54 protein-coding genes and 2 tRNA genes (2 of these 56 cut by a window edge) are annotated in these 55626 nt (G+C 66.7%); 20 read left to right on the plus strand and 36 right to left on the minus strand.

Annotated features, from left to right (window positions below):
* The 5 genes from prmC to ACEN9G_RS12370 all read left to right on the plus strand — a co-directional run.
* On the plus strand, positions 1-806 hold the 3' portion of the coding sequence (gene prmC / locus ACEN9G_RS12350) for a peptide chain release factor N(5)-glutamine methyltransferase (RefSeq protein WP_413340910.1). It extends 22 nt beyond the left edge of the window; 806 of the gene's 828 nt are visible here — the last part of the coding sequence; its start codon lies off the left edge, out of view; it ends in the stop codon at positions 804-806.
* A gap of 70 nt (positions 807-876) precedes the next feature.
* The gene (locus ACEN9G_RS12355; RefSeq protein ID WP_483126679.1) at positions 877-2634 is read left to right on the plus strand and encodes a DUF885 domain-containing protein; all 1758 of its coding nucleotides are present in this window, start codon (positions 877-879) and stop codon (positions 2632-2634) included.
* Positions 2635-2722: 88 nt separating this feature from the next.
* The gene (gshA, locus tag ACEN9G_RS12360; RefSeq protein ID WP_413340913.1) at positions 2723-4318 is read left to right on the plus strand and encodes a glutamate--cysteine ligase; all 1596 of its coding nucleotides are present in this window, start codon (positions 2723-2725) and stop codon (positions 4316-4318) included.
* Between the two features lie 30 nt (positions 4319-4348).
* The gene (locus ACEN9G_RS12365) at positions 4349-5359 is read left to right on the plus strand and encodes a histone deacetylase family protein (protein ID WP_413340915.1); all 1011 of its coding nucleotides are present in this window, start codon (positions 4349-4351) and stop codon (positions 5357-5359) included.
* 13 nt (positions 5360-5372) lie between these two features.
* Entirely contained in the window at positions 5373-5840 is a 468-nt protein-coding gene (locus ACEN9G_RS12370; RefSeq protein ID WP_413340916.1) for a GNAT family N-acetyltransferase, read from the plus strand.
* Here the strand turns inward: ACEN9G_RS12370 and ACEN9G_RS12375 are convergent.
* From ACEN9G_RS12375 to ACEN9G_RS12390, 4 genes are all read right to left on the minus strand, one after another.
* A complete protein-coding gene (locus ACEN9G_RS12375; RefSeq protein ID WP_413340918.1) occupies positions 5833-7137 on the minus strand; it encodes an MFS family transporter in 1305 nt (434 codons plus the stop codon). The two genes, ACEN9G_RS12370 and ACEN9G_RS12375, sit on opposite strands and share 8 nt — an antisense overlap.
* A 37-nt stretch (positions 7138-7174) precedes the next feature.
* Positions 7175-9322: a PEP-CTERM sorting domain-containing protein gene (locus ACEN9G_RS12380; protein ID WP_483126681.1), complete on the minus strand. Its 2148-nt coding sequence runs from the start codon at positions 9320-9322 to the stop codon at positions 7175-7177.
* Positions 9323-9412: 90 nt separating this feature from the next.
* On the minus strand, positions 9413-10624 hold the full coding sequence (locus ACEN9G_RS12385; protein WP_483126682.1) for a sensor histidine kinase: 1212 nt from the start codon (positions 10622-10624) through the stop codon (positions 9413-9415).
* On the minus strand, positions 10614-11936 hold the full coding sequence (locus ACEN9G_RS12390; protein ID WP_483126683.1) for a sigma-54-dependent transcriptional regulator: 1323 nt from the start codon (positions 11934-11936) through the stop codon (positions 10614-10616). Before ACEN9G_RS12390 ends, ACEN9G_RS12385 begins: the two co-directional genes overlap by 11 nt.
* Before the next feature lie 160 nt (positions 11937-12096).
* Here ACEN9G_RS12390 and ACEN9G_RS12395 point away from each other — a divergent pair, with 160 nt between their 5' ends.
* From ACEN9G_RS12395 to ACEN9G_RS12405, 3 genes are read left to right on the plus strand one after another with little or no spacing between them, the layout of a single operon-like run.
* Positions 12097-13380 carry an efflux RND transporter periplasmic adaptor subunit gene (locus ACEN9G_RS12395; RefSeq protein WP_413345705.1) on the plus strand — a complete coding sequence of 428 codons (1284 nt, stop codon included), beginning with the start codon at positions 12097-12099 and terminating at the stop codon, positions 13378-13380.
* Positions 13381-13420: 40 nt separating this feature from the next.
* Positions 13421-14101 carry an ABC transporter ATP-binding protein gene (locus ACEN9G_RS12400; protein ID WP_483126684.1) on the plus strand — a complete coding sequence of 227 codons (681 nt, stop codon included), beginning with the start codon at positions 13421-13423 and terminating at the stop codon, positions 14099-14101.
* A gap of 10 nt (positions 14102-14111) precedes the next feature.
* Positions 14112-16517, plus strand: coding sequence for an ABC transporter permease (locus ACEN9G_RS12405; protein WP_483126685.1), 2406 nt, complete (start codon positions 14112-14114; stop codon positions 16515-16517).
* Between the two features lies 1 nt (position 16518).
* Here the strand turns inward: ACEN9G_RS12405 and ACEN9G_RS12410 are convergent, their stop codons facing one another.
* Together ACEN9G_RS12410 and ACEN9G_RS12415 are read right to left on the minus strand one after the other, a co-directional pair.
* Positions 16519-16998 (minus strand): FKBP-type peptidyl-prolyl cis-trans isomerase, encoded by a 480-nt coding sequence (locus ACEN9G_RS12410; RefSeq protein ID WP_413340273.1) that lies wholly within the window; start codon positions 16996-16998, stop codon positions 16519-16521.
* A gap of 100 nt (positions 16999-17098) precedes the next feature.
* Positions 17099-18976: a potassium transporter Kup gene (locus tag ACEN9G_RS12415; protein WP_413340275.1), complete on the minus strand. Its 1878-nt coding sequence runs from the start codon at positions 18974-18976 to the stop codon at positions 17099-17101.
* 217 nt (positions 18977-19193) lie between these two features.
* Between ACEN9G_RS12415 and rarD the strand changes: the two genes are divergently transcribed.
* Positions 19194-20078, plus strand: a complete 885-nt coding sequence (gene rarD, locus ACEN9G_RS12420; protein ID WP_413340277.1) for an EamA family transporter RarD — start codon at positions 19194-19196, stop codon at positions 20076-20078.
* Between the two features lie 117 nt (positions 20079-20195).
* A complete protein-coding gene (gene ettA / locus ACEN9G_RS12425; protein ID WP_056133951.1) occupies positions 20196-21863 on the plus strand; it encodes an energy-dependent translational throttle protein EttA in 1668 nt (555 codons plus the stop codon).
* Between the two features lie 2 nt (positions 21864-21865).
* Here ettA and trxB read toward each other — a convergent pair whose 3' ends face one another.
* The 8 genes from trxB to mrtJ are packed head-to-tail and all read right to left on the minus strand — an operon-like array spanning position 21866 to position 29857.
* Positions 21866-22804 carry a thioredoxin-disulfide reductase gene (gene trxB / locus ACEN9G_RS12430; protein ID WP_413340279.1) on the minus strand — a complete coding sequence of 313 codons (939 nt, stop codon included), beginning with the start codon at positions 22802-22804 and terminating at the stop codon, positions 21866-21868.
* 4 nt (positions 22805-22808) lie between these two features.
* Positions 22809-24587, minus strand: coding sequence for a protein-disulfide reductase DsbD (gene dsbD / locus ACEN9G_RS12435; RefSeq protein WP_413340281.1), 1779 nt, complete (start codon positions 24585-24587; stop codon positions 22809-22811).
* A complete protein-coding gene (locus ACEN9G_RS12440) occupies positions 24584-25498 on the minus strand; it encodes an FAD:protein FMN transferase (RefSeq protein ID WP_483126686.1) in 915 nt (304 codons plus the stop codon). Before ACEN9G_RS12440 ends, dsbD begins: the two co-directional genes overlap by 4 nt.
* Positions 25492-26637, minus strand: coding sequence for a DUF3570 domain-containing protein (locus ACEN9G_RS12445; protein ID WP_413340284.1), 1146 nt, complete (start codon positions 26635-26637; stop codon positions 25492-25494). The genes ACEN9G_RS12440 and ACEN9G_RS12445 overlap by 7 nt, the downstream gene beginning before the upstream one ends.
* A 9-nt stretch (positions 26638-26646) precedes the next feature.
* A complete protein-coding gene (locus ACEN9G_RS12450) occupies positions 26647-26865 on the minus strand; it encodes a DUF4266 domain-containing protein (RefSeq protein ID WP_413340286.1) in 219 nt (72 codons plus the stop codon).
* Complete coding sequence (locus tag ACEN9G_RS12455; RefSeq protein ID WP_413340288.1) at positions 26862-27374, minus strand: TlpA family protein disulfide reductase; 513 nt, start codon at positions 27372-27374, stop codon at positions 26862-26864. The genes ACEN9G_RS12450 and ACEN9G_RS12455 overlap by 4 nt, the downstream gene beginning before the upstream one ends.
* A complete protein-coding gene (locus tag ACEN9G_RS12460) occupies positions 27371-29476 on the minus strand; it encodes a choice-of-anchor D domain-containing protein (RefSeq protein WP_483126687.1) in 2106 nt (701 codons plus the stop codon). Before ACEN9G_RS12460 ends, ACEN9G_RS12455 begins: the two co-directional genes overlap by 4 nt.
* An 18-nt stretch (positions 29477-29494) precedes the next feature.
* A complete protein-coding gene (gene mrtJ, locus ACEN9G_RS12465; RefSeq protein ID WP_413337011.1) occupies positions 29495-29857 on the minus strand; it encodes a JDVT-CTERM system glutamic-type intramembrane protease MrtJ in 363 nt (120 codons plus the stop codon).
* A gap of 325 nt (positions 29858-30182) precedes the next feature.
* Here mrtJ and ACEN9G_RS12470 point away from each other — a divergent pair, with 325 nt between their 5' ends.
* The gene (locus ACEN9G_RS12470; RefSeq protein ID WP_495605555.1) at positions 30183-30695 is read left to right on the plus strand and encodes an REP-associated tyrosine transposase; all 513 of its coding nucleotides are present in this window, start codon (positions 30183-30185) and stop codon (positions 30693-30695) included.
* 62 nt (positions 30696-30757) lie between these two features.
* Here ACEN9G_RS12470 and ACEN9G_RS12475 read toward each other — a convergent pair whose 3' ends face one another.
* Positions 30758-31333: a porin family protein gene (locus tag ACEN9G_RS12475; protein ID WP_413337009.1), complete on the minus strand. Its 576-nt coding sequence runs from the start codon at positions 31331-31333 to the stop codon at positions 30758-30760.
* Positions 31334-31516: 183 nt separating this feature from the next.
* Positions 31517-32092: an alpha-ketoglutarate-dependent dioxygenase AlkB family protein gene (locus ACEN9G_RS12480; RefSeq protein WP_413337008.1), complete on the minus strand. Its 576-nt coding sequence runs from the start codon at positions 32090-32092 to the stop codon at positions 31517-31519.
* A gap of 70 nt (positions 32093-32162) precedes the next feature.
* Here ACEN9G_RS12480 and ACEN9G_RS12485 point away from each other — a divergent pair, with 70 nt between their 5' ends.
* Positions 32163-32741, plus strand: a complete 579-nt coding sequence (locus ACEN9G_RS12485) for a putative pterin-binding protein (protein ID WP_413337007.1) — start codon at positions 32163-32165, stop codon at positions 32739-32741.
* Here the strand turns inward: ACEN9G_RS12485 and ACEN9G_RS12490 are convergent, their stop codons facing one another.
* From ACEN9G_RS12490 to ACEN9G_RS12525, 8 genes are all read right to left on the minus strand, one after another.
* A complete protein-coding gene (locus tag ACEN9G_RS12490) occupies positions 32742-33104 on the minus strand; it encodes a hypothetical protein (protein WP_413337006.1) in 363 nt (120 codons plus the stop codon).
* A 123-nt stretch (positions 33105-33227) separates the two neighbouring features.
* The gene (locus tag ACEN9G_RS12495; protein WP_413337005.1) at positions 33228-33605 is read right to left on the minus strand and encodes an MAPEG family protein; all 378 of its coding nucleotides are present in this window, start codon (positions 33603-33605) and stop codon (positions 33228-33230) included.
* A gap of 89 nt (positions 33606-33694) precedes the next feature.
* Entirely contained in the window at positions 33695-34312 is a 618-nt protein-coding gene (locus tag ACEN9G_RS12500) for a PEP-CTERM sorting domain-containing protein (protein ID WP_413337004.1), read from the minus strand.
* A 149-nt stretch (positions 34313-34461) separates the two neighbouring features.
* Entirely contained in the window at positions 34462-35292 is an 831-nt protein-coding gene (locus ACEN9G_RS12505) for a Rossmann-like and DUF2520 domain-containing protein (protein ID WP_413337003.1), read from the minus strand.
* Between the two features lie 22 nt (positions 35293-35314).
* On the minus strand, positions 35315-35893 hold the full coding sequence (locus tag ACEN9G_RS12510; RefSeq protein ID WP_413337002.1) for a DUF924 family protein: 579 nt from the start codon (positions 35891-35893) through the stop codon (positions 35315-35317).
* Between the two features lie 15 nt (positions 35894-35908).
* Entirely contained in the window at positions 35909-36682 is a 774-nt protein-coding gene (locus ACEN9G_RS12515) for an MgtC/SapB family protein (RefSeq protein ID WP_413337001.1), read from the minus strand.
* Positions 36679-36939: a hypothetical protein gene (locus ACEN9G_RS12520; protein WP_258817532.1), complete on the minus strand. Its 261-nt coding sequence runs from the start codon at positions 36937-36939 to the stop codon at positions 36679-36681. The genes ACEN9G_RS12515 and ACEN9G_RS12520 overlap by 4 nt, the downstream gene beginning before the upstream one ends.
* 1 nt (position 36940) lies before the next feature.
* The gene (locus ACEN9G_RS12525) at positions 36941-38767 is read right to left on the minus strand and encodes an aminopeptidase P family protein (RefSeq protein ID WP_413337000.1); all 1827 of its coding nucleotides are present in this window, start codon (positions 38765-38767) and stop codon (positions 36941-36943) included.
* Between the two features lie 160 nt (positions 38768-38927).
* Between ACEN9G_RS12525 and ACEN9G_RS12530 the strand changes: the two genes are divergently transcribed.
* Positions 38928-39509, plus strand: coding sequence for a hypoxanthine-guanine phosphoribosyltransferase (locus ACEN9G_RS12530; RefSeq protein WP_413336999.1), 582 nt, complete (start codon positions 38928-38930; stop codon positions 39507-39509).
* 115 nt (positions 39510-39624) lie between these two features.
* Here the strand turns inward: ACEN9G_RS12530 and ACEN9G_RS12535 are convergent, their stop codons facing one another.
* Both ACEN9G_RS12535 and ACEN9G_RS12540 read right to left on the minus strand, forming a co-directional pair.
* The gene (locus tag ACEN9G_RS12535; protein WP_413336998.1) at positions 39625-40584 is read right to left on the minus strand and encodes an NAD(P)H-dependent flavin oxidoreductase; all 960 of its coding nucleotides are present in this window, start codon (positions 40582-40584) and stop codon (positions 39625-39627) included.
* A 93-nt stretch (positions 40585-40677) separates the two neighbouring features.
* Positions 40678-40887: a DUF1289 domain-containing protein gene (locus ACEN9G_RS12540; protein WP_413336997.1), complete on the minus strand. Its 210-nt coding sequence runs from the start codon at positions 40885-40887 to the stop codon at positions 40678-40680.
* A 269-nt stretch (positions 40888-41156) separates the two neighbouring features.
* Here ACEN9G_RS12540 and ACEN9G_RS12545 point away from each other — a divergent pair, with 269 nt between their 5' ends.
* A complete protein-coding gene (locus ACEN9G_RS12545; RefSeq protein WP_413336996.1) occupies positions 41157-42275 on the plus strand; it encodes an extracellular catalytic domain type 1 short-chain-length polyhydroxyalkanoate depolymerase in 1119 nt (372 codons plus the stop codon).
* Positions 42276-42278: 3 nt separating this feature from the next.
* Here the strand turns inward: ACEN9G_RS12545 and ACEN9G_RS12550 are convergent, their stop codons facing one another.
* Positions 42279-42473 carry a cysteine-rich CWC family protein gene (locus ACEN9G_RS12550; protein WP_413336995.1) on the minus strand — a complete coding sequence of 65 codons (195 nt, stop codon included), beginning with the start codon at positions 42471-42473 and terminating at the stop codon, positions 42279-42281.
* 136 nt (positions 42474-42609) lie between these two features.
* Here ACEN9G_RS12550 and argB point away from each other — a divergent pair, with 136 nt between their 5' ends.
* The 3 genes from argB (at position 42610) to ACEN9G_RS12565 (ending at position 43883) form a co-directional block, all read left to right on the plus strand.
* A complete protein-coding gene (argB, locus tag ACEN9G_RS12555) occupies positions 42610-43539 on the plus strand; it encodes an acetylglutamate kinase (RefSeq protein WP_413336994.1) in 930 nt (309 codons plus the stop codon).
* Between the two features lie 37 nt (positions 43540-43576).
* Positions 43577-43651, plus strand: a tRNA-Thr gene (locus tag ACEN9G_RS12560).
* A 155-nt stretch (positions 43652-43806) separates the two neighbouring features.
* Positions 43807-43883 (plus strand) — tRNA-Asp (locus tag ACEN9G_RS12565).
* Positions 43884-43985: 102 nt separating this feature from the next.
* Here ACEN9G_RS12565 and ACEN9G_RS12570 read toward each other — a convergent pair.
* Complete coding sequence (locus ACEN9G_RS12570) at positions 43986-44870, minus strand: TraB/GumN family protein (RefSeq protein ID WP_413336993.1); 885 nt, start codon at positions 44868-44870, stop codon at positions 43986-43988.
* Positions 44871-44975: 105 nt separating this feature from the next.
* Here ACEN9G_RS12570 and ACEN9G_RS12575 point away from each other — a divergent pair, with 105 nt between their 5' ends.
* Genes ACEN9G_RS12575 through ACEN9G_RS12585 form a run of 3 tightly spaced genes read left to right on the plus strand, consistent with a single transcriptional unit; the run spans position 44976 to position 48200 of the window.
* Positions 44976-45752, plus strand: a complete 777-nt coding sequence (locus ACEN9G_RS12575) for an HAD-IA family hydrolase (protein ID WP_413337014.1) — start codon at positions 44976-44978, stop codon at positions 45750-45752.
* A gap of 4 nt (positions 45753-45756) precedes the next feature.
* Positions 45757-46335, plus strand: coding sequence for a nucleoid occlusion factor SlmA (slmA, locus tag ACEN9G_RS12580; protein WP_413336992.1), 579 nt, complete (start codon positions 45757-45759; stop codon positions 46333-46335).
* A 20-nt stretch (positions 46336-46355) separates the two neighbouring features.
* Positions 46356-48200 carry a chorismate-binding protein gene (locus ACEN9G_RS12585; protein WP_413337013.1) on the plus strand — a complete coding sequence of 615 codons (1845 nt, stop codon included), beginning with the start codon at positions 46356-46358 and terminating at the stop codon, positions 48198-48200.
* A 208-nt stretch (positions 48201-48408) separates the two neighbouring features.
* On the opposite strand, the gene ACEN9G_RS12590 is transcribed toward ACEN9G_RS12585, so the two are convergent.
* From ACEN9G_RS12590 to ACEN9G_RS12625, 8 genes are all read right to left on the minus strand, one after another.
* Positions 48409-49005: a glutathione peroxidase gene (locus ACEN9G_RS12590; protein ID WP_413336991.1), complete on the minus strand. Its 597-nt coding sequence runs from the start codon at positions 49003-49005 to the stop codon at positions 48409-48411.
* 74 nt (positions 49006-49079) lie between these two features.
* Positions 49080-49916, minus strand: a complete 837-nt coding sequence (locus ACEN9G_RS12595) for a PPK2 family polyphosphate kinase (protein ID WP_413336990.1) — start codon at positions 49914-49916, stop codon at positions 49080-49082.
* Entirely contained in the window at positions 49913-50344 is a 432-nt protein-coding gene (locus ACEN9G_RS12600) for a CoA-binding protein (protein WP_413336989.1), read from the minus strand. The genes ACEN9G_RS12595 and ACEN9G_RS12600 overlap by 4 nt, the downstream gene beginning before the upstream one ends.
* A 334-nt stretch (positions 50345-50678) precedes the next feature.
* Positions 50679-51104: a F0F1 ATP synthase subunit epsilon gene (locus tag ACEN9G_RS12605; protein WP_413336988.1), complete on the minus strand. Its 426-nt coding sequence runs from the start codon at positions 51102-51104 to the stop codon at positions 50679-50681.
* A 25-nt stretch (positions 51105-51129) separates the two neighbouring features.
* On the minus strand, positions 51130-52533 hold the full coding sequence (atpD, locus tag ACEN9G_RS12610) for a F0F1 ATP synthase subunit beta (protein ID WP_105378643.1): 1404 nt from the start codon (positions 52531-52533) through the stop codon (positions 51130-51132).
* Between the two features lie 53 nt (positions 52534-52586).
* Positions 52587-53468: a F0F1 ATP synthase subunit gamma gene (gene atpG / locus ACEN9G_RS12615; RefSeq protein WP_056133854.1), complete on the minus strand. Its 882-nt coding sequence runs from the start codon at positions 53466-53468 to the stop codon at positions 52587-52589.
* A 65-nt stretch (positions 53469-53533) separates the two neighbouring features.
* The gene (gene atpA / locus ACEN9G_RS12620; protein ID WP_413336987.1) at positions 53534-55069 is read right to left on the minus strand and encodes a F0F1 ATP synthase subunit alpha; all 1536 of its coding nucleotides are present in this window, start codon (positions 55067-55069) and stop codon (positions 53534-53536) included.
* Positions 55070-55144: 75 nt separating this feature from the next.
* Positions 55145-55626: the 3' portion of a F0F1 ATP synthase subunit delta gene (locus ACEN9G_RS12625; RefSeq protein WP_413336986.1), read on the minus strand. The gene runs 52 nt beyond the window's last position; 482 of the gene's 534 nt are visible here — the last part of the coding sequence; its start codon lies beyond the right edge, outside the window — the gene reads right to left on this strand; its stop codon occupies positions 55145-55147.

Here is a 55626-nt window from a genome sequence, read left to right on the forward strand (position 1 = left end):
CCATCGCGGCCGTGCAGGCAGGCCTGCCGCTCGACCCGCTGGAAAACCGCATCCTCCTGTGCGAGGCGACGGGTCTGTCGCGCGTCCAGTTGATCACGCAGGGCGACCGCGTCCTCACGCCGGACGAGGCGTCCCGCCTGGACGATCTCGTGGCGCGCCGGCTGCGCGGCGAACCGATCGCCTACATCGTCGGCCGGCGCGAATTCTTCGGCCTGGCGTTTCGGGTCGGCCCCGCCGTGCTGATTCCCCGCCCGGACACGGAACTGATCGTCGACCTGTCACTCGAGCGCCTGCCGGACAACGCAGCGCGCCTGCTCGACATGGGGACCGGAAGCGGCGCGATCGCCGTCGCCGTCGCGCACACACGGCCGGATGCCGACGTCACCGCGCTGGACGTCAGCCCGGACGCATTGGCCGTCGCCCAGGCGAATGCGGCCGCCAACGGCGCGCGCGTGCGGTTCCTCGAGAGCAGCTGGTTCGACGCGCTCGCCGCCGTGGAAACCTTCGACGTCATCGCCTCCAACCCGCCCTATATCGCGGCCGGCGACGAGCACCTGGTCCAGGGCGATTTGCGTTTCGAGCCGGTCGGCGCGCTGACGGACCATGCCGACGGCCTGTCGGCGCTGCGCATCATCATCCAGGGCAGCCCGCGCCACCTCGCGCCGGGCGGCTGGCTGCTGCTCGAGCACGGCTATGACCAGGCCGCCGCCGTGCGCGCGCTGCTGGCGGACGCCGGTTTCACGGACGTGCAGAGCTGGCGGGACCTGGCCGGGATCGAGCGCGTGAGCGGCGGCCGGTTCGGCTGAACGTCTCCCCGGCGCGCTCCGGACGCCCCGTTTGTTACAATTTCGGGTCCACCACCCGGAAGCCAACACGATGCGTCGACTGTTCGCGACCCTCATCCTGCTGGGCCCCCTCGTTGCGTTCGCGGCGGATGCCGCCGATCCGGCGCAAGCACTGTTCGAGCGCGACTGGCAATGGCGCCTCAAGCACCGGCCCGAATTCGCCACGAGCGTCGGCGACCACCGCTACGACGCGCTGCTGGCCGACACCTCGCTCGCGGAACAGACGGCCACCATCGAGCACGCGCGCCGCATGCTCGACCTCGCGCGCCAGATCGACCGCGCGCAGCTGGCCGGCCAGGACCGCCTCTCCTGGGACCTGTTCACGGGCGACCAGGAACGCATCCTCGCGCGCGCCGCATTCGTCGGGTTCGACCCGCAGCCGGTCAGCGCGCAGGACGGCCTGCAGATCCGCTTCCCGCAACTGATCGCGCAGATGCCGTTCGTGACGGAGGACGACTACCGCAACTACATCGCGCGCCTGAATGCCCTGCCGCGCCACGTCGACGGCATCATCGAGCAGATGCGCGAGGGGATGCGCACCGGCTGGACGGCACCGAAGGCCATCATGACCGGCCTGCCCGCGCAGTTGCGGGCCATGCGCGAGCACGTGCAGGATGGCGCCCTCGGCGCGCCGTTCCAGCGCCTGCCCGCGACCATCGCCGAGGAGACGCGCGTGCAACTCGCGGCGGACGGCGCGGCCGCCCTGCGCACGGCGGCGGGCGCGTTGCAAAAGCTGGAAGACTTCGTGCGCACCGACTACCTGCCGGCCGCGCGCACGACCATCGGCGCATCCGGCCTGCCCGGCGGCGCGGCGTGGTACGCGTATCTCGTGAAGACGGCGACCACCACCACGCTGGCGCCGGCCGAGATCCACACGCTGGGTATCAAGGAAGTGGCACGCCTGCGCGCCGAGATGGAAGCGACGGCCGCGCGCACGGGCTTCAAGGGGAGTTATCCGCAATTCGTCGCGTTCGTGCGCAGCGATCCGCGCCTGTTCCCGACCAGTGCCGACGCGCTGCTGGACCGCTACCGCCGCACCATCGCGCGCGTCCAGGCCCAGTTATCCACGCAGTTCGGCACGATCCCGCAGGAAGAACTGGCCGTCAAACCGGTGCAGCAGGCGGGGGCCGACACGCAGGGCGGCGCGTATTACGAAGCGGGTACGCTGGACCGGGTCGCGGCCCTCGCCGTCAACACGAGCCGCCTGGACACGCGGCCGCTATGGGAAGTCGAGACGCTCGCCCTGCACGAGGGCATCCCCGGCCACCACCTGCAGGTCGCGCGCGCCCACGCCATCGACGGCCTGCCGGCATTCCGCCGCCACGCCTGGTATCCCGCGTTCGGCGAGGGCTGGGCGCTGTATGCCGAGGGCCTGGGGCCGGTACTGGGCCTGATGCGCGATCCGTTCTCGCAATTCGGCCGCCTGGCCGACGAGCAGCTGCGCGCCGCGCGGCTCGTCGTCGACACGGGCATCCACGCGCTGGGCTGGCCGCGCCAGCAGGCCGTCGACTGGCTGAACGCGAACACGGCCAATCCGCCGTCCGACAACGAGGTCGAAGTCGACCGCATGATCGCCCAGCCGGGCCAGGCGCTGGCGTATAAAATCGGCCAGCTGCGCATCGCCGCGCTGCGCGCGCGGGCGCAGGCGGCGCTGGGCCCGCGCTTCGACGTCCGCGCCTTCCACGACGCCGTGCTGGACAACGGCGCCGTGCCGCTGGACGTGCTGGAGAAGCGCATCGACCGCTGGATCGCGGCGCAGAATGTCCCGGAACCTGACCTGGTTAATTAACTAAAATGTCATATTGAGGGCTGACCGGCGCGGTTGGCCGATTTCGGTTACTCTCTGCGTCTCATGGCAGTATAAGAAAGGAATCCTCGTGTCGAACCAACTGACCCGCCGCCTGGCCCTGCTGGACGACGATGCCCGCCGCGGCCTGCTCCTGCAAGGCCTGCGCGGCATCGAGCGCGAGACGCTGCGCGTCGACGGCCAGGGCCACCTGGCAAGGACTGCGCATCCGGTAAAACTCGGCTCGGCCCTGACCCATCCGCAGATCACGACGGATTACGCGGAAGCGCTGCTCGAATTCATCACGCCGGCCGAACACGACATCGGCCTGGCCCTGCACCGCCTGGACGCGATCCACCGCTACGCCTATTCCAAGCTGGACGGCGAACTGCTGTGGAGCCAGTCGATGCCGTGCGAGCTGCCGGCCGAGGAAGACATCGAGATCGCCTGGTACGGCAAGTCGAACATCGGCATGCTCAAGCACGTGTACCGCCGCGGCCTGGCCCTGCGCTACGGCAAGGCCATGCAATGCATCGCGGGCATCCACTACAACTATTCGCTGCCGGAAGAACTGTGGCAGCTGCTGGCGGAGCACGAGGGCATCACGGAAGAACGCCGCAACGCGCTGCGCGACTTCCAGTCCGAAAGCTATATCTCGACCATCCGCAACTTCCGCCGCTACAGCTGGCTGCTGATGTACCTGTTCGGCGCCTCGCCGACCCTGTCGAAGGGCTTCCTGCGCGGCCGCGAACACAATCTCGAGACGCTGTCGGACGACACCTTGTTCCTGCCGTACGCGACGAGCCTGCGCATGAGCGACCTGGGTTACCAGAACGACGCGCAATCCGGCCTGCGCCCGCACGAGAACAGCCTGGAAAGCTACGTCACCTCGCTGATGGACGCCGTCAAGCGTCCGTATCCGCCCTACGCGGAGATCGGCACGAAGAAGGATGGCGAGTGGGTCCAGCTGTCGACCAACATCCTGCAGATCGAGAACGAATACTATTCGACGATCCGTCCGAAGCGCGTGATCCGCACGGGCGAGCGCCCGGTGCAGGCGCTGTGCGCCCGCGGCGTGCAATACATCGAGGTGCGCTGCCTGGACGTCGATCCGTTCGAGCCGGTCGGCATCGCACTGGAGACGGGCCGCTTCCTGGACGCCTTCCTGCTGTTCTGCGCCCTCGAGGAAAGCCCCCTGATCAACGCGATGGAAGGCCAGGTCCACGCGCGCAACTTCGCGCGCACCGTAAAGGAAGGCCGCCGTCCGGGCCTCACGCTCACACGCAACGACCACGAAGTGCTGCTGAAGGATTGGGCGGAAGAGCTGCTGGAACGCATCCGCCCCATCGCGGAACTGCTGGACCACGAGCACAATTACAAGGGCGCGCACATGGACGCGCTGAACGCGCAGAAGGCCAAGGTCGCGGATCCGGAAAAGACCCCGTCCGCGCGCGTGCTGCAGGAAGTGCGCACGCTCGGCTCGTTCGCGCAGTTCGGCCTGCGCCAGAGCGAACTGCACGCCGAGGCGTTCCGTACCGAACCGCTGATGCCGGCCGAGACGGGCCTGTTCGACGAGATGGCGCGGGCATCGCTGGCCGAGCAGGCGCAGATCGAGGCGACGGATACCGGCTCCTTCGACGACTTCGTGGCGGCGTATAACAGTAGTACACTGTGCCGTAACAGCTGACCCGCCAGGTCGGGCTGAACCGGGGCCGCCTTGCTTACCTTCTTCAACGAACACCACGCACAGCACGCCACGACGTCGGAACCGCCCCAGCGCATCGACGTCGTGGCGAACGAGTTCACGCGGCGCGGCCTGGGCCGCATCGTCACCCCGCATGGCGTGCCCCTGACGTCGCTGGAACGCATCCACACGCCCCGCTACCTGCACTTCCTGCGCAGCGCGTGGAACGAATGGCTTTCACTCGACCCGCGCAACGCCGAGCGCGATCTCGTCCCCTCCGTGTGGCCAGGGCAAGGCATGCGCCGCGACGTCGAACCGGACAGTTTCACGGGCCGTCTCGGCCTGTACGCGTTCGACGGGACGACGCCGCTGACGGCCGGCACGTGGACCGCCGCGAAGACGGGCGCCGACTGCGCGATCAATGCGGCGCACGCGCTGCGCCTGGGCGAGCGGAGCACGTTCGCGCTCACGCGGCCGCCCGGCCATCACGCCGGCGCCGACTACTGCGGCGGCTTCTGCTTCCTGAACAATGCCGCGCTGGCGGCCCAGCACCTGCTCGACGACGGCCTGCAGCGCGTGGCCATCCTCGACCTCGACTACCACCACGGCAACGGCACGCAGGACATCTTTTATCGCCGCAAGGACGTGCTGGTCGCGTCGATCCACGCCGACCCGCGCACGGACTACCCGTACTATGCGGGCCACCCCGACGAGACGGGCGCCGGCGCGGGCCTCGGCTTCAACCTGAACGTGCCGCTGCCGCGCGGAACGGCGGCAGCGCAGTGGTTCCTCGCGCTGGAAACGGCCTGCGTCAGGATGGCGGGCTTTTCTCCGCAGGCGCTCGTCGTCTCGCTGGGCGTCGACGGTTTCAGCGGCGACCCGCGCTCGCACTTCGGCCTCGCCAGCGGCGACTTCCTGCGCATCGGCGAGCGCATCGGCTTTCTTGGCCTGCCGACCGTCTTCGTGTTCGAAGGCGGCTCGGTCGTGCCCGAACTCGGCATCAACGTGGTCAACGTGCTCGAAGGTTTCGAGACGGCGGCCTGACAAGGAAACGACAATGATCGAATGGCAGTGGAGCGGTTTCGCCCACCTGACGGCGGCCGAACTGTACGAGATGCTGGCACTGCGCCAGCAGGTGTTCGTGCTCGAGCAGGCGTGCCTGTACCCGGACATCGACGGCCTCGATCCGGGCGCGCATCACCTGCTCGGCTGGCGCACCCTCGACGGCAGGCGCGAACTGGCCGCCACCCTGCGCTGCCTGGCGCCGGGCGCGAAATACGAGGAGATGTCGCTGGGCCGCGTCGTCACCAGCCCGTCCACGCGCGGCACGGGCCTGGGCCGCGAACTGGTCGCGCAAGGCATCGCGTGCGCGCAACGGCTGCATCCCGGCCACGCGATCCGCATCGGCGCGCAGGCCCACCTGGAAGCGTTCTATGGGAGCTTCGGCTTCGTCACGGTGTCCGCGCCGTACGACGAGGACGGCATCATGCACATCGACATGGTGCGCCCCGCTTCCATCATTTGAGCAGGCCGGATTTCGTCGGATCCGGCATGCGGATCGCGACGAGGCAGGCCAGCGCGCACATGACGCTCACGTACCAGTAGAAATACGGCTCGTGGCCAGCCTGCTTGAACCACAGGGCCACGTATTCCGCCGAGCCGCCGAAGATCGCGTTGGCGACCGCATACGACAGGCCCACGCCCAGCGCGCGCACTTCGACGGGGAACATCTCGGCCTTGATCAGGCCACCGATCGACGTGTACAGGCTGATGATCGCCAGCGCGCACACGATCAGCGCGCCGGCAGTCAGCGGGCTCGAGACGTTACGCAATGCCATCATGATCGGCGTCGTGAACACGGCGGCGAGCGCGCCAAAGGCGATCATCGACGTGCGCCGGCCGATGCGGTCGGACAGCGCGCCGAACGCCGGCTGCAGCAGCATGTAGACCAGCAGGCAGACGGTCATGATGCGGCTGGCCGTCTCCGTGCTCATGCCGGCCGTGTTGACGAGGTATTTCTGCATGTACGTCGTGAACGCGTAGAAGATCAGCGAGCCGCCCGCCGTAAAGCCCAGCACCGTGACGAACGCGCGCCGGTGGTGCTTCAGCAGCGACGCGACGCTGCCCGCGGCCTCGCTCTTGCGCTCGCTGGCGGTGGTGGTCTCGTGCAGCGAACGGCGCAGGTACAGCGACACGAGGGCGGCGCAGGCACCGACGACGAACGGGATGCGCCAGCCCCAGGCCTTCAGTTCGTCATGCGTGAGCAGCAGTTGCAGGATGCCCAGCACGAGCAGCGCCGCGAGCTGGCCGCCGATCAGGGTCACGTACTGGAACGACGCGAAGAATCCCTTGCGCCCCGGCTCCGCCACCTCGCTCATGTAGGTGGCGCTGGTGCCATACTCTCCGCCCACGGACAGGCCCTGGAACAGGCGCGCCACCAGCAGCAGCATGGGCGCCGCCGTGCCGATGCTGGCATAGGTCGGCAGCGCGGCGATCATCAGCGAGCCGCCGCACATCATGAGCACGGAAATCATCATCGCGTTGCGCCGGCCGTAGCGGTCGGCGATGCGGCCGAACAGCCAGCCGCCGATCGGGCGCATCAGGAAGCCCGCCGCGAAGATGCCGGCCGTGTTCAGGAGCTGGGTTGTCGGATTGCCTTTCGGGAAGAAGGCGGACGAGAAATACAGGGCGCAGAACGAATAGATGTAGAAGTCGAACCACTCCACCAGGTTGCCGGACGACGCGCCGACGATGGCGAACACGCGCTGGCGCGATGTGAGATGTTCGATGGCATGCGGGTCCGCTGTATCCGTCGTGGTCATTGCTATCCTCCGGGTCCGGACCCAGCATAGCAGTTCCTTAATTTTTACGGCGCCACAACAGCACCGGGATGCCTGCAAGCAGCAAAAATGCCGCTGCCGGCTCCGGCACGGGCGAGAGCAGGACTGGCGCGCAATACCCGAAGTCGTTGCAGCTGTTGGCCACGATCTGGCCGGCGTCGTTGATGCCGACGGCGTCCGTCAGCACCTGGATGCCGAGGCCGTCCGTCACGTTGTTCAGGTCGACCAGGCTGCCGTCGGCATACACGAACGCGTGCGAGAAACCGTCCCCGACGAAGCTGGAATAACCGACCACCATGCCGGCCGCGTTAATGGCGTGGGCTTCGCCGAAGTCGCCGCCGAAGGAACCGAGGTCGTGCATCACGCCGCCGCTGTACAGGAACGGATGCCAGACGGCCGCGGCGCCGATGAGGCTGTAGCCCGCCACCTGGCCGGCATCGTTCACCGCCTCGGCCCAGCTGAAGCCGCCGCCCAGCGTGCCGAGGTCCTGCATGGTGCCGTCGTGGTACAGGAATGCGTGGGCGCCGTCGTCCGGGAATCCCGGGCCCGGCTGGGAGCCGCCGACGATCATGCCCGCGCCGTTGATGCCCCGCGCCCGCGCATCCGCCCCGCCCAGCGTGCCGATGTCGGTCAGCGTGCCGCCGCTGTACAGGAACGCGCGGCTGTTGCCGGACGCATCCGTGGAATCGCCCACGACCTGGCCCGCGGCGTTGATGCCGTACGCGATGCTCTCGCCGCCATACAGCGTGCCGGTGCTCCGGATGTCGCCGTTGCGGTAGATGAAGCCGCGCGTAAAGTCGCCGGACAGCGAGGCGCCGACCACGGCGCCGCCGTTGGTGGCGGTCGCCCAGGCGGACTGGCCGCCCAGCGTCGGCAGGAACGTCGTCGTGCCGTCCAGCCACACGAAGGCGCGTTGCTGGTTGTCGGGATTGATACCGCTGCCGACGACGCTGCCGTCGTTGCCGATGCCGTAGGCCGTGAAGTTTTCGGGCAGGAAGGTCGCGGTATAGAGCGGGTCGGCCAGCACGGCCGGTGCCGCCACTGCCAGGGATACGCCGAGCATCAGCGCCGGCTTCACGCGGCGCCGGCGCGCGCGCCAGGCCAGCAGGCCGAGCCCGGCGGCCAGCATTGCCCAGGTGGCCGGCTCGGGCACGGCCGACACGAGGTCCAGGCGCACGTCCGCGCACGTGCCGAGGCGGCAGGCACGGCCCAGGATCTGGCCCGCGTCGTTGATGTCGGTGGCGTCGATGATCTCCCAGCCGTTCGCGCCCGTCACGAGCGTGTTCAGGTCGACCATGTGCCCGTCGAGATAGATGAAGGCGTGGTAGCCCCAGCCGACGTCCGTGATGAGGTCCGACGCGCCGACGATGACGCCCGCATTGTTCAGCGCCCGCGCATAGCCCCAGTCGCCGCCCAGCGAACCGAGGTCGACCATGTGTCCGTCACGGTACGCGAAGGGGCGCGTCAGCGCGCCGTTGTCCAGGACGACGTCCGTTTCCGACCAGCCCACCGCGAGCCCGGCGTCGTTGACGTCGTAGGCTTCGCTGCGCATGCCGCCCAGCGTGCCGAGGTCGAGCATCATGCCGCCCTGGTAGAGATAGGCGTGGCGGTCCGGGTCGAACGTGCTGGAGGGAAGCGTGGCCGTGCCGGCCACCGTGCCGGACGCGTTGATGGCCGCGGCATAGCTCCAGTCGCCACCGAACGTGCCGATCAGGTGGACGCCCCCGCTGTCATACAGGAAACCGCGCTGTGCCTCGCCGATGTAGGGCTGGGCATTGCCCGCGACCATGCCGGCGTCGTTGATGCCTCTCGCGTTCGAATACGCGTACATGTCGGGCAGGCTCGCAGCCACCGGTACCACGCTGCCGCCCACATACGCGAACGCGCTGCCGTTGTACGGGCTATTGCGTGACCCGGCGATGTCGCCATGGTTATTGATCGCAAGACCGTAGCTGTCTGGCAGCACGCTGCCCAGGCTCGTGACGGTCCCGCCGGACAGGATGGCGGCCGCACCGCCGGACGTGCCGACGATCTGGCCGGCGTTGTTGAGCGCGGACGGCGCGAAACCCGCCGGCAGGAAATCAAATGTATAGAGCGGATCGGCCCACGCGTGCGCGCTGGCGAAGAACGGCAACAACAGGGCGAACAGGCAACGGCGTATCGACATGGCAGGCTCCGGATGACATTCAGGCGTGCCAACGATACGGCCCGACGCGCCGCGCGGAACTGAGCCAGATCAGGCGTGCGCGGAACGCATTCAGAACGTGATGACGAAGCGCGCGCCGCGGCTCACCGGGCGCGCGTAACGTACCGTGCCGCCATTGCCATGTACCAATTGACGCACCATCGCGAGGCCAATGCCGCCGCCCTGTTTGCGCGTCGTGAAGAAGGGCGTGAAGATGTGCGCGGCCAGCGCGTCCGGCACGCCGGGACCGTCATCGTCGACCTCGATGCGCAGGCGCGCGCCGCGCACCAGGCGGGCGGCAACGCGCGCGCGGCCGCCCGCACCCGTCGCCTCGAACGCGTTCTTGAGCAGGTTGATCAGCGCCTGCTCGAGCTGGCCCGGGTCGGCCATCAGTTCCAGCGACGCCGGCTCCACCGAGAACGCGACCTCGCCGCCGCGCTCCCGCCAGGCCGGCCCCACCAGCGCATCGAGCCGCGCGAACAGGGCGGCCAGCGGCACCCGCTCGGGCCGCGCATCCGGCACGTTGGACAGGCTGCGGTAGCTGGCGACGAAACCGGCCAGGCTGTCGGCGCGGCGGCCGATGGCGTCGAGCGCCGTGCCGAGGTCCGCCGCCACGTCGGGCAGCAGCGCGGGCCGTGCTTCCTCGACCAGGTCGCGCGCCGTGCGCGACAGCGACGCCACCGGCGTCAGCGAATTCATGATCTCGTGCGTGAGCACGTGCACCAGCCGGCGCCAGGCGTTCAAGGCTTCGGCTTCCAGTTCGCTTTCGACCGGCATCAGCGCGGCGAGACGCTGCGGACGGCCATGCAGGGTCAGCATCGACACCGTCGCCAGCGCGCGTTCGGTGCCGCGCTCGGTCTCGAACTGCAGCAAGGTGCGGTCGCCGTGCGGTTGACGCGCCAGCTGGCGGTACAGGGCGGCGCCATCGGTGGCGCGGCCGGGCGCGACCAGCTTGCGCGCGTTCGCGTTCAGCGGCTGCACGTGCTCGTCCCCGTCGATGCCGAACAGCGCGACCGGCGCGTGTTCCAGGCGCGCTTCCAGGGCCAGCGCATTGTCGACGAGGCTTTGCTGCTCGACGTTCAGCACGGCGCGCGGTTCAGGCGCAGGCAGCCGGCGCAGCGCGGCCAGGCTGCGCCACAGGACCAGCACCGCGACCACGGCCGCCAGGCCGCACAGCACGAGGACACGCGGCGCATCGCCCGCGCGGCCGGCGCCGAACGCCAGCGCCGCGAGGCCGGCCGCCGTCAGCAGCGCGGCCATCTTCGCGCGCGCTTCAGATGCCATGCTTGCCCAGCTTGCGGTACAACGCGGCACGGCTGACGCCCAGCATGCGCGCGGCGAGGCTGATGTTGCCCCTGGCCTGGTTCAGCGCGGCGGCAATGGTGTCGCGTTCGAGCGCGCCGAGTTTGTACTCCACGTGGTTGGGCGCAGGCGGCGCGGCCGGTGCGAGGCCGAAATCCTCGTAGCGGTAGTCTGCCCCGCCGCCCAGGATCACGGCGCGCTCGCACGCATGGCGCAGCGCGCGCACGTTGCCCGGCCAGTCCCACGCGCACAGGCGGTCCAGCGCGGCCGGCGCCAGCTCGCGCACGGGCCGCTGGTACTGGCCCTCGTACAGCGACAGGTAGTGGTGCAGCAGCGCGGGAATGTCGTCGCGCCGGGCGCGCAGGGGCGGCACGCGGATCACGATGGTGTTCAGGCGGAACAGCAGGTCGGCGCGGAACACGGCCGGATCGAACAGGCGGTCTTCCGCCAGGTTGGTTGCGCTGACGATGCGCACGTCGACCGGTTCGGAGCGGTCGGCGCCGATCGGCGTCACCTCGCGCCGCTCGAGCGCCGTCAGCAGCCTGGCCTGCGCGGGCAGCGGCATGTTGCCGATCTCGTCGAGGAACAGCGTGCCGCCGCGCGCGGCCTGGAAGCGGCCGGCGCGGTCGCTCTTCGCGTCGGTGAACGCGCCCTTGCGGTGGCCGAACAACTCGCTCTCGAACGTCGCCTCGGGCAGCGCGCCCATGTCCACGGCGAGGAACGTCCCGGCGGCGCGGCGCGACGCCTGGTGGACGGCGCGCGCAACGAGCTCCTTGCCGACGCCGTTCTCGCCCAGCACCATCACGTTCGCTTCGGTGGGCGCGACACCGGCGATCATCGCCTTCACCTCGCGCATCGGCGCGGAGTCTCCCATCAGGGCCGACGCACCGGGCACGTTCGCGGCCGCGCGGCGCGCCAGCGCGGCATCGACGGCGGCGGCGAGGCGTGCGTTGTCCCATGGTTTGGTGATGAAGTCGACGGCGCCGCGCTTCAGCGCTTCGACCGCGAGCGGCACGTCGGCATATGCGGTCAGCGCGATCACGGCGGGCGGCCGCGCCAGCGTGCGCAGGCGGTCGAGCACCGCGAGCCCCTCGGCGCCGTCGACGCGGCCCGGCGTGAAGTTCAGGTCGAGCAGGACGACGTCCGGCACGCCGTCCGCCAGCAGCGCCTCCAGCCGCGCCGGATCGTCGAGCGTGGCCACCGCGCCATGGCGACGGCGCAGCAGCATCTGCGCGGCGCAGGCGACATCGCGGTCGTCGTCGAGGATCAGGAGGCGGGTGCGGGATTCAACCATCGGGCCATTCTAGCAGCGCGCATCGGGGCGTTGTACTGCCCGGCGGTCACCTGTCCGGAAGCGCACAGGGGTACCTGTCCGGATCCGGACAGTCGCGCGACAAAACCCCTTTCGGCAGGGGCAAAACGGTCGTGGCACGGGGCTTGCAAACAATGCCGGCATGACCCATCCATCTCCCGACCTCGTCACCGGCGCCGCCATGGACGTGCGCGTTCCGGTCCGGCGCGGCCGTTTCGTTCTGCGCGCCGGCGCGCTGCTGGCCGCCCTCTCCCTGGCCGCCCTCGCCGCGTGGCAGGCCTTGCCGCACGGGCTGCAGGTGGCAGCGCGCGACGTGCGCATCGCCCGCGTCGCGCCGGGCGTCTTCCGCGACGAGATCGTCGTGCGCGCCAGTGCCGAACCATTCAGCGCCATCGTGCTCGACTCCGTCGAATCCGGCCGCGTCGAGGAAGTGGTCGCGCACGACGGCCAGCACGTGGCGAAAGGCGATTTGCTGTTCCGCCTGTCGAACCCGCAGCGCAACCTGGAACTGCTGGCGCGCCAGACTGAGTACGCGCAGCAGATCTCGAACCTCGCGACCCTGCGCGTGGCGCAGGAAGCCAGCCGCACCGACCACCAGCGCCGCCTGGCGGACCTGGAATTCGCGCTGGAGCAGGCGCGCAAGCAGCATGCGCGCAACGCCAGCCTGGCCGCGCGCGGCTTCCTGTCCACGGCCGCGCTGGAGGATGCCGCCGACAAGCTCGCGCAGCAGCGCCGCCTGCTGGACGACGAACGGGCCAGCAGCGCCGCCGAGGAACAGGTGCGCGGTCGCGTGCTGCAGCAGATCGAAGGCGTGATCGCGGGCCTGCAGGCGGGCCTGAAGCTCGTGAACGCGACCGTCGACGCGCTGGCCGTGCGCGCGCCGGCCGCCGGCGTGCTGACCGATTTCCGCCTGCTCGTCGGCGAGACGGTGCGCCCCGACCAGCGCATCGGCCGCATCGACGATCCGCGGCGCTTCAAGCTGGTCGCGCAGGTCGACGAATTCTATCTCAGCCGCGTCACGACCGGACGCCCGGGCCTCGTGGTCCAGGACGGCGCCAGGTATCCGCTGCGCGTCGCCACGATCTACCCGCAGGTCAAGGACGGCCGCTTCACCGTCGAGATGGTGTTTACGGGCGCGCAGCCGCCCGTGATCAGTCCCGGCCAGGGCCTGGATGCGCGGCTGACGCTGGGCGAGCCGGCCCGGGCCCTGCTGCTGCCCCAGGGCACTTACGCCGGCGACGGCGGCGGCGCCTGGGTGTTCGTGGCGGCGCCGGACGGCCGCCATGCCGAACGGCGCACCGTGCGCCTGGGGCGCCGCAACGACACGCAGGTGGAAGTCCTGTCCGGACTGGCCGCCGGCGAGGACGTCATCGTGTCCGGCTACACGTCGTTCGGCAAGGCCGGGCGGCTGGAATTGACGAAGTGACGCGCACCCTCCAACATCACATCAACCACGAAAGAACGACATGCTCCGACTATCAGGCGTCAGCAAGATCCACACGGCGGGCGAAGTCCGCACCACGGCCCTCGACCGCATCGACCTCGAGATCGCCGCCGGCGAATACGTGGCCATCACGGGGCCGTCCGGCTGCGGCAAGTCCACGCTGCTGTCCGTCCTCGGGCTGCTCGACGTGCCGACGTCCGGAGAATACTGGTTCGAGGGCCGCAACGTGGCCGGCTGGAGCGAGGCGAAGCTGAATGCGCTGCGGCGCGGGAAGATCGGGTTCATTTTCCAGAGCTTCAACCTGATCGAGGAATTGACCGTATTCGAGAACGTCGAACTCGCGCTCGAATACACGGGCACGCCCGCGGCCGAACGCCGGCGGCGCGTGGGCGACATGCTCGAACGCCTGGGCGTGGCGCACCGCGCCGGGCACCGGCCGTCGCAGCTGTCGGGCGGCCAGCAGCAGCGCGTGGCGATCGCGCGTGCCCTCGTGGCCGGGCCGGCCATGCTGCTCGCCGACGAACCGACCGGCAACCTCGACACCGCGCACGGCGACGACGTCATGCGCCTGCTACGGAACATCAACGCCGAGGGCACGACCGTCGTGATGGTCACGCACTCGCCCGCGCACGCGGCGCAGGCGTCGCGCACGCTGCGCCTGCTCGACGGCCGCATCGTCGTCGACGCGCTGCTGGCGGCATGAGGAGGCCACGATGAATTTGCGCGATTTCCGCATCGGCTGGCGCCTGCTCGTCAAGGAGCCGGCGTATTCCGCGGTGGTGGTGCTCGGCCTCGCGGTCGGTATCGCCGTGTGCTTTTTGCTGCTCGGCTACGTGCGCCACTCGTTTTCGTACGACGAGCACGTGCCCGAACGCGAGCGCGTGTTCCAGTTGCAGGAACGATGGAACCTGGCCCTGCTCGGCACCGGCTGGGGCAGCACCGCCAGCCTCCCCGCGCGCGACGCGGCGGTGGCCAGCGGCCAGCCCGTGCTCGCCACCGCCTTCCTCGACCGCGGCGTCAACGTGCGCGTGGGCGGCCGGGCGCTTGCCTTCGGCGTCGCGCTGGTCGATCCCGACTTCGAGAAGATCTTCGCGCCGCGCGTGCTGGCCGGTGACCTGCATGCGGCCCTCACGCGGCCGGAGGCGCTGGCGCTGACGGCGGACACCGCCCTGAAGGTGTTCGGGCGCGTCGACGCGGTCGGGCGCACGCTGCAGGGCGACGGCCAGACCTATGTCGTGGCGGCCGTCCTCGCCAGCCCGCCGGCCGCCACCACGATGCCTTACGAGGCGCTGGCCGGCACGGGCAGCGTCATCATGCCGCCCGACCAGCGCGATTTCACGACCGGTGCCTGGGGGTTTTCGCCCGGCCGGGTCTACCTCAAGCTGTTGCCGGGGGCCGACGCCGGCGCGGTACTGGACGCGTTGCGACGCGGCCTGCGCGCCTCGCCGCTCGTGCGGCGCAGCTACGCCCAGCAGGTGGCGGCGCTGGGCGGCCGCGACCTGATCGATTATCGGCTGCAACCGATCGCCGACGTGTACCTCGCGCCCGACCTGAACGACATCCTCGCCGTGCACGGCAACCGCCAGGGTGTGATCGGCCTGGCCGCCGTCGCCCTGCTGGTGCTGCTGCTGGCTGCGACCAACTATGTCAATTTGGCCACCGTGCGGACGTTGGCGCGCCAGCGCGAGATCGCCGTGCGCAAGGTGCTGGGCGCGTCGGCGCAGGCCGTTGCGCGCCAGTTCCTGGCCGAGTCGGTGCTGGTCTGCCTGATCGCGACGGTCCTCGGCCTGCTGCTCGCGTGGCTGCTGCTGCCGGTCTTTGCCGACCTCGTGCAGCGCAAGCTGGATGGGATGTTCAATGCCGCCACGGTGGCGGCGACCCTGGCGCTGGGCGTGTTGCTCGGCCTCGCGGCCGGCGCCTACCCGACCTGGTCGGCGCTGCGCGTACGCGCCACCGCCGCGCTGGCCGGGCGCGGCGCCGGCGAGACCGCGCGCGGCGTGTGGATCCGACGCGCGCTGACGGCACTGCAATTCGGCGTCGCCATCGGCCTGACCGCCACCACGCTCGCCGTCGCGTGGCAGACGCGCTATGCCAGCACACTCGATCCCGGCTTCGATACGGCACCGCTGTTGATGTTCCCGGCCGCGAACGACATGCGCGATCCGCGCACGCGCGCCCTGCGCGACGCGGTCGCGCGCCTGCCGGGCGTGGCCGGCGTGACGGTCTCGCACCTGCCGTTCAGCGTCGGCCACAACATTGCGGTCCTGCGCCGCGCCGGCGGCACGGCCACCGACATCAACCTGTACGCGGTGAGTCCGGAATTTTTCGACGTCTATGGCGTCAAGCCGGTGGCCGGGCGCCTGTATTCGCCCGCGTTCGACAAGCTCAACGACGACGACCGCGTGGTGATCAATGCGGCGGCGGCGCGCCAGCTCGGCTTTCCCACACCGCGCGATGCGGTTGGACAGATGGTGACCGACAACATGGACGGCAAGCCGAAACAGGTCGTGGGCGTGGCGCCGGACCTGCGCCAGCGTTCGGCGCGCGACGGCCAGCAGCCCAGCGTGTTCTACCTGAACGACCGCGTGGGCGGATTCACGGTAAGGTGCAGCGGCGACGTCGACGCGGTCCGGCGCGCCATCGAGGCCCTGTGGCCGCGCTACTTCCCCAACGAGCCTCTGGATGTCGTGCGCATCTCGACGCTGATGACCGACATCTTCTATGCCGACGACCTGCGTCTCGCCAAGCTGCTGGCGGCGGCCAGCGCGATCGCGACGGCGATCGCCGCCTTCGGCATCTATGTGCTGGCCGCGTACAGCGTGCGCCGGCGCGAAAAGGAAATCGTGCTGCGCAAGCTGTATGGGGCCGGCCACGCGGCGATCGCAAGACTGGTGGCGCGCGAGTTCGCCGCGCTGGTCGGTGCCGGCGCGGTGCTGGGATTACCGTTCGCGTGGGTGGCGATCCAGCGCTGGCTGGGCGGGTTCACCGAGCGTGCGCCGATCGGCGGCTGGACGCTCGCCGCCGCGCTGCTGGTGGCGGGCGTCGTGGCGCTGGTGTCGACCCTGCGCCACGCGCTGGCGGCGATGCGGATCCGCCCCGCTAGCGCGCTGCGCGAATGAATCAGCAGGCCGCGCTGCCGCAGACTTTTACCAGTTCGACTTCGAACACGAGGCCGGTGTTGCCCGGGATTGCGCCCGGCACGCCGCCCGCGCCGTAACCCAGGCTGCTCGGGATCAGGATCGTGCGCTTGCCGCCGACCTTCATGCCCTGCACGCCCTGGCCGAAGCCGGGAATCACGGATTCGTTGGTGTTCACGGCGCCGATGACGAAGGTGAACGGCTTGCCGGGCAACGACGCGTCGAACTTGGCGCCCTTGAAGTCGGCCGCGGCGGCGCTGTACAGCCAGCCCGTGTAGTTGACCTGCACGCGCGCGCCGTTGACGGCTTCGGCACCGGTGCCGATCGCGATGTCGGTCTTGGTCAGCGCGGCGGGATTGTTGACGACGGGAGGGGTGGTGCTGCCCGAATCGCCACCGCCGCCGCATGCGGACAGGCTCAGGATGGCGGCGAAGGCGGCGGCCAGTGGGAAGGACAGTTTCATGGGACTCCTACGGGACAGGTTGGTTATCGGATGGAAACCCGAACCTTACCAACCTGCTCTGCAAGCGTCTGTGGGGGATTTGTATGCCTTTGTAATCCGCTCAGATTTCGACCTGGGTTCCAAGTTCGATGACGCGGTTGCTCGGAATCTGATAATAATCCGCGGCCGTGCGGGCGTTGCGCTGCATCGCCACGTACAGGTGCTCCCTCCACGGCATCATTCCCTGCCCCGGCACCGAGATCACGGTCTGGCGCGCGATGAAGAACGACGTCTCCATCATCTCGAATTCGAGGCCGCAGGCAGCGCACAGGCGCAGGATGTCCGGGATGTCCGCTTCGTCCTTGAAGCCGTAGGTCACGTTCAGCTGGTAGCAGTTGTGGCCCAGCGGGACGACCTCGACCTGCTCGCTCTCGGGCACGTACGGCTCCTCGCGGATGCGCACCGTGAGGAACACGACGCGCTCGTGCAGCACCTTGTTGTGCAGGAGGTTGTGCAGCAGCGCGTGCGGCACGCCGTCGGTTTCGCCGCGCAGGAAGATGGCGGTGCCGGACACGCGGTCGGGCGGCGCCACGAACAGCGACTGCAGGAAGTCGTCGAGCGGGATCGCGTGCTTTTCCAGGTTCTCGAACACGAGTTCGCGGCCGCGCTTCCACGTCAGCATCGTCGTCAGCAGGATCGCGCCGAGCAGCAGCGGGAACCAGCCGCCGTGCAGCAGTTTCAACGTGCTGGCCGAGAACAGCATGATGTCCATCGCCATGAAGAAGCCGGTGGCGCCGAAGCACAGCCACAGCGGCAGGTGCCAGCGGTAGCGGATCACGAAGAACGTCAGGATCGTCGTCGCGAACATGGTCGCCGTCACCGCGATGCCGTAGGCGCCGGCCAGCTTGTCCGACGAACCAAAGCCGACGACCGCCAGCAGCACGACGATCAGCTGCAGCCAGTTCACGGCCGGGATGTAGATCTGGCCGATCTCGCTTTCCGACGTGTGCATCACGCGCATGCGTGGCAGCAGGCCCAGTGCGATCGCCTGGCGCGTCATCGAGAACGTGCCGGAGATCGTGGCCTGCGACGCGATCACGGTCGCCATCGTCGACAGCAGCACGAGCGGCAGCACGCTCCAGCTGCCCAGCTGGTGGAAGAACGGGTTCTCGAGCGCTTCCGGATGCGTGATCAACAGGCCGCCCTGGCCCAGGTAGTTCACGGCGAGCGCGGGGAACACGACCATGAACCACGCGAAGCGGATCGGCTTCTTGCCGAAGTGGCCCATGTCCGCGTACAGCGCCTCGGCGCCGGTGAACGCCAGCACGACGGCGCCCAGCGCGACAAACGCGATCATGCGCTCGCGCAGCATGAACTCGAACGCATGCAGCGGGTTCAGCGCGTGCAGGATCACCGGGGCCTGCACGATATTGATGACGCCCATCACGGCCAGCGCGGCGAACCACACGACCATGACGGGGCCGAACCAGCGGCCGATGCCGGCCGTGCCGTGGCGCTGCACGCTGTACAGCCCCACCAGCACGACGATCGTCAGCGGCACGACGTATTTTTCCAGGCCGGGCGTGGCCACTTCGAGACCTTCGATCGCGCCCAGCACGGAGATCGCCGGCGTGATCACGCTGTCGCCGTAGAACATGGTGGCGCCGAACACGCCCAGCACCATCAGCACGTAATGCCAGCGCGACGTGCGCGTGACGGAATTCAGTGCGAGCGCCATCAGGGCCATGATGCCGCCCTCGCCGCGGTTGTCCGCGCGCAGCACCAGCGTGACGTATTTGAGCGAGACGATCATCGTCAGGCCCCAGAAGATCAGGGACACGATGCCCAGCAGGTTCGGCGTGGTCAGGGCCAGGCCGTGGACGGGATCGAAGATGGTCTTGAGCGTGTACAGCGGACTGGTGCCGATGTCGCCGTAGACGATACCGACCGCCGCCAGCGTCAGCCCTGCCAGGCTGCTTTTCTTATGTTCTGCCGTCAAGGTTTCACCGTTTTGTTGTTCTGGTGCGTTGCACAATAGAATAATTGACAAGGAAAGACAAGTGCGCGTCCTTTTGCCCGGCCGCTATTTTCTCAAAGTCTGCATCAATGGAAGCAGGCCGAGCGCACGCCTCGGTTGCCGCAAACGGCGGGCCCGCCAGCAAGGCTGCGTCCGTTCAAGGATAATGTCAGACCATTCACCCGTATCACGCCTCCCCATGAACACCGGCATCCTGTCCGCCGCCCTCGCCTTCCTGTGCTGGGGCCTGTTTCCGTTGTATTTCCACGCCATCGATGAAGTGCCGCCGCTGCAGATCCTCGCGCACCGCATGCTGTGGTCGCTGCTGTTCCTCGTGATCGTGCTCGCCGTGCGCCGCCAGTGGGCCTGGCTGAACCTCGTGCGCCGGCCGCGTGTGTTCGGCAGCTTCGTCGCGTCGGCCCTGCTGCTCAGCGTCAACTGGCTCATCTACATTTGGGCCGTGAACAACGGCCACGTCATCGAGGCCAGCCTCGGCTATTTCATCAATCCGCTCGTCAACATCATGTTCGGCTCGATGCTGCTGAAAGAACGCCTGCGGCGCACGCAATGGATGGCGATCGGCGTGGCGGCGCTGGGCGTCGCCTGGCTGACGTGGCAGGCCGGCAACGTGCCCTGGGTCGCGCTGGCGCTGGCCGTATCGTTCGGCGGCTACGGCCTGCTGCGCAAGACGGCTGCGCTGGGCGCGCTGGAGGGCCTGTCGTTCGAGACGATGGTGCTGTTCCCGCTCGCGGCCGCCTACGTCGTCTGGCTCAGCGTGCACGGCCAGAACACCTTCATCAACACGGACTCGAACACGACGCGCCTGCTGCTCGTCGCGGCCGGGCCGATCACGGCGATCCCGCTGCTGCTGTTCGCGGCGGGCGCGAGAAAAATCCCGCTGTCGATCGTCGGCTTGCTGCAATACATGTCGCCCACCCTGCAATTCCTTCTGGGCGTGTGGCTGTTCCACGAAGCATTTACTGCCGACCGCCTCGTCGGCTTCGTGCTGATCTGGCTTGCACTGGCCCTGTTCGCGGCCGAAGGCTTGCTGAATCGCCCGCAGCGGGTGGCCAAAGAGGCTTGAGCTGGCGCAAACCGGGGTCAGAGCCCGAATTCTGGCAATTTCCTGAAATCGGGCTCTGACCCCGGTGTTTTACAGTATCCTGTCGTCCTTATTTTACGAGATAGAAGTACATTACTAATGGCCAATTACGTCTACACCATGAACCGCGTGGGCAAGATCGTCCCACCGAAACGCCAGATCCTGAAGGACATTTCGCTGTCGTTCTTCCCAGGCGCGAAGATCGGCGTGCTGGGCCTGAACGGCTCGGGCAAATCGACCCTGCTGAAGATCATGGCCGGCATCGACACCGACATCCAGGGCGAAGCGCGCCCGATGCCGGGCCTGAACATCGGCTACCTGCCGCAGGAACCGCAGCTCGATCCGGAAAAAACCGTGCGCCAGGAAGTGGAGAGCGGCCTCGGTGAAGCCTTCGAGGCACAGGCCAAGCTGGAAGCCGTGTACGCGGCCTACGCCGAGGAAGACGCCGATTTCGACGCGCTGGCCAAGGAGCAGGAGCGCCTGGAATCGATCATCGCCGCCTCCGACGGCGGCAACCTGAACCTGCAGCTGGAAATGGCCGCCGACGCGCTGCGCCTGCCGCCGTGGGATGCGAAGATCGGCGTGCTGTCCGGCGGCGAGAAGCGCCGCGTGGCGCTGTGCAAGCTGCTGCTGTCCAAGCCCGACATGCTGCTGCTCGACGAGCCGACCAACCACCTGGACGCCGAATCCGTCGAGTGGCTGGAGCAGTTCCTGCTGCGCTTCCCGGGCACCGTCGTCGGCATCACCCACGACCGCTACTTCCTCGACAACGCCGCCGAATGGATCCTGGAACTGGACCGCGGTCACGGCATCCCCTGGAAGGGCAATTACTCGTCCTGGCTGGAGCAGAAGGAAGCCCGCCTGAAGCAGGAAGAAGCGACGGAATCCGCGCGCCAGAAAGCGCTGGCGAAAGAACTGGAATGGGCGCGCCAGAATCCGAAGGCACGCCAGGCCAAGTCGAAGGCGCGTCTCGCCCGCTTCAACGAACTGTCCGAATACGAATACCAGAAGCGCAACGAGACGCAGGAGATCTTCATCCCCGTCGCGGAACGCCTCGGTAACGAAGTCATCGAGTTCAAGAACGTCTCGAAAGCGTTCGGCGACCGCCTGCTGATCGACAACCTGTCGTTTACCGTGCCGCCGGGCGCGATCGTCGGCATCATCGGCCCGAACGGCGCCGGTAAGTCGACGCTGTTCCGCATGATCGCGGGCATCGAGCAGCCGGACAGCGGCGAAGTCGTCATCGGCAAGACCGCGAAGGTCTCGCTCGTCGACCAGTCGCGCGACAGCCTCGCCGCCAACAAGACCGTGTTCGAAGACGTGTCCGGCGGTGCCGACATGCTGTCCGTCGGCCGCTTCGAGATGCCGTCGCGCGCGTATCTCGGCCGCTTCAACTTCAAGGGCGCGGACCAGCAGAAGCTCGTCGGCAACCTGTCCGGCGGTGAACGCGGCCGCCTGCACCTGGCCAAGACGCTGCTCAAGGGCGGCAACGTGCTGCTGCTGGACGAACCGTCGAACGACCTGGACGTCGAAACCCTGCGCGCGCTGGAAGACGCGCTGCTGGAATTCGCGGGCAGCGTGATGGTCATCTCGCACGACCGCTGGTTCCTCGACCGCATCGCCACCCACATCCTCGCGTTCGAAGGCGAGTCGCAGGTCACCTTCTTCAACGGTAACTACCAGGAGTACGAAGCCGACAAGAAGAAGCGCCTCGGCGAAGAAGGTGCCAAGCCGAAGCGGATCCGCTACAAGCCGCTCACCAGCTAAGCTTACTCCTCCAGAAAGCGCTGGGCATCCAGCGCCGCCATGCACCCGCTGGCGGCGCTGGTGATCGCCTGCCGGTAGACGTGGTCCTGCACGTCGCCGGCCGCGAACACGCCGGGCACGCTCGTGGCGGTCGCCAGGCCGTTGCGTCCCGCGCGCGTCACGATATACCCGTTCTCCATCTCCAGCTGACCCGCGAAGAGGCCCGTATTCGGCCGATGGCCGATGGCCACGAACACGCCGTGCACGGGCAGCACGCGGATGCCGCCGCGCTCGCCGCGCAGGCGCAGCGTGTGCACGCCGGCCGCATCGCCCAGCACCTCGTCCAGCGTGTGGTTCCACAGGACGTCCACCTTGCCCTCTTCCACGCGCGCCAGCAGGCGCTCGACGAGGATCGCTTCCGCGCGCAGGTGGTCGCGGCGGTGCACCACCGTCACCCTGGACGCGATGTTCGACAAATACAGCGCCTCTTCCACGGCCGTGTTGCCGCCGCCGATCACGGCGACGTCCTTCCCGCGATAAAAGAAGCCGTCGCAGGTGGCGCAGGCCGAGACGCCGCGCCCCATGAAGGCCTGCTCCGACGGCAGGCCCAGGTAGCGGGCGGACGCGCCGGTGGCGATGATCAGCGCGTCGCACGTGTACTCGCCCTGGTCGCCGGACAGGCGCAGCGGACGCTCGTGCAGGTGCGCCGTGTGGATGTGGTCGAAGACGATCTGCGTGTCGAAGCGCCGTGCGTGCAATTCGAAGCGGCGCATCAGATCGGGGCCCTGCACGCCGTCCGGGTCGGCGGGCCAGTTTTCGACGTCGGTCGTCGTCATCAGTTGTCCGCCCTGCGCGACGCCGGTGACGAGCAGCGGGTTCAGGTTGGCGCGCGCCGCGTACACGGCGGCGGAATAGCCTGCCGGGCCGGAACCCAGGATCAGGACCTTGGCATGTTTTTTCATGATGTCAGGAGGCAAGGTGGCGGGACAGGTGCTCGGCGAACCGTTCGGGCGCCATGAACCCGATGACGCGGCTCTCCGGCACTTCCTTGCCCTGCTTGAACAGGATGATGCCGGGTGGCCCGAACAGGCCGAATTTCTTCATCAGCGCGCGGTCTTCATCGTTGTTGGCGGTGACGTCGACCTGCAGCAGGCGCACCTGCTTCATCTGCGCTTCCACCTTCGGTTCGGAGAAAGTAAAACGCTCCATCTCCTTGCACGACACGCACCAGTCGGCATAAAAGTCCAGCATCACGGGCGTGGGGGACGACGCGAGCACCTGATCCAGTTCGGCCAGCGTGCGGATGCGCTCGAACTTCTGTTCCTTGCCCTCGGCCGCGGCGGCGACCTGCGTGCCGCGCAGGTGCGCCAGCGGCTGCAGCACGTCCTGGCCCGCGCTGGCGGCGCCCACCAGTTCGAACAGGCCGCCCGTCAGCAGCACGAGGCCCAGCGTCTTGCCGGCATAGCGGCCCAGGCCCGCACCGGCGGCGATGGGTTCGAACACGCGCAGGAACACGGCGCACAGCACGGCGAACGCGCCCCACAGCAGCATCGCGACGGTGACCGGGAACACGGGCGTTACCATCCAGATCGCGACCGCCAGCAGCAGCAGGCCGAACACGCGCTTGACGTGGTTCATCCACGCGCCGGCGCGCGGCAGCAGGCTGCCCGCCGAGACGCCTGTCAGCAGCAGCGGCACGCTCATCCCGGCCGCCATCGAGAACAGCGCCCAGCCGCCCGTCCACACGTTTTTCGTCTGGCTGATGTACAGCAGTGCACCCGCCAGCGGACCGGCCACGCATGGCCCCACGATCAGTGCGGACAAGGCGCCCATCACGAACACGCCGGCGAACCGCCCGCCGCTCATGCTGCCGCTCGTCGTGCTCAAGCGGCTTTGCAGGCTGCTGGGCAGCTGCAGCTGGTAGACGTCGAACATCGACAGCGCCAGCAGCACGAGCAGCGCGCCGAACGTCAGCAGCACCCACGGCTTCTGCAGCGCGCCGGCGAGACCTTCACCGGCCAGGCCCGCCGCGACGCCGAGCGCCGTGTAGACGAGCGCCATGCCCAGGCTGTACGCCAGCGCGAGGATAAAACCTTTACTGCGCGAGACGTTGCCCTCGCCGACGATGATCGACGACAGGATCGGCACCATCGGCAGCACGCACGGCGTGAACGACAGCAGCAGGCCGAACGCGAGGAACGCGAGGCCGATGCGCCAGGCGCTGCCTGATTGCAGCGTGCGCTGGGCCAGCGAGCTGTCGTCTTCGTGCACTGGCGGCGGAGCGATCACGGCGTCGGCAGCGACAGGCTTCAATGCGCCCGGCGCCGCCGGGTCCACCGCGAACGCGACTTCGGCGGGCGGATAGCACAGGCCCGCATCCGCGCAGCCCTGGTAGCCCACGCGCAGCACGAACGGTGCTTTCGCATCCGCTTTCACCGGCAGGTCCGCTGCAAGCTGCCCCGCATAGGTTTCCATCTCCTTGTTGAAATTGCTGTCGAACTTGCGCACACCGTCCGGCAACGCGGGCTGGCCGACCTGCGGCGCCGTGAACACGAGGCGGTCGCGGTACAGGTGGTAGCCGGGCGCGATGGCCCAGGTGACGTGCACGATGCCGCCTGCGCGCAGTTCGGCGCTCGGCTTGAACGCCTGTTCGGGCGGCAGGAAGTCGTCGGCGGCAAGCGCCGGCCGGCCCAGCGTACTGGCCAGCAGGACCAGCGCGGCCATCCATCGAAAGAGCTGCTTCATGATGCGTAATCTCCTGAAATACTGTGGTGATGCGCTTGTCCCGTGCCGTCGATGGCGAAGTACGCGAGCCCGCTGGCGGCGAGGAAGGACAGGCCGTCGTCCTCTTTCAGCATGGCGATGGTCGACACGCTGCCGCCCAGGACGGCCAGCGGCGCCAGCACGCTCACCGAGCGCCAATGCGACACGGGCATCCCGGTGCGCGGGTTCAATACGTGGCAATAGCGCTTGCCGTCGACGTCGAAAAACCGTTCGTAGTCGCCGCTCGTCGTCAGCGCACCGTGGCTCACGGCGATGCTGGCGATAGTGCCATCGGCCTTGCGCGGGTCCTGGATGCCGATGCTCCACAGGCGTCCATCGGGTTGCGGGCCGATGAAGCGCATGTCGCCGCCGAGGTTCACGTAGCCGTGCCGCACGCCCCGTTCCTGCAGCAGCGCGCAGGCGCGGTCGGCCGCGTATTCCTTGCCGAAGCCGCCGAAGTCGATCTCCATGCCGGCGCGCGGCAGGAAGACGGCGCCGTCTTCACGCTGCACGGCCGTCCAGTCCACCAGCGCCAGCAGCGGCGCCAGTTCGCGGGCGTGCGGCACGCGCGGCTGGCGGAAGTCCCAGGCGCGGCGCAGCACGCCGGACGTGATGTCGAACAGTCCGCCGCTCGCGCGGTGCAGGTGATCGGCGTAGTCGAGCAGCTGCGCCGTCTCTGCGTCACACTCCACGCGGTAGCGGCCCGCCGCGGCGTTGATGCGGCTGACGATACTGTCGGCACGGTAGCGCGAGTACGTGCGCTCGATGCGCCGCACTTCGGCGATCGCCGCGAGGGCCAGTTCTTCCGCCGCATGTCCGTCCGGCGCGGCCAGCCTGATTTCACAACGGCTGGCCATCGCATCGAACGGAAAGCGGACCACCGCGTCTACCATCGCCGCGTCAATCCGACCTGGAAGATGCGGGCGTGCAGCGGCGCGAGGCCCGGACTACCGTCGTGGAACAAACGCCAGTTGCCGCGCTGCTCATAGCCTTCGACCTTGACGTCGACCGTCCACAGCTTGCCGATCTCGCGCTGGACCTTCAGCCCCGCCGTGACGGCGCCGAACCCGGACAGGCGCTGGTCCGGCGACGACAGGCGGCTCGGATCCGCACTCGCAAAGCCGGGTGGGAACGGCGGGCCGAGCGTGCCGTCGTACACGGGGTCGTAGTAGAAGTAAGCTGCGCTCTGCGTGTAGAGGCGCAGTTCCGGCACGATGCTCCATCCGCCGCCGAGCGGCTGCACGTATTCTCCGGACAGCGTGTGCGCGCGGATGCGGAACGAGTCGCTGTAGTAGCGGTAGGACAGGCGCGACGTGCCACCCGTGCTGTCGACGTAGTGATTCCAGCGCAGCAGCGCCGTGTTCTGGCGGCGCGAACGGGGCCGGTTATCGAACAATTTATACGGATCGTTGAAGTAACCGTCACCGTTCGTGCGCGTGAACGTGATTTGTCCGATGTCGTTCGGCGTCAGCACGCGCGTCACGCCCGCGAGGACGCTGACCGTGCGCTTGTGCTCATCGACGACGACGTGATTCACCGGATCGATGCGGTCGCGACTGCCTGCGACGCCGAACGCCCACGTCGTGTTGTTGTCCTCGCTGGACACCGTGCCGTTCAACGACAGCGCGCGCGACACGTAATCGTGCTCCGTCGAATACGCGGCGCCGGCCGTCAGCGTACCGCGCCGGAAGTAGCGCGTGACGGCGACATCGCCCGCCTTTCTCTCGTCCTGCATGTGCGAGGCGCCGGAGACCGCCGTGTGGTAGCGCGGCGAGGCGCCGGACACGTCGTCGGCCGTCAGCGTGCCTTCGATGGACCAGTCGCTCGCAACGGGCGCCGTCACCGCGATCGACGGCGAATGGGCACGAATGCGATCGAGGCCGCTCTGGCGGTCGGCGTAGTCGAGATAGCGCAGGCTGATGCTGCCGCCCTGCGGCGGCTCGTCCGCCAGCGCCTGCACGCCGGGCAGCAGCAGCGCGGCGGCGAGCAGCGAGGCCGCCAGGTCCTGGGGAGCTTGCTTGGATGTCGTCATGGAGTCTCCTCAATTACAGCCGCAGCCGCCGCCACCCACGCCCGCGCCGCCGGATGCGGCTTCGCGGCTCGTGTAAATGTGATCGGCATACCGCGCTTCGAGCTTGTCGCCGCCGAACGTCATCTCCGGCTTCGCCAACTTGCCTTTTTCCCACGGCTGCACGGTGGCGCATCCGGCTTGCGCCAGCAGCGCCGGCGCAATCAGCAAATAGAAAAAGCGCGCCTTCATTGCGCACCTCCCAGGGCTTTCTTGATCACCTGTTCGAGCGCCGCGCGGTCGGCCTCCTTGAAGCCCGCGTGCTCATATAAAACCTTGCCGTCCGGTCCGATCAGGACGCTGCTCGGCATACCCTTGATGCCGTAGGCGCGCGGCGTGGCGCCGGCCGGGTCGAACGCGATCGCGAAGCGGGCCGGCGTCTCGGCGAGGAAGCGGCGCGCGTCGTCCGTCTTCGCGTCGAGGTTCACGCCGACGACCTGCAGTCCGCGCGCGCCGTACTTCGCCTGCATCTCGTTCATCCACGGGAAGGACTGGCGGCACGGGCCGCACCACGAGGCCCAGAAATCCACGTACACGAGCTTGCCCTGGTACTTCGCCAGCTGCACCGTGCCGTCCTTGCCCGGCAGCTCGAACACCGGCGCCGCGGCGCCCTTGTCGAGTGCGGAGGCGGTCGACGCCTCCAGTGCGGCGGCCAGCACGACCGCCATGCGCAATACGCGCGTCGTCCGGATGCCCATCATTTCACCTCCTTCTTGCCGAAACGACGCCATCCCAGCACGCCGAACGACAGCACGACCAGCAGCGCGAGCATCGGATCGTTGCCATCCTTGATCGAGGAGCAGCCGCCGCCACCGGCGTTCTGCGGCGCCTGCACGGTCTGCACGTTGCCCTTGCCGGTCAGCGCGACGTTCCACGCGCCGCCGCCGTCGGCCGTCACTGCGAGGCTGCCGGCGGCATCGCCCGCACCCACCGGCGTGAAGCGCACGACGAGGTCGCAGCTCGCGCCCGGCTGCAGGGTGAACGGCACGGCCGCGCAGGCGCCCGTATCCGCCTGCAACGCGTACGGGCCGGTGAACGTGGCGGCCGTCACGGTGGCCGCGTTGGCGCCGGTATTGGCCAGCGTGATGCGGTGCGTGGGCGAGGTGCCGTTGACGTCGGCCGCGCCGAAGTCGAAGGATTGCGGGTTCACGGTCAGCATCGGCACGGGCACGGCGACGCCAGTGCCACCGAGTGCGACCGTGAACTGGTTGCCCGCGTCCGTCATCAGGACGAGGGTCGCGGCGCGCTGGCCGGCGGCCGTCGGTTTGAAGCCGACGTCGATCGTGCAGCTGGCCGACGCCGCAACCGACACGTTGGTGGCGCAGGTGCCGCCGAGGACGAAGTCGGACGCCTGCGCGCCATCCAGCACGAGCGATGCGACCTTCAGCGCGGCCGTGCCGCCGTTCGACAGGGTGATCGTGTGGGTCGCGGCGCTCTTGCCGACCTGCGTATCCGCGAAGGCGACGGGGCCCGCTTCCGACAGCGCCGGTTTCGCCGCCGGCGCCGTGGTGCCGGTACCGCTGATCGACACCTGCAGCGGCGCCGCATTCGACGTCACGGCCAGCGTGGCCGCGGCGGTGCCGGATGCCGTCGGCGCGAAGGCCAGGGTCACGGTGCAGTTGGCGCCGACATCCAGGGTCGTGCCGCACGTTTTGCTCGCGATGGTGACGGTGGATGCGCCCGAGACGGCGACGCCGTTCAAGGTGAGCGCCACGTTGCCCGTGTTGGCGAGGGTGACGGTCTGCGTCGCGGCCGGCGCCCCGATCGTCTGCGTGCCGAACGCCACAGCCGATGGATTGGCCTTGACGGCCGGTGCGGGCGCGGCGACGGTGCCGGACAATGCCACGGTCACGGCGCCGTTCGACGCGTTCGAGCCCAGCGACAGGTTGCCGCTGAACGCGCCGTTCGTCGACGAATTCGCGGTCACGGTCACGGTGCAACTGCCGCCGGCCGGGACGGCCGTGCCGGTCGCGCACGTGCCGCCCAGCGTGAACACGCCCGCGTTGGCGCCGCCGACGGCGATGCTGGAGAAGGTCAGCGCGGCCTGGCCCGTGTTGTTGACGGTGATGCTCTTCGCGGGCGACGCGACGCCGGCGACGAGGGCGCCGAAGTCGATCGCATTGGCCGACAGCGCGACGGTCGCCTGCGCGACGGCGTTGCCGGTACCGGAGAGGGCCACGGTGCTGGAGCCGCCCGTCGCGTTGTGCGCGATGACGAGCGATGCGCCGCGTGCGCCGGAGACGGTGGGTTTGAAGGTGACCTGCACGGTGCAGTTGGCGCCCGCCGCCAGCGACGTGCCGTTGGCGCAGGTGCCGCCGCTGATGGCGTAGTCGCCCGCGGCCGCGCCGGACAGGGTCAACGTACCCACGTTCAGGGCTGCGTTGCCCGTGTTGGACAAGGTGGTGGCGAGCGGCGATGCCGACTGGCCGATGGTGCTGGCCGCAAAGCTCAGCGAGGCCGGATTGACGGCAGCCGCCGGTGCGGCGGTCACGGTCGGGTTGCCGATGAAGGCGGCGAGGTCCGCGATTTCCGCCGTCGTGAATTTGCCGTTGAACAGCGTGCCCATGCCGCCCTTGTTGGCGCTGAAGGCGCTGCTGATCACGCTCGGGTTATTCGCCGCGGCGAGGATGCCGTTGACGTTGGCGGCGGGTGACGGCCCGTGGCACGACGCGCAGGACGTGCCGCCGCTGGTCGGCCCGTTCAGGTACAGGTTCTTGCCGTTCAGTGCATCGGCCGCGTGCACGGCCGGGACGAACGCAAGGACGGCGAGAACGGTATAAACACTTCTTTGCAGCCCGGTCATAGTGACTCCCAGATTCGTTCAAAGGGCACAGCCACCAAGGGCCAGTGCATTCATCCCGCAGTGCGCCAGCGCGCACCAGCGCCAGTCGCGGACGCGCTGGTAGAGCAGCGCCAGCGCCAGTCCCGGTGGCAGCACGAGCGCCGCCGCGTGCCAGCCGGCGCCCACATGCAGCAGCGCGAACGCGGCCGCCGACAAAGCTACCGGTATCGGTACCGATGCAAACGCCGCGCGCCGGATCAGCCACTCCTGCAAGCCGGCACGCACCACCCACTCCTCCAGCACGGGCGCCAGCAACAGCAGTCGCGCCAGGGCGGCGGCGTCGGGCGCAACGAGCTGGCCGGTGCAGACCAGGTGCTGGGACAGCAGGGCAATGGGTGGCATATCAGGTTGTTACTGCGGAAATCGTCCGGTTAATACCGGCCGTTGTGAAAAGGTTCAGTCCGTTTGAAAAAAAAATTCGCTGGACGAACCAATGAGCACCATTGCGGTGTCAAAACGCCATGTTTGCCACTTCCGCCACACGGTTTAATGCGCGGAAATGGATCGTCGTCAAAGAGACATCGTGGGTAGAATCGTTGTGGTTGAGGCTCTTCAACTCGTGCGCGTTTGCGCCAGATCGACACGGCATGGCTGCGCCGCTTGGCAGACTACGTTCATGACACATTACCGCGACAACCGGGTCCCGGGCGGGACCTTTTTCTTTACGGTGCGCTTGTTGGATCGAGACAGCACCTTACTTACGGACCATTTCTCGGCTTTCGGCGAAGCGATGCGCCAGGCGCGCATCCGCAAACCGTTCCACGTCGATGCCTGGGTCGTGCTGCCGAACCACGCGCACGCCATCTGGACCCTGCCGCCGGGCGACCACGACTGCGCGTCGCGCTGGCGCGCCGTCAAGATCGCCTTTTCCAAGGCCTTGCATAAAGCCTGCCTGCCGGGCGGCGCCAAGGGCAAGGGCGATGGCGGCACGGGCGACGGCGCCATCTGGGAACGTCACTATCGCGACTACCGCGTGGGCGACGACGAGGAATACGCCAGCCTCGTCGACTACGTGCACGGCAACCCGATGCGCCATGGCCTCTGCCAACAGCCATCGGAATGGCCGTGGTCGTCGCTGCACCGTTTTATTTCGGCCGGATTCACGCCGCCCGCGCTGCCGCTGGCGCTGCCGCCGTGGATGCGGCCGGCAGGCCAGCCCGGGCACATCGCACGTCCGTAGCGGGCGAAAAAAAAGGCCTGCATGTGCAGGCCTTTCTACCTTGGGAGTAAAGCTGGAGACGCTTAGAAGCTGTAGCGCGCACCCACGGTCCAAGCGTCGGCCTTGGCGCCGAAATCCTTGCTCTTGCCGTAGCGCTCGTACTCTGCGGTCAGGGCAACCTGCTGGTTCAGGTTGTACTGCACGCCGACCGCGCCGTAGGCACCGGTATCGGTGTTCTTCATGTTCAGCGCGGCGGTTTCCAGCTTGCGCTCGCTGTGCTGCAGGCCCAGCTTGCCGTACACGGAGAACTGGTCGTTGACCGGGTAGTTGTACTTGCCGGCGACATAGTAGCTGTTGCCCTTGGTGCGGCCGCTGCCGTTGACGCCGTTGGCGGTGTAGTTGAAATCCGAGTTGCGGAAGTCGGTATAGCCGGCTTCGACGCCCCAGTTCTGGTCGAATTCATAGCCGCCGAAGATCTTGCCCGAGGCCTTGTAGCCGTCGCTGTCGAAATTCGTCAGGCCGCCGACCGAGGAATTCACGTGGTCCGCCGTGGCGATGCCGACGCCGACGTAGGCGCGCGGTTGGGTCTGGGTGGTCTGGGCTTGGGCCGCGCCGACGGCGGCAGTGGTGGCGATCAGTGCAACGATGAGCTTTTTCATGTTACGGATTCCCTTTGCGTTGTTTGACTGGTTCGCGATTCGATCGTGAATCGTGATGTGGTCAAGATAGCACCGCGAATTGGTGAAGTCCGTGCAGAACTCGTAAGACTTGTAATCGAATGTAACTTAATGACCCTAAATTCAGTAGTGCTTTAACGAAAATTGGGCAGAGATAACAACGATTTAGCTCACGTAACGAAAAGTTAGATTGATGCGTGGTCCAACCAGTTTGGCCGTCTTGTTGATGCCGTGCTGCCAGTTCGCCTGCAGGTTCCCCGCCATCAACAGCAGGCTGCCATCCGTCAGGTCCAGTTTGACGGTGCGTTTGCTGCGCTTGTGGCGCAGGATGAATGTGCGGGAGGCGCCGTAGCTGAGCGAGGCGATGACCGGCTGCGGTCCCAGTTCCGGCTCGTCGTCGCTGTGCATGCCCATGCTGTCCGCGCCGTCGCGGTAGTGATTCAGCAGGACGCTGTTGTAGCGCCGTCCCGTCGCCTGCTCGACCGCGGCGCGCAGTGTTTCCAGCAGCGGTGTCAGCGGCAGCGGATGCAGGGTCAGGCCGGAATAGGTATAGCCGGCTTCGCCATACCAGGCCGTCAGGCGGGGTTGCAGATAGCGCTTGCCATACACGACGACGGTGTCGGCACGCCATGATGTCTCGGCAAGCAGGCGCGCCAGGATCTCGGCATTGCCGATCGGTATAGGAAGCTGGGCCAGCATGGACAACTCGCCATCCTCGATCGGGATGGGGATCAAATCCATGCTTGTGGAAAACAAATCCATTCGACAATATTGCTATGATGAGAGGATCTCATCGACCAGGCATTTTCTCATGAACAAACGCCAGTTCCTCGGCGCCGCGGCGGTCGCGGGCGCCCTTCCGATCGCCGGCCACGCGGCGCAACCGTCCGGCCGCGGCCCTGCCCTGCTGACAGTCACTGGAGACATTTCGCACAGCAATCGCGGGCCGCTCGACCCGGCGCTGGACCAGATGATGCACAAGCACCAGGTCACGTTCGCGAAAGCCTGGGCGTTCGATTACGCCAGCCTGCTGGCCCTGCCGCCCGTGACGATCCGCCCGACCCTGGAGTACGACGGCAGGCCGCACACGCTGCGCGGCCCGCTACTGACGGACGTGCTGGCGCGCGCCGGCGCAACGGTGGGCGACAGGACGATCCTGATCTTGCGCGCGGTGGATGGCTACAACGTGGAACTGCCGGTCGCGCAGGCGCGTGCGCGGCGCTTCATCGTGGCCACGCACATCGATGGCAATCCGATGCCGCTGGGAGGACTTGGGCCGCTATGGGCCGTGTACGACGCCGACCGGGTGGCCGAGATGGCGGCACTGCCGCTGCCGCAGCGCTTTGCCGCCTGCCCGTGGGCGCTGTACCACGTGGAGGTGAAAGCCTGATCAGGCGTAGGCTTCGGCCAGGCTCATCACGCGCGGCGTGACCTTGATGCCGACGTTGCCGAACAGGGTGTCGAGCGCGGCCAGGTTGGCCGTGCATTCCTCGGTCTTCCAACCGTTGAACAGGTCGGTGCCGTTCTTCTGGAAATGCAGGTCGAGGACTTTGCCCTTGTCCTTGTGGACATAGGTCTGTTGGTAAGTGCTCTCGAAGCCGAGCTCGGCCAGGGCCGTCAGCACGGCCCGCGGCGGATTGTCCGGATCGGTGGCCATGAATACGCCGAACGTCTTACCCGGCGGCTTTGCTGCCACGTCGACTTCATAAATGCCCGGTGCCTTGGTGACACTCGTACTTTTCAGGAACAGCATGCTGTCGTCCTCCACGCATGACGGCGGCGCCGTCATCCAATAAATTAAAATCAGACACAGCTTATTGCAGTATGGGAACTTTGTCGACGAATGGTTTTCGAGATTTTGCTCTAGTGCAACAGGTCAGGCGGACAATAACCCGATGACACTGCCCGCAACGAGGGCACCGCACGCCAGCATGCCGACGATGAAGCCGATCTCGCGCTTGGCCGGATCGCGGTAATAGCCGAGCGCATACAGAATCCGTCCGACGCACCACAGCAGCCCGCCCGCGGCCGCCCAGCGATCGCCCAGATAGTGGCCGCACAGCCATAGCGGCGCCAGCACCAGCGGCAATTGTTCCAGCGTGTTCGCCTGCGCCCGTTGCGCGCTCTGGAACGGCAGCGGCCCCTCCATCATTGGGGCGGGCACGTTGTACTTGTTCCTGGCCCAGCCGGCCATGACGCCGGTCCAGAAATACACGCCCAGTGCGGCCAGCGTGGCCCATGCAGTCAACATCATGTGGTCTCCAACAAAAAAGCCCATCTGTTTGGGCAGACAGGCTTTTTACAACATGACGCACAACGGCGCAATCACGCCGGTCCAGGTTTTCAGCTCCGGCGGCGGCGCACACCCAGCGCCAGCATGCCGGCACCGACCAATGCAAGCGATGCGGGCTCCGGTACGTAGGCGCCATTGACCCGGATCGCCGGCACGTTATAGTAACTTTCGAAACGTCCCAATGCCTCACCGTCGAGTGAACGGTAGATCCCCTGATCCCAGGATTCGTCACGGTTGTAATAATAAAAATTCTGGTTGGATTCACCGTCGAACGAGAACTCGATCAGGTAATTCCAGTATTCGTTGATCACGACGTCGGGAACGTTGAAGTCGATCCACGCGAGCCCGTTGGTGGTGACCACCGAACTGCCGGACGCGAGCGTGTCGAGCTTCGCGACGTCGTTGCCCAACGAGTCGATCGTATATATGCCCCAATGCAATTCGGTGTTGGCCAGGTCCACATAGACGCCGACGCTCGATATGGTTTCCTGGGTCGTCACCCGGAAACCGATACCGCGCCCCATGGACCACGCGTCGTTCGAATGCGTCGAACCGATGTACCCCGCCGGGTCGTTAGGCGGGATAAAAGTGATCGGCGCAGCCGCCGCCAGACTGCTCACCACAAACATCGTGCTCGCTACACCGGCTTTCCAGAATTTGTTAAACATGGATTTGCCCTCCCCTCGTGTTTTAGCGCGAGAGGAGACGCAAAAATAATGCCCGAATTTTTTCTTTCGAAAATACAGGGCGTTACGCCATCAAGGAAAAATCCCGACAGTGAATTGTAAATTCCGTCGACAAAATACGTGACATGGCGTTACATACCGCGAGGCTTGCGCCGCGCCAGATCCCATGTCGCGGAGGCGAGGGCGTCGTACAGTGCGCCCGTCGGACCGTCCCAGGCCGCGACGGCCGCGTGCTGGCGCGCCACGGTCGCCGCATCGCCGCGCGCGATGGGTCCGGACAGCGCCGCTTCCGGCCCCAGCCGCAGCACATTCGATAAAGTTTCGGTCGCGAGCGGCCGCGCCAGTTCGCGCGCCACGTCGGCCGGGATGCCGGCGGCCTCGTAGGCGCGCAGCGCGGCATCCATCACGGTCACCAGGTAGTTCGACGCGAACACGGCGGCCGCGTGATACACGGTCTTGGCGGCGGGGTCGATCCGCACGGGCCGCGCACCGATCGCCTCGAAGGCGGGCAGCAGGACCGCCAGCGCGGCTACATCGCCTTCCACGCCGCAGAACGTGCCGTCGAACGCCGCCGCGACCGCGGCCGGATCGGCGAAGCTGCGCACCGGATGCACGCTGGCCACGACAGCCCCCGCCTGGCGCAACGCCTCCAGCGCCGTGGACGCCTTGGCGCCGCTGCAATGAAACACGACGGCGCCCGCCATCGGCGCGGATTGCGCCAGGGCGGCGGCGACACCGGCGATGGCATCGTCCGCCACGGCCAGCATCCACACGTCGGCCGGCCGCAACGTGCCATCGCCATCGGCCGGCGTACCGGCGCCGATGAATGCGACGGCGTCGCGCGCGCTGTCAGGGCCGCGCGTTTTGACGTCCTGCACGGCGAACACGCCGCGCGCAACAAACAGGCGGCCGAGGGCGCGGCCCACGTGGCCGGCGCCGACGATGTTCAGGGTCGTCATCATTGACTGGACTCAGAAACGGGACTTAGAAACGGGAGCCCGGCTGGCGCAGGAATTCGACTTCTTCCGGCGTCGACGCGCGCCCGAGGATCTCGTTACGGTGCGGGAAGCGGCCGAAGCGCGCGATCACGCCGCGGTGGCGGTGCGCGTAATCGAGCATCTCGTCGAAGCCCGGATGTTCGGCCGCCAGCACGCCGAACAGTTCGACGGCGCGCTCCTGCATGTACGCGTCCTCGGCGTGCTCGAACGGCATGTAGGCGAAGGCGCGCTGCAGCGGCGGCAGCTCGCGGTCGGCGCCGCTGTCGACGAGAGATTTCGCGGCCGCCAGCGCCAGCGCATCGCCGGCGAAGGACAGGGGCGTGTTGCGATGGGCGTTGCGGGTGAACTGGTCGAGCACGAGGATGCGCGCGAGGGTGCCCCGCGGTCCCTGCGCATCCCATTCGCGCAGGCCGCCGGCCAGCGCCTGTTCGATGGCGGCGCCGAAGCGGTCGCGGATGACGGCATCGAATTCGTCCTTCTTGACGAACCATTCGCGGCGCGGTTTTCCGGCGTCAAGGCTGCCCGGTGCGCCGAACCAGAAATCGAGAACGTCCTGGGGTGTCATTCATGTCCCTTCATATCAATTGCGTGCATGCGAAAGCTGGAAGCCGTCCACGCCTTCGAACGTGCACAGCTCGCTGGCCAGCAGCGACAGCGGCGCGCCCGGCTTGCCGGGCAATTCCAGCGCGACGAAATGCCACTCCTGGCAGCCCTTCTCGCTGGAGATCGTGAGCGAGCCGCCGGCGATCTCGTAGCCGCGCTCCAGCGCCGCCTGGCGCAGCGTCTCTTCCTGCGGATAGACGCCGGGCTTGAAGTGCAGCGTGACGGCCACCGCATGGCGCGACGGCAGCAGGCCCACGGCCTTGTTCAGGTAGATCATGATCATCGCGGAGAAGAACGCGAGACCCATCGCGGCCATGTAGAACCCGAGGCCCACGAGGATGCCGATCACGGACGACGACCAGATCGACGCCGCCGTCGTCAGGCCGCTGATGTTGAAGCCCGAACGCATGATGACGCCGGCGCCGAGGAAACCGATGCCCGTCACGACGCCCTGGATCACGCGCGTGGGATCCACCAGTGCCACGGACGACCCGTGCCCGCCGAACCAGTGGCTCGGATAGCCGGCGACGATCGTCAGCGCGCACGACGCCATGCACACGAGGCCATACGTGCGCATGCCGGCCGCGCGGCCGTGGTACGAACGCTCGTAGCCGACCATGAGGCCCAGCAGCAGCGCGCCCGCCAGGTTCAGGAGGATCAGCGCGTTCGTGGCCAGTTCGGCCTGCGACCAGTACGCGCCGACCAGCTCCGGCAGCGTGAGGGCCAGGTCGTTCGATGCGGGAGCCGTCAAGGCTTTTTCCTGACCAGCTGTTTTTCGAATTCGACGTCGTGCTTGCTGATGCGCTTGACCTCTTGCGGACCGAGGCCGTTGACGAACGCCACGAACTCGTCGAGCTCGAGCGGCGCGCACAACGGCGGCGCGCCCGGCTTTTCGGACAGGAAGAACAGGCCGTCGCCGGTGCGCGCCATCGAATACGACGTCACGCCGGTGCGCCGCTTGAGTCGGTCGACGGCGGCACTGGCGCGGGTGGAACGTGCTCCTGCCATGTCAGATCTCCTTGGTACGCAGTTCGAGCCAGTCGCGCGCGGCGCCGGTCACGTGCGGCAGCAGGCGCGCGCGCACGCTGCGGTGGTAGTCGTTGAGCCACGCGACCTCGTCGCCGCGCATCAGCGACAGGTCGATGCAGCGCGTGTCGATGGGGCACAGGGTCAAGGTCTCGAAGCCGAGGAATTCGCTTTGAGGATCAATGGCTCCATCGCCCACCACGCGCGTCAGCACGAGGTTCTCGATGCGGATGCCCCACTGGCCGGGGCGGTAGATGCCCGGCTCGTTCGACGTGATCATGCCCGGTTCCATGGCCGTATGCGGCTCCGGCGGCGCCGACGGCGAGATCACCTGCGGCCCCTCGTGCACGTTGAGGAAGTAGCCGACGCCATGGCCGGTGCCGTGGCCGTAATCGATTCCAGCCGCCCAGATCGGGGCGCGCGCCAGCGCATCGAGCATCGGCCCTTTCGTCCCGCGCGGGAAGCGCGCGACGGACAGCGCGATCATCCCTTTCAGCACCAGGGTGAAGTCGCGCTTTTGCGCGGCGGACGGCGTGCCGACGGGGACGACGCGCGTGATGTCCGTCGTGCCGCCCAGGTACTGGCCGCCGGAGTCGATCAGCAGCAGGCCGTCGCCCTCGATCACGGCGCAGTTGTCTTCGGACGCACGGTAGTGCATGATCGCGCCGTTCGCATTGAAGCCGGCGATGGTGCCGAAGCTGGGGCTGACGAAGTGCGGACGGCGGGCGCGGGCCGCCGTGATCTGCTCGTCGATGTGGACTTCGTTCAGCGGCGTGCGGTTCGGATCGGCCAGCGTCCGCTCGAGCCATGCGAAAAATTCGCACAGGGCGGCGCCGTCCTGTTCCATCGTGTCGCGCACGTGGTCCATCTCGGCATCGAGCTTGCGCGATTTCGCCAGGGTCGTCGGGTTGATGGCTTCCACCACGCGCACATGCGCCGGCACGGCGGCGCGCATGCCGGCCGTGATGCGGCGCGGATCGACCAGCAGCGTGCTGTCGGGCGGCAGCGCCGCCAGCGCCTGCCGCGCCCCCTCGTACGGCGCCACGCGCACGCCGTCCTGTTCCAGGCGCGCACGCAGGCTCCCATCGATCTTGCCGTCGGCGACGAACAACGTGGCGCCCATCGCTTCCACGAGCGCGTGCGCGAGAAACACGGGATTGAAGCTGACGTCGGCGCCGCGCAGGTTGAACAGGTAGGCGATGTCGTCGAGCGTGGAGATGAAGTGACGTTCGGCGCCGAGCCTCGCCATCGCGTTGCGCGTCGCATGCAGTTTATCGGCGCGATCGAGCACCGCGAATGGCGCCACATGTTCGTAGACCGGCTCGGGCGGCAGGCCCGGGCGGTCATCCCAGATCTCGTCCAGCAGGTCGAGGTCCGTGCGCAGTTTCACACCGCGGGCGGCCAGCGCATCGCCCAGCAGGCGCGCGACGGCGAGACCCAGCACGCGCGCGTCCACGGCGACCGTCCGGCCTGCGTCGAGGGTGTCGGCCAGCCAGTCGATGTGCAGCAGGCTCGCGCCGGACGGGATCTTCATCAGCCGGATGCCCGTGCCGGCCAGTTCGTTCTCGGCCTGCGTGTAGTAGCGGCCGTCCGTCCACACGCCGGCGAAGTCGTGCGTGGCGATGAACGTGCCGACGGACCCCGTGAACCCGGACAGCCATTCGCGGCCCTTCCAGCGGCCGGGCAGGTATTCGGACAGGTGCGGATCGGCGGACGGTACGATGAAGGCATCGACCTGGTGGCGCGCCATCGCGGCGCGCAGCTTCTCGAGGCGCTCGGCGCGCACACGGGTGGAATCAGGTGCTGGCATGGTGGCTCGGTTGTCGGGTGATGTGTTTATCAAGCCGGTATGATACGCCCTCTGAAGCATACCGCCGACCCGCGCCGCCGGAAATCGCGCGCAAGCGCAAACTGACGGATAATCGCACGCCCAGGGATCAATCCGATCCTGCAACCGACCCTGAAATATCATGCAAGACTTTCACTACAACCGCGCCCGCGCGCTGCTGGCCAATGCCGAGGAAATCGTCAGCGCGGACACCGTCCAGGCGGCCGTACGCAACGTCGCCGAAGTGCTGAACCAGCGTTTCGACAATGACGACACGGGGGAATTTCCCCTGGTGCTGGGCGTCATGGGCGGCGCGGTGGTGTTCACCGGCAACCTGCTCCCGCAATTGACGTTCCCGCTCGAATTCGACTACATCCACGTCACCCGTTACGGCGACCTGGACCGTGGCGGCGAAGTCGTGTGGAAAGTCATCCCGCGCCAGGACGTCACGGGCCGCACGATCATCATCGTCGACGACATCCTCGACGAAGGCGAAACGCTGGCCCACGTGAAGCAGCGCCTGCTGGACATGGGCGCGGCCGAGGTGATCCTGGCCGTGTTTGCGGACAAGGAACTCGGTAAAGTGAAACCGGTGCAGGCGGACATCGTCGGCCTGACGGTGCCGAACCAGTTCGTCGTCGGCTTCGGCATGGATGCGCACGGGTATTGGCGCAATTTGCCGGGGTTGTGGGTGATTCGGGATGCGGACAAGGTGCTGGGCTAAGCGCCCGCCCCGTCGTTCCCGCGAAAGCGGGAACCCATACTGAGTTTCCGAAGTCGAAAAAGCTGCGTACTTCGGTACTTCAGCATGGATCCCCGCTTTCGCGGGGATGACGTGATCAGGCCTTCAGGCCCAGCCTTTCCCTTGCCGCCTGATACTGCTGCGTCAGGCGCTCCACCATCTCCGCGACAGTCGGCACGTCATCCATCAGCCCGACGCCCTGCCCCGCGCCCCAGATATCGCGCCACGCCTTGGCGCTGCCGGAACCAAAACTCATCTTGCTCTTGTCCGACACCGGCAGGTTGTCCGGATCCAGCCCGGCCGCCACGATCGATTTTTTCAGGTAGTTGCCGTGCACGCCCGTGAACAGATTCGTGTAGACGACGTCGGCCGCCGTCGATTCCACGATCGCGCTGCGGTAGGCGTCGGTGACGTTCGATTCGCGCGTGGCCAGCCAGCGCGAGCCGATGTAGGCGAAGTCGGCGCCCATCGCCTGCGCGGCGAGGATGGCGTCGCCCGTCGCGATGGAACCCGACAGCGCGATCGGGCCGTCGAAGAATTTGCGCACTTCGCCGACCAGCGCGAACGGCGACAGCGCGCCCGCATGGCCGCCGGCGCCGGCCGCGACGAGGATCAGGCCGTCGACACCCGCTTCCAGCGCCTTTTCCGCGTGACGGATCGAAACCACGTCGTGCATGACGATGCCGCCATAGGCGTGCACGGCGTCCAGCATCTCTTTCGGCGGCGCGCGCAGCGACGAGATGATGATCGGCACCTGGTGCTTCACGCACACGGCCACGTCGTGTTCCAGGCGGTCGTTCGACTGGTGCACGATCTGGTTGACGGCGATCGGGCCCACCTTCCGGTCCGGATGCAGTTCCTGGTAATCCGCCAGCTCGCGCTGCAGGTCCGTCAGCCACGTGTCGAGCAGCTCGGCCGGACGCGCGTTCAGCGCGGGAAAGGAACCGACGATGCCCGCCTTGCACTGCGCGGCCACCAGCGCGGGACCGCTGGCGATGAACATCGGCGACGCGATGACGGGGAGGGACAGGTTTTGCAGGACGGGAGGCAGCGCCATGGGTTTCTCGCGATAGTTGATCGGACCCGTCGATTATGGATTAGAAAAGCACGATCGTGCTAGATTCCGAGCTCTAAATTTGCAGCGCCGGCATCAATCGAACGGAATCTGTTCTTCGCGCCGGCGGATCTCCGCCCACACGGCGCGCTTGGTGTCGTCGTCGGCGCGGCCCCACGCGACGATCTCGTCGATGGTGCGCAGGCAGCCCTCGCACAGGCCCGTCACGGGCGACATCTTGCACACATTGATGCATGGGGACGGCACGGGCGTCTGTTGTTCCGGCAAAAGACGTGTCTCGTTCATGCCGCGGCCTGTGCAACTGTCGGTATTGTGTCGCGCCACTTGGAGCGCCGACTGGTCTGGGATATAGGACACATGGTGCGCAGATTAACCTACCGGGACGAATCGCGCTTGACCGACAAGCCCACCCGCGTAGACTGGGGCTCTTCCGTTGCGCGTTGCGCTTACCCCATCTGTAAGGTTCGCGCAAGCTTTGCCATCAAGACTGAACCCTCGATCGATGCCTCAGCCACGCGCCGGCGCATTGCCGACACACCCCACAAGGAGTGCCGATGTCCCTGAATCACAAGTTCCTGGCGCAAATGCGCGCTGCAACCCGATCCCTGATGCGCCGCGGCCCGTCCGTTGCCCGCACCGTCATCCGGGAATCCGTCAAGAATGCCACCGCCGTGCAGACCGCAGCGGTCAAAAGCGTGGAATCCATCACGCCGCCGGCCTCGAATTATCCGACCTACGACGCCTTTTCCGACATGCTGGCCGACCTGTCCCGCCTGGGCCAGAGTGCGAATCCGTTCAATGTGCCCCCGCTGTCGACGGGCGCGGCCGCGATCGGCCTGCCCGGCCATTTCATCGACGCCAGTTATTCGAACGACGCGGGCACCCGCGACTACAAACTGTATATCCCGAGCACGTATGCCGGACAGCCGGCGCCGCTGCTCGTGATGCTGCACGGCTGCTCGCAGCATCCCGACGACTTCGCGCTCGGCACGGGCATGAACGCCCTCGCCGAGGAATATGGCTGCCTCGTCGCTTATCCGGCCCAGTCGCAGCAGGCCAACGCGACGCGCTGCTGGAACTGGTTCAGCGCCGCGGACCAGCAGCGCGGCCAGGGCGAGCCATCGATCATCGCCGGGCTCACGCAGGACATCATGGCGCGCTACGTGATCGATCCGAAGCACGTCTACGTCGCGGGCCTGTCCGCGGGCGGCGCGATGGCGGCCATCATGGGCACGCTGTATCCGGAGCTGTACGCGGCCGTCGGTGTCCACTCCGGCCTGCCGTTCGCGGCGGCGCACGACCTGCCGTCGGCGATGGCCGCGATGAAGGGCGATTTCCGCACCGGCCACAAGCCGGGTAAATCGTTGCCGATCATCGTGTTCCACGGCGACCGCGACACGACCGTGCATCCGGCCAACGGCCACGAACTGATCAACCAGCGCCGGCGCCACCCATCGGAAGACGTCGTCGTCGAACCCGGCAACGTGCCAGATGGCCACGCCTATACGCGCACCGTGCACCGCCGGCCCGACGGCAGCATCCACGCGGAACACTGGGAGATCCACGGTTCCGGCCACGCCTGGTCGGGCGGCGATACGCGCGGCAGCTATACGGATGGCAAAGGCCCGAACGCGAGCCGCGAAATGATGCGGTTCTTCCGGACGGCGCGCTGACGCTTACATACCCGGCGCCTTGTCGGCCTGTTGCGCGATATGCTGTTCGAGGCAGGCCGGACACCAGCACCCGGCCGCTGCGCCGGGCACCGGCAGCGGGACCACGGGCGGCAGCTTCGTGCACCAGCACGGTGCACCATCGGTACCATCCGCCATCGCGCAACCGAATTCGGCGCCGCATTGTGAACAAGTGCTCATGCAAAGGTGACATCGTGTATCCAGATGTAATGCACCTTAACGGCCGGTGCCGGAAAATACAACATAGAACTTCTATAATGGCCACTGCGGTAGGCTATTGCCTGTAAAATCTCGCAAATTCTTTTCCGGACCCCCAATGAACGCAACGCTGAGCAATCTGACGGGCGACGACCAGAACAACGACCTGACTGCGGTCTCGCCGCAGATCAAGGCACAGATCCTGGCCGAAGCGCTCCCCTACATCCGTAATTTCCACGGCAAGACGATCGTCATCAAGTACGGCGGCAACGCGATGACCGACGAGCGCCTGAAGCACGGCTTCGCGCGCGACGTGATCCTGCTGAAGCTGGTCGGCATGAATCCGGTCGTGGTGCACGGCGGCGGTCCGCAGATCGACAACGCCCTGAAAAAAATCGGCAAGCAGGGCACCTTCGTGCAAGGCATGCGCATCACCGACGAAGAAACCATGGAAGTGGTGGAGTGGGTGCTGGGCGGCGAAGTCCAGCAGGACATCGTCATGCTGATCAACCACTACGGCGGCCAGGCCGTGGGCCTGACCGGCAAGGACGGCGGCCTGATCCGCGCACGCAGGATGGCCATGCCGGACAAGGAAAAGCCGGGCGAGTTCCTCGACATCGGTTTCGTCGGCGAAATCGAAGCGATCAATCCGGCCGTCGTGAAAGCGCTGCAGGACGACGCCTTCATCCCGATCATCTCGCCGATCGGTTTCGGCCAGGACGGCCAGGCCTACAACATCAACGCCGACGTCGTCGCCGGCAAGATCGCGGAAATCCTGAAAGCCGAAAAGCTGATCATGATGACGAATATCGCCGGCGTGCAGGACAAGAGCGGCAACCTGGTCACCGACCTGTCGGCACGCGAGATCGACGAGATGTTCGCAGACGGCACGATTTCCGGCGGCATGCTGCCAAAAATCTCGTCGGCGCTGGACGCCGCCAAGTCGGGCGTGAACACCGTGCACATCATCGATGGCCGCATCGAGCACTCTTTGTTGCTGGAAGTCTTGACCGAACAGGCTTTTGGCACTATGATCCGCTCGCACTGAATTTCTGTGGCGTCTGAATGGCGCCACAAGAATCACTGCCCTTGTAGCTCAGTGGTAGAGCACTCCCTTGGTAAGGGAGAGGCCACGTGTTCAATCCACGTCAAGGGCACCAGGATTTGTCCAGATTCCCGCCTGTTTTGGTATCCCCGATGCCTGACGTAACGGATAAGACAAGCATCTTGTTCACGCTGCGCGTTTGCGCGGCAGGAATGCAGGACACTCGCGGCGCGATGACAAGCGTCAGGATGCGAGAGAGGAGTAAAAGCTGGAGCGGTAGTTCAGTTGGTTAGAATACCGGCCTGTCACGCCGGGGGTCGCGGGTTCGAGTCCCGTCCGCTCCGCCAGAATTAAGAAAAAGGGTCCGATTTTTCGGACCCTTTTTTGTTTCGCATCCGCCGTTCCCGCGTGCGCGGGAAGTCATTTCCGGCAATGCCGGGAATGACGGCTCAGTAGACCCGTTCGATCGTCACCCCGCTTTGTTCAAGCAAAGCCGGCACACTCCCCGTCCCCAATAAATGCAGCACGCCGATCGCGGCCACGGTCCGGTCTTCCGCACGCAGCAATTGCAGCAGGCGCTCGGCCAGCCCGACGTTCCTCTCCTTCAGCAGCACCTGGGTCACGAAGCGGCCTGACACGCTCCGGTCCGTCTCGCACCGCTCCGCCATCCGGTCGAGCGCCTGCCGGTCCGCGGTACTCCAGGCCCGCACGACTTCCCGGGCCTCCGTGCGCTGGGCGCCGGATTCGATCGTGTCCATCATTTCTTCCAGAAACCGCCAGCGATCCGGCATCGGCAGGCGGTCCAGCTGCGCCAATTGGCCGCCCAGCGATTCCAGCGCCAGCACCCGGACGTGGTGCCGGCGCGCCTGGCGGGCCAGCCACGCATCGCTCGACAGGTCGACCCGGTACCCTTGGCGCGTGTATTCGGCCAGTGTCAGCATCGTCGCCAGCAGCACCGGTTTGAAGCTCAACATCGATGACGCGTCGAGGCCCCCCTGCTGCAACAGCCTGTCGAGACGCCGCTTCTGCTCGGGCGGCAGGCTGTCGTAGGCGGGATTGCCGGGCGCGAGCATGCCGTACGTGCGCAGCGCGTCCTGCAGGTCGGCACGCGGCTGGTCGGGATCGATCTCGAGCGCCAGCGTCGATGCCTCGGCCAGCGCGCCCGTGAGGCGGTCTTCGAGTGGATAGAAGTCCGGCAGGCCGACGTGCAAGGTGCCGAACAGATGCATCACGTGGCCGTCCAGCGTGAGCCGGAACAGCGCACCGCGGTCGGTCGCATGGGCCAGCGGCGTGGCCAGCAGGCATACCAGAATCAGGTGGAAGAAGCGGCGCATACGCATCCTCGCGGAAGTCATCCTTGACCCATTCTGGATCGGCCCGACAGCCGGGCATGCGATCTGGATCAGAGGAAGAAACGCGCTGCGTCATGCCGATATAATCTGAACTCCCTTGTCCGTTCCGTTCCCACCGTGTCCAAGCTCCCCTCGCCTGTCTGGCTGTTCGACCTCGACAACACGCTGCACGATGCATCGCACGCGATCTTTCCGGCGATCAGCGCCAACATGAACACGTACATCGCGCGCGTGCTCGGCGACGGCGTCACGCCCGCGAGCCAGGAAACCGTCGACGCGGCCCGCGTCGGCTACTGGAAGCGCTACGGCGCGACGCTGCTGGGCATGATCCGCCACCACCGCGTCGACGCGGCCGACTTCCTGCGCCAGACGCACGACATCGGCGCCCTGCACGAGCTGGTGCGCTACGAGCGCGGCCTGGAGCGCCTGCTGCGCCGCCTGCCGGGACGCAAGATCCTGCTGACGAACGCGCCCACCGCGTATTCGACGGGCGTCGTGCGCCACATCGACCTGCAGCGCCAGTTCGCCCACCACGTCGCGATCGAGGACATGCGCGTGCACGGCCGGCTGCATCCCAAGCCGTCGAAGCTGATGCTGCGCCGCCTGCTGCGGCGCCACGGCGTGTCGGCGCGGCGCTGCATCCTCGTCGAGGACACGCTCATCAACCTCAAGCGCGCCAAGCAGCTCGGCCTGCGCACGGCCTGGGTCACGCAATACCTGCGCTACAGCGATCCGATCGGCAAAGCCCCCCTGCCGAAGATGGTCAAACGCCCCGGTTACGTCGATGTCAAAGTAAAATCCGTTCTTCGGCTGCCCGCGCACCTGCACCGGCTCGCCCCCAGACATCACACGGAGAACCTCTAACAACATGGCAAGCACCAAGCCGGGCCAACGCAAGCAGCAGATCCTCCAGGCCCTGGCGGCCATGCTCGAACACCCGAAGGGCGAGAAGATCACCACGGCGGCGCTGGCCGCCCGGCTGTCGGTGTCGGAAGCGGCCCTGTACCGCCATTTCGCCAGCAAGGCGCAGATGTTCGAGGGCCTGATCGAATTCATCGAGGGCACCGTGTTCACCCTGTTCAACCAGGTCGCGGAACGCGAGGACAATGGCGTCGCGCAGGCGCATGCGATGCTGCAGATCCTGCTGTCGTTCTCCGCCAGCAATCCGGGCATGACGCGCGTGCTGATCGGCGATGCCCTCGTCGGCGAGGACGACCGCCTGGTCCTGCGCATGAACCAGTTCTACGACAAGGTCGAGCTGGCGTTCAAGCAGGCGCTGCGCGTGGCCAGCACGCAGGGCCACGGCCGTGAGGAAGACGTGGCCGCGCGCGCCGGGATGCTCGTCGCGTACGTGACGGGACGCTGGCACCGCTACGCCAAGAGCGGTTTCAAGCAGCACCCTGTCGAGAACAGCCCGCTGCAGCTGGCCCTCCTCCTCGCCGCCTGATATCGATCGCCATGAGCGCCATGGACGCCACCGTGTTCGCCCTGCTCGATGACGCGAGCCCCGAAGGCCATGCGCAGGCGCGCTCGCGCCTGTACGAGGGCTATGCGGGCGTGCTGGCATGCCAGCACGTGGAAGACTGGCCGCGCTTGCTGGACGGCGTCCAGGACGCCCTCGCGCGCGGCCTGCACGCCGTGCCGGTGCTGACCTATGAACTGGGCGAGCAGTTGCTCGGCATCGCGGCACCGCGCGAGCTGCACGCGGCGCTGGCGCAGGTGCTGCTGTTCGAGCGCTACACGATGCTGGATGCGGACCAGGTCGACGCGTGGCTCGCCGCAGACGAAGCCAGTGGCCCGGCCGGCATCGGCGCCGTGCGCGCCAACGTCGACGAGGCCACGTTCGCCCAGGCCATCGACCGCATCCGCGACTACATCGCGGCCGGCGACACCTACCAGGTCAACTACACGTACCGTCTCCGCTTCGACGCCTTCGGCGACATCAGGCAGCTGTACGCGCGCCTGCGCGCACGCCAGCCGGTGCCCTACGGCGCCCTCGTCTCCCTGCCGGATGGCCGCGCGGTGCTGTCGCTGTCGCCGGAACTGTTCGTGCGCCATGACGCGGGCCGCCTGCTGGCGCGTCCGATGAAGGGCACGGCGCCCGCGGACCTGCACGACGATGTCGTGAACGCCGTGCGCGCGCAGCAGCTGGCCGCCGATCCGAAGAACCGCGCCGAGAACCTCATGATCGTCGACCTGCTGCGCAACGACCTGGGACGCATCGCGCGCACCGGCAGCGTGGGCGTGCCCGCGCTGTTCGAGGTGAAGCGCTACAGCAGCGTGCTGCAGATGACGTCCACCGTGCAGGCCCAGCTCGCGCCGGGCACCACGTTGCAGGACATCTTCACGGCCCTGTATCCCTGCGGCTCGATCACGGGCGCGCCCAAGCGCCGCACGATGGAAATCATCCGCGAACTGGAGCCGGCCGCGCGCGGCATCTACACGGGCGCGATCGGCTGGATCGATCCGCCGGCGGGCAGCGGGTTCGGGACGCTGCAGCATGCGCGGTTCGGCGATTTCTGTTTATCCGTCCCGATCCGCACGCTGACCCTGCTGCCGGAACAGAACGGCGTGCGGCACGGAGAGCTCGGTGTGGGCGCGGGCATCGTGTACGACAGCGACGCGGGCGCCGAGTTTGCCGAATGCCGGCTCAAGGCCGGCTTCCTCACGGGCCTGCCGAACGACTTCGAGATCTTCGAGACCATCCACGCCACGCGCGCGGACGGGTGCCGTCACCTGGAACGCCACCTTGCGCGCCTGGGTGCATCGGCCGCGTATTTCGGCCATCCGTTCAAGCCGGACCTGGCGCGTGCAGCCGTGGTGGAAGCCTGTGCCGCGCTGCCGGACGACGCCCCGCACCGCGTGCGGCTCGCGCTGCGTCCCGACGGCGAGATCGTCGTGCAGACGGGGGCGCTGGCGCCCTTGCAGGAACCGGTCGCCGTGCTGCTGGCGGACGCGCCCACGCGCGCGCACGACGTCTTCCTGCGCCATAAGACGAGCATCCGCAGCCGCTACGACGCCGCCTGGCGCGCGGCGGAAAGCGCGGGCGCCTTCGACACGCTGTTCTTCAACGAGCGCGGCGAATTGACGGAGGGCGGCCGCAGCAACGTGTTCGTGAAGATCGGCGGCCGCTGGTACACACCGCCGCTGTCGTCCGGCGTGCTGCCCGGCGTGATGCGGGGCGTGCTGCTGGACGATCCGGCCTGGGGCGCGATCGAATGCCCGCTCACGCGCGCGAGCCTCGCGCGTGCGCAGGAAATCGTCGTCTGCAACGCGCTGCGCGGGCCGCTGCGCGCCGTGCTGCGCAAGTAAAAAGGGCCAGCACGAGGCCGGCCAAAACCGGCCAGTTACGGCCGGCACGCTTTTGGAGGAAGCGGGGATTCGGTGCTGCGGGCGTTCAGGCGGGGAGGTGCATCGTGGGACTCTTCTTCATTTGGATTCGATGAAGACAGTCTATTGAACCACCTCAACAAAATCGTTGATGTGCATCAAAATGCCCACGATGGGATGATTGGCGGGCTCAGCCTTTGAGTGCCTGCTCGATCTTGCCGACGAGGGTAGGATCTTCCGGCGTCACCTTGCTCGGGAAGTAATCGATGACTTTGCCGTTGCGGTCGATCAGGTATTTGTTGAAGTTCCACTTGGGCTGGTTGCCCGTCGCCTTGATCAGCTCCGAATACAGCGCATTGGCTTTATCTCCGGAGACGACGGTGCTCGTGAACATCGGGAACTTCACGCCGTACGTGTTGTAGCAAAGGTCGGCGATCTTCTTCGCGTCCGCGTCTTCCTGTTTAAAGTCGTTCGACGGGAAGCCCAACACGACGAGGCCGCGCGGCGCGTACTTCGCGTACAGCTTTTCCAGGCCTTCGTACTGCTTGGTGAAACCGCAGTAGCTGGCCGTGTTCACCACCAGCACGACCTTGCCGCTGTACTGGCACAGGTCCTGCGGCGCTTCGTCCTGCAGGCGGTTGAAGGTGTGCTTCAGCACGGCGGGGCAGCTGGCCGGCTGGGCGACGGGCTGGGCGGCCGGGGTCTGCGCCAGCGCGGGTGCCGCCGTCATCGTGGAGAACGTCGCGGCGGCGCCGAGGGAAAGCAGCAAAGCGGTGGACTTGAACATGGTCGGAAATCGCACGGGTTGGTGGATCTTCATTCTATGCCAATCGGCGCGGACCGGCAGGCTCAGCCGTCGACTCAGTTGTCTATCCTTACCTTCGACATGTCCGCCTTCGGCTGAGGCCATTCGAGCTTCATGCCCTGCATCGTTTCCAGCATCAGGTGCGCGATGATCAGGTTGCGGTGCGTCTTCGAATCGGCCGGCACGATGTACCACGGCGCGTGGTCGCAGTCCGTCGCGTTGATCGCGTCGGCGTAGGCGCCCTGGTAGACATCCCATTTCTCGCGCGCGGTGAGGTCGGCCGGGTCGAACTTCCAGTGCTTCTCCGGGTCGTCCAGGCGCGCCTGCAGGCGCTCGCGCTGCTCGTCTTTCGAGATGTGCAGGAAGACCTTCATGATCGCCGTCCCCGTCTCCGCCAGCATGCGTTCGAAGTCGCGGATGTGGGCGTAGCGGCGCTCGAGGTCCATCCCGTCCAGCGTGCCGAGAATGCGCGGCACGAGCACGTCCTCGTAATGGCTGCGGTTGAAGATCCCGATTTCTCCCTTGGCCGGCACGCGCGCGTGCACGCGCCAGAGGAAATCGTGGGCTTTTTCCTTCTCGGTCGGGGCCACGAAGCCGGTGGCGTGCAGGCCCATCGGATTGATCTGCGAGAACAGCGCGCGCACGGTGCCATCCTTGCCGGAGGTATCCATGCCCTGCAGGATCAGCAGCAGCTTCTGGTCGCGCGCGGCGTACAGCTTTTCCTGCAGCTTGGCCACTTCGGCCGTCAGCTCGGCAGTAAGCGCTCGCTCGCGCTCCTTGAGTTCGCCATTCTTGAGCTTGCCCTTCTTGTCGTCGCGCAGCGGGGTGGCGCCGGCATCCTTGTCGCGCAGTTCCAGGTTTTTCGGCGCGCGGAAGCGTTCCAGCATGCTCATGCGGCCTGTTCTCCCAGCTTGCGGTGTTCGATCAGCATGCAGTGGTTCATGACCACGTCGAGGCCGGCGGCGCGGGCCAGGTCGGCGGCGACCTGGTTCTCGATGCCGAGCTGCATCCACAGACAGCTGGCGCGCACGTCGATGGCGTCCTTGGCGATCGGCGGAATCTCTTCCGACTTGCGGAAGCAATCGACGATGTCGATGCGCGTGCCGGACGACGCCAGCGCGTCGGCCGCCTCCTGCAAGGTGGCGTAGACGGTCTCGCCGAGGATCACCTGGCCGGCGTAGGCGGGATTGACGGGGATGATGCGGTAGCCCTGCTCCTGCAGGTAGCTGGCGACTTCCAGGCTGGCGCGTTCGGGCTTGTTCGAGAGCCCGACGACGGCCACGGTCCGGGCTGCGCGGAGGATTTGTTCGATGGTTCGCATGCTAAGCCTGAGTTTGTCTTGTCGTTGACACTAGCTTATCAGGTTTGCATCATCAGACGGCGCAGGATACCGATTCGGGGTCAGAGCACATTTCGGCAAAGATTCGGGGTCAGAGCACATTTTTAAGCAATGGTTCTGAAGAACGCTTTGCGCAAGGGTCGCCATGCCGGGCGGGCTACCGGCATCGCTTACCAGGGCTTTGATTCGCAGAAGCCATTGTTCTAAAAAGTACTCTGACCCCGAATTTCGCGATAAATGTGCTCTGACCCCGAATTTGGGCAATAAAAAAGGCAGCCGGGGCTGCCTTTCTTTTGAGCGCTCGAAAAACGAGCGATCAGCGTCCTTTATGACGCAGCTTGGCGATGGCCGCCAGCTGGGCGATCGCCGCCGCCAGTTCGGCTTGCGCCTTGGCGTAGTCGATCTGCGAGTCCTTGTTGACCATCAGCTCTTCGGCCTTGCGCTTGGCTTCCTGGGCTTTCGCTTCGTCCAGGTCGGCACCGCGGATCGCGGTGTCGGCGAGGACGGTCACGCCTTTCGGCTGGACTTCCAGGATGCCGCCGGCAACGAACACGAACTCTTCGTCGCTGCGGCCCGCCACCTTGATGCGCACGGCACCCGGGCGGATGCGCGTGATCAACGGGGTGTGCATCGGGTAGATACCCAGCTCACCCGCTTCACCCGGCAACGCGACGAATTCCGCTTCGCCCGAAAAGATCTGCTCTTCGGCCGAGACGACGTCAACGTGAATGGTATTTGCCATAAGTGTCCTTTGAAGAGGCTAGCTCTTAAGCAGCCAGCTTCTTGGCCTTTTCGATCGCTTCTTCGATGGTGCCGACCATGTAGAACGCCTGCTCCGGCAGGTGGTCCAGCTCGCCCGACGCGATCATCTTGAAGCCCTTGATCGTGTCTTTCAGCGAGACGTACTTGCCCGGTGCGCCCGTGAACACTTCAGCGACGTGGAACGGCTGCGACAGGAAACGCTGCATCTTGCGCGCGCGTGCGACGACCAGCTTGTCTTCCGGTGCCAGTTCGTCCATGCCCAGAATCGCGATGATGTCACGCAGTTCCTTGTAGCGCTGCAGGGTGCCCTGCACGGCGCGCGCGGTCGTGTAGTGCTCTTCGCCGACGACCAGCGGATCCAGCTGGCGCGAGGTCGAGTCCAGCGGGTCGACTGCCGGGTAGATACCCAGCGAGGCGATGTCACGCGACAGAACGACGGTCGAGTCCAGGTGGGCGAAGGTCGTGGCAGGCGACGGGTCGGTCAAGTCGTCCGCAGGGACGTACACGGCCTGGATCGAGGTGATCGAACCGGTCTTGGTCGACGTGATGCGCTCTTGCAGGCGGCCCATTTCTTCGGCCAGCGTCGGCTGATAGCCCACGGCGGACGGCATACGGCCCAGCAATGCCGACACTTCGGTACCGGCCAGCGTGTAACGGTAGATGTTGTCGACGAAGAACAGAACGTCCTTGCCTTCGTCACGGAACGCTTCCGCCATCGTCAGGCCGGTCAGCGCGACGCGCAGACGGTTGCCCGGCGGTTCGTTCATCTGGCCGTAGACCATCGCGACCTTCGAGTTGCCCAGGTTGTCCAGATCGACGACCTTGGCATCGGCCATTTCGTGGTAGAAGTCGTTACCTTCACGGGTACGCTCACCCACGCCGGCGAACACGGACAGACCCGAGTGCGCCTTGGCGATGTTGTTGATCAGTTCCATCATGTTCACGGTCTTGCCGACGCCGGCGCCGCCGAACAGGCCGACCTTACCGCCTTTGGCGAACGGGCAGACCAGGTCGATCACCTTGATGCCGGTTTCCAGCAGGTCTTGCGACGGCGACAGCTCGTCGTAGGCCGGGGCGGTGCGGTGGATCGACGCGGTGCGTTCCTGGCTGACCGGACCGCGCTCGTCGATCGGGTTGCCCAGCACGTCCATGATGCGGCCCAGCGTGGCCGGACCAACCGGAACCATGATCGGGTTGCCGGTGTTCTGGATGGTCATGCCGCGACGCAGGCCTTCCGAGCTGCCCAGCGCGATGGTGCGGACGATGCCGTCGCCCAGCTGCTGCTGCACTTCCAGCGTCAGTTCGGAGCCTTCCATTTTCAGTGCGTCATACACCTTCGGCATGGCGTCGCGCGGGAATTCCACGTCAACCACCGCGCCGATACACTGAACGATTTTGCCATCAGCCATTTTCGTTCCTTCAGATATAGTTTTAATGTCGTTTCGTGAGGTCGCTACGTCGCTCAGCTGCTGATCGCAGCTGCGCCCGACACGATCTCGGAGAGTTCTTTGGTAATCGCCGCCTGGCGGGTCTTGTTGTAGACCAGCTTCAGCTCGCCGATGACGTTACCCGCGTTGTCGGTCGCGGCCTTCATTGCCACCATACGCGCCGATTGCTCGGACGCCAGGTTCTCGGCCACCGCCTGGTAGATCAGCGCTTCCACGTAACGGACCAGCAGCTCGTCGATCACGACTTGCGCGTCCGGCTCGTAGATGTAGTCCCACGAGTGGGCGCCGCTGTCCGCTTCCAGGTGACCGGCCGGCAGCGGGAGCAGCTGCTCGATGACCGGTTCCTGGCGCATGGTGTTGATGAACTTGGTGTAGCACAGGTACACCGCGTCCAGCTGACCATCCTGGTAAGCGTCGAGCATGACCTTGATCGGGCCGATCAGCTTTTCCAGGTGCGGGGTGTCGCCGATCTGGGTGACGCTCGACACGACCTTCACGCCGACACGGTTCAGGAAACCCAGACCTTTATTGCCGATTGCAACGGCTTCAATGCGTTTGCCCGCGCTTTCCAGCTCGCGGGACTTCTGCGTCACCTGGCGCAGCACGTTGGTGTTCATGCCGCCGCACAGACCCTTGTCGGTCGTGACGACGATGAAGCCGACGGCTTTCGCCTCGACGTCCTTGGCTTGCGCCATGAACGCGTGGGTGTACTCCGGGTTCGCAGTGGCGAGGTTGGCCGTGATGTTACGGACCTTCTCGCTGTAGGGACGGGCGGCGCGCATCCGGTCCTGCGCCTTGCGCATCTTGGACGCGGCGACCATTTCCATCGCCTTGGTGATCTTCTTCGTATTTTCTACGCTCTTGATCTTGCCTCGTATCTCTTTGCCTGCTGCCATGAGCCCTTACTCCTTAAGGGGACGGGGGGAGAGCCCCCGTCCCGAGATCCATCAATAAGCCGGTCTTAGAACGACTTCTTGAAATCGGCGACGGCGGCGGCCAGCGCTGCTTCGCTGTCCTTGTCCAGTGCCTTGGTCTCTTCGATCTTCGACAGCAGCGCGCCGTGGCTCGACTTCAGGAAGCCATGCAGGCCCGCTTCGAAATCCAGCACGCGCTTGACGTCGATGCTGTCGAAGTAGCCCTTGTTCACTGCGAACAGCGAGGCGGCCATCAGCGAGATCGGCAGCGGCGAGTACTGCTTCTGCTTCAGCAGTTCGGTCACGCGCGCACCGCGGTCCAGCTGCTTGCGGGTCGACTCGTCCAGGTCCGATGCGAACTGCGCGAACGCGGCCAGTTCACGGTACTGCGCCAGGTCGGTACGGATACCGCCGGACAGGCCCTTGATGATCTTGGTCTGAGCTGCGCCACCGACGCGCGACACCGAGATACCCGCGTTGATTGCCGGACGGATACCCGCGTTGAACAGCGAGGTTTCCAGGAAGATCTGACCGTCGGTAATCGAGATCACGTTGGTCGGCACGAATGCCGAGACGTCGCCCGCTTGCGTTTCGATGATCGGCAGTGCGGTCAGCGAACCGGTCTTGCCCTTGACGGCACCGTTCGTGAACTTCTCGACGTAGTCGGCGTTCACGCGTGCGGCACGCTCCAGCAGACGCGAGTGCAGGTAGAACACGTCGCCAGGATATGCTTCGCGGCCCGGCGGGCGGCGCAGCAGCAGCGAAATTTGACGATAAGCGACTGCCTGCTTCGACAGGTCATCATAGACGATCAGCGCGTCTTCGCCGCGGTCGCGGAAGTATTCGCCCATCGCGCAGCCCGAGTAGGCCGAGATGTATTGCATTGCTGCCGATTCCGACGCCGACGCGGCGACGACGATCGTGTATTCCATCGCGCCGTGCTCTTCCAGCGAGCGGACGATGTTCTTGATGGTCGAAGCCTTCTGGCCGATTGCGACGTACACGCAGGTGACGCCCTGGCCCTTCTGGTTGATGATCGAGTCGACTGCGACAGCCGATTTACCGGTCTGGCGGTCGCCGATGATCAGCTCGCGCTGGCCACGGCCGATCGGCACCATCGCGTCGATCGACTTGATACCGGTCTGCAGCGGCTGCGACACGGATTCACGGGCGATCACGCCCGGGGCGATCTTTTCGATCGGCGAGGTCAGCTTGGCGTCGATCGGACCCTTGCCGTCGATCGGCTGGCCCAGTGCGTTGACGACGCGGCCGCGCAGTTCCGGACCGACCGGCACTTCCAGGATGCGGCCCGTGGTCTTGACGGTGTCGCCTTCCGAGATGTTCTCGTAGGCACCCAGGATCACGGCGCCGACCGAGTCGCGCTCGAGGTTCATGGCGAGGCCGAAGGTGTTGCCCGGGAATTCCAGCATCTCGCCCTGCATCACGTCCGACAGACCATGGATGCGGCAGATACCGTCGGCGACGGAGATCACCGTGCCTTGGTTACGAACATCAGCCTGACCTTCGAGGCCCTGGATGCGGCTCTTGATCAGTTCGCTGATTTCAGACGAATTAAGTTGCATGAGTGCTAACTCCTAATAGTTTCTTGATGCGTAGGGCAAGTCCTGGACGCGGCGACGGTGCTTGTCTAGCGATTCTCAGGCGACCAGCGCGTTGTGCATCTGCTGCAGCTTCGCGCGGACCGAGGTATCGAGCACTTCATCGCCGACGACCACGCGCACGCCACCGATCAGCGACGGATCGACCACGACCGTGGGGTTCAGCTTGCGGCCAAATTTCTTTTCCAGCGTGGCGACCAGCGGGTTGAGCTGGTCGGCCGAAAGTTCAAACGCGCTGTGGATCGTCGCGTCGGCGGCGCCTTCCTGTGCGTTCTTGAGCACAGCAAACTGGGCACCGATTTCCGGCAGCAGGGCAACGCGGCCGTTCTCGGCCAGCATCGCAATAAAGTTCTTCGCTTCAGGGCTCAAAGGCGACTTGACCATCGACGCGATCGCATCGGCAAGCTGTGCGTGCGTGACGATCGGATTGGCAGCAAAAGCCTGCACATCCGGATTGGCACCGATCTGCGCCAGTTCCGCGACGGTGGCCGACCAGGCGGCCATGTCGCCCTGCTGGGCGA

The sequence above is a fragment of the Massilia sp. Masssp94 genome (assembly GCF_059491305.1).

Coding starts and splice junctions, on each gene's coding strand:
- ACEN9G_RS12385 (WP_483126682.1), bottom strand. CDS start 10,624: ATGGCATCTGAAGCGCGCGCGAAGATGGCCGCGCTGCTGACGGCGGCC.
- ACEN9G_RS12475 (WP_413337009.1), bottom strand. CDS start 31,333: ATGAAAAAGCTCATCGTTGCACTGATCGCCACCACTGCCGCCGTCGGC.
- ACEN9G_RS12525 (WP_413337000.1), bottom strand. CDS start 38,767: ATGCCAGCACCTGATTCCACCCGTGTGCGCGCCGAGCGCCTCGAGAAG.
- ACEN9G_RS12505 (WP_413337003.1), bottom strand. CDS start 35,292: ATGATGACGACCCTGAACATCGTCGGCGCCGGCCACGTGGGCCGCGCC.
- ACEN9G_RS12395 (WP_413345705.1), top strand. CDS start 12,097: ATGACCCATCCATCTCCCGACCTCGTCACCGGCGCCGCCATGGACGTG.
- ACEN9G_RS12540 (WP_413336997.1), bottom strand. CDS start 40,887: ATGAACGAGACACGTCTTTTGCCGGAACAACAGACGCCCGTGCCGTCC.
- ACEN9G_RS12495 (WP_413337005.1), bottom strand. CDS start 33,605: ATGATGTTGACTGCATGGGCCACGCTGGCCGCACTGGGCGTGTATTTC.
- ACEN9G_RS12595 (WP_413336990.1), bottom strand. CDS start 49,916: ATGAGCATGCTGGAACGCTTCCGCGCGCCGAAAAACCTGGAACTGCGC.
- atpD (WP_105378643.1), bottom strand. CDS start 52,533: ATGGCTGATGGCAAAATCGTTCAGTGTATCGGCGCGGTGGTTGACGTG.
- ACEN9G_RS12480 (WP_413337008.1), bottom strand. CDS start 32,092: ATGGATTTGATCCCCATCCCGATCGAGGATGGCGAGTTGTCCATGCTG.
- ACEN9G_RS12460 (WP_483126687.1), bottom strand. CDS start 29,476: ATGACCGGGCTGCAAAGAAGTGTTTATACCGTTCTCGCCGTCCTTGCG.
- rarD (WP_413340277.1), top strand. CDS start 19,194: ATGAACACCGGCATCCTGTCCGCCGCCCTCGCCTTCCTGTGCTGGGGC.
- trxB (WP_413340279.1), bottom strand. CDS start 22,804: ATGAAAAAACATGCCAAGGTCCTGATCCTGGGTTCCGGCCCGGCAGGC.
- ACEN9G_RS12440 (WP_483126686.1), bottom strand. CDS start 25,498: ATGGTAGACGCGGTGGTCCGCTTTCCGTTCGATGCGATGGCCAGCCGT.
- ACEN9G_RS12375 (WP_413340918.1), bottom strand. CDS start 7,137: ATGACCACGACGGATACAGCGGACCCGCATGCCATCGAACATCTCACA.
- ACEN9G_RS12520 (WP_258817532.1), bottom strand. CDS start 36,939: ATGGCAGGAGCACGTTCCACCCGCGCCAGTGCCGCCGTCGACCGACTC.
- ACEN9G_RS12380 (WP_483126681.1), bottom strand. CDS start 9,322: ATGTCGATACGCCGTTGCCTGTTCGCCCTGTTGTTGCCGTTCTTCGCC.
- ACEN9G_RS12355 (WP_483126679.1), top strand. CDS start 877: ATGCGTCGACTGTTCGCGACCCTCATCCTGCTGGGCCCCCTCGTTGCG.
- ACEN9G_RS12510 (WP_413337002.1), bottom strand. CDS start 35,893: ATGACACCCCAGGACGTTCTCGATTTCTGGTTCGGCGCACCGGGCAGC.
- ACEN9G_RS12585 (WP_413337013.1), top strand. CDS start 46,356: ATGGACGCCACCGTGTTCGCCCTGCTCGATGACGCGAGCCCCGAAGGC.
- ACEN9G_RS12590 (WP_413336991.1), bottom strand. CDS start 49,005: ATGTTCAAGTCCACCGCTTTGCTGCTTTCCCTCGGCGCCGCCGCGACG.
- mrtJ (WP_413337011.1), bottom strand. CDS start 29,857: ATGCCACCCATTGCCCTGCTGTCCCAGCACCTGGTCTGCACCGGCCAG.
- ACEN9G_RS12500 (WP_413337004.1), bottom strand. CDS start 34,312: ATGTTTAACAAATTCTGGAAAGCCGGTGTAGCGAGCACGATGTTTGTG.
- ACEN9G_RS12400 (WP_483126684.1), top strand. CDS start 13,421: ATGCTCCGACTATCAGGCGTCAGCAAGATCCACACGGCGGGCGAAGTC.
- ACEN9G_RS12545 (WP_413336996.1), top strand. CDS start 41,157: ATGTCCCTGAATCACAAGTTCCTGGCGCAAATGCGCGCTGCAACCCGA.
- atpA (WP_413336987.1), bottom strand. CDS start 55,069: ATGCAACTTAATTCGTCTGAAATCAGCGAACTGATCAAGAGCCGCATC.
- ettA (WP_056133951.1), top strand. CDS start 20,196: ATGGCCAATTACGTCTACACCATGAACCGCGTGGGCAAGATCGTCCCA.
- ACEN9G_RS12605 (WP_413336988.1), bottom strand. CDS start 51,104: ATGGCAAATACCATTCACGTTGACGTCGTCTCGGCCGAAGAGCAGATC.
- atpG (WP_056133854.1), bottom strand. CDS start 53,468: ATGGCAGCAGGCAAAGAGATACGAGGCAAGATCAAGAGCGTAGAAAAT.
- ACEN9G_RS12445 (WP_413340284.1), bottom strand. CDS start 26,637: ATGACGACATCCAAGCAAGCTCCCCAGGACCTGGCGGCCTCGCTGCTC.
- ACEN9G_RS12390 (WP_483126683.1), bottom strand. CDS start 11,936: ATGGTTGAATCCCGCACCCGCCTCCTGATCCTCGACGACGACCGCGAT.
- ACEN9G_RS12490 (WP_413337006.1), bottom strand. CDS start 33,104: ATGCTGTTCCTGAAAAGTACGAGTGTCACCAAGGCACCGGGCATTTAT.
- dsbD (WP_413340281.1), bottom strand. CDS start 24,587: ATGAAGCAGCTCTTTCGATGGATGGCCGCGCTGGTCCTGCTGGCCAGT.
- ACEN9G_RS12535 (WP_413336998.1), bottom strand. CDS start 40,584: ATGGCGCTGCCTCCCGTCCTGCAAAACCTGTCCCTCCCCGTCATCGCG.
- slmA (WP_413336992.1), top strand. CDS start 45,757: ATGGCAAGCACCAAGCCGGGCCAACGCAAGCAGCAGATCCTCCAGGCC.
- ACEN9G_RS12530 (WP_413336999.1), top strand. CDS start 38,928: ATGCAAGACTTTCACTACAACCGCGCCCGCGCGCTGCTGGCCAATGCC.
- argB (WP_413336994.1), top strand. CDS start 42,610: ATGAACGCAACGCTGAGCAATCTGACGGGCGACGACCAGAACAACGAC.
- ACEN9G_RS12600 (WP_413336989.1), bottom strand. CDS start 50,344: ATGCGAACCATCGAACAAATCCTCCGCGCAGCCCGGACCGTGGCCGTC.
- ACEN9G_RS12570 (WP_413336993.1), bottom strand. CDS start 44,870: ATGCGCCGCTTCTTCCACCTGATTCTGGTATGCCTGCTGGCCACGCCG.
- ACEN9G_RS12410 (WP_413340273.1), bottom strand. CDS start 16,998: ATGAAACTGTCCTTCCCACTGGCCGCCGCCTTCGCCGCCATCCTGAGC.
- ACEN9G_RS12370 (WP_413340916.1), top strand. CDS start 5,373: ATGATCGAATGGCAGTGGAGCGGTTTCGCCCACCTGACGGCGGCCGAA.
- ACEN9G_RS12405 (WP_483126685.1), top strand. CDS start 14,112: ATGAATTTGCGCGATTTCCGCATCGGCTGGCGCCTGCTCGTCAAGGAG.
- ACEN9G_RS12485 (WP_413337007.1), top strand. CDS start 32,163: ATGAACAAACGCCAGTTCCTCGGCGCCGCGGCGGTCGCGGGCGCCCTT.
- ACEN9G_RS12450 (WP_413340286.1), bottom strand. CDS start 26,865: ATGAAGGCGCGCTTTTTCTATTTGCTGATTGCGCCGGCGCTGCTGGCG.
- ACEN9G_RS12455 (WP_413340288.1), bottom strand. CDS start 27,374: ATGATGGGCATCCGGACGACGCGCGTATTGCGCATGGCGGTCGTGCTG.
- ACEN9G_RS12550 (WP_413336995.1), bottom strand. CDS start 42,473: ATGAGCACTTGTTCACAATGCGGCGCCGAATTCGGTTGCGCGATGGCG.